At 47.6% G+C, this 57671-nt stretch carries 48 protein-coding genes and 2 pseudogenes (1 of these 50 running past the window's edge); 14 read left to right on the forward strand and 36 right to left on the reverse strand.

Translation table 11 applies throughout. From position 1 onward, the window contains the following. Positions 1–308: 308 nt before the first annotated feature. Complete coding sequence (locus tag AC2TDN_RS22600) at positions 309–1445, reverse strand: bifunctional cystathionine gamma-lyase/homocysteine desulfhydrase (RefSeq protein WP_484690282.1); 1137 nt, start codon at positions 1443–1445, stop codon at positions 309–311. 1 nt (position 1446) lies between these two features. After that, positions 1447–2367, reverse strand: a complete 921-nt coding sequence (locus AC2TDN_RS22605) for a PLP-dependent cysteine synthase family protein (protein ID WP_484690253.1) — start codon at positions 2365–2367, stop codon at positions 1447–1449. 290 nt (positions 2368–2657) lie between these two features. Between AC2TDN_RS22605 and AC2TDN_RS22610 the strand changes: the two genes are divergently transcribed. Further along, positions 2658–4100 carry a DHA2 family efflux MFS transporter permease subunit gene (locus AC2TDN_RS22610; RefSeq protein ID WP_482067895.1) on the forward strand — a complete coding sequence of 481 codons (1443 nt, stop codon included), beginning with the start codon at positions 2658–2660 and terminating at the stop codon, positions 4098–4100. Positions 4101–4189: 89 nt separating this feature from the next. Here AC2TDN_RS22610 and AC2TDN_RS22615 read toward each other — a convergent pair whose 3' ends face one another. From AC2TDN_RS22615 to AC2TDN_RS22635, 5 genes are all read right to left on the reverse strand, one after another. Continuing rightward, on the reverse strand, positions 4190–4864 hold the full coding sequence (locus AC2TDN_RS22615) for a methionine ABC transporter permease (RefSeq protein ID WP_482067896.1): 675 nt from the start codon (positions 4862–4864) through the stop codon (positions 4190–4192). Beyond that, on the reverse strand, positions 4854–5882 hold the full coding sequence (locus AC2TDN_RS22620; protein ID WP_482067897.1) for a methionine ABC transporter ATP-binding protein: 1029 nt from the start codon (positions 5880–5882) through the stop codon (positions 4854–4856). The genes AC2TDN_RS22615 and AC2TDN_RS22620 overlap by 11 nt, the downstream gene beginning before the upstream one ends. Positions 5883–5955: 73 nt before the next feature. Then, a complete protein-coding gene (locus tag AC2TDN_RS22625; RefSeq protein ID WP_482067898.1) occupies positions 5956–6786 on the reverse strand; it encodes a MetQ/NlpA family ABC transporter substrate-binding protein in 831 nt (276 codons plus the stop codon). A 1085-nt stretch (positions 6787–7871) separates the two neighbouring features. Then, positions 7872–9785 (reverse strand): threonine--tRNA ligase, encoded by a 1914-nt coding sequence (gene thrS, locus AC2TDN_RS22630; protein ID WP_484690283.1) that lies wholly within the window; start codon positions 9783–9785, stop codon positions 7872–7874. Positions 9786–10173: 388 nt separating this feature from the next. After that, positions 10174–10956 (reverse strand): helix-turn-helix domain-containing protein, encoded by a 783-nt coding sequence (locus AC2TDN_RS22635; RefSeq protein WP_484690254.1) that lies wholly within the window; start codon positions 10954–10956, stop codon positions 10174–10176. Between the two features lie 105 nt (positions 10957–11061). Between AC2TDN_RS22635 and pyk the strand changes: the two genes are divergently transcribed. From pyk to AC2TDN_RS22655, 4 genes are all read left to right on the forward strand, one after another. After that, a complete protein-coding gene (gene pyk, locus AC2TDN_RS22640; RefSeq protein ID WP_484690255.1) occupies positions 11062–12477 on the forward strand; it encodes a pyruvate kinase in 1416 nt (471 codons plus the stop codon). Positions 12478–12650: 173 nt separating this feature from the next. Beyond that, a complete protein-coding gene (locus AC2TDN_RS22645; protein ID WP_482067901.1) occupies positions 12651–12947 on the forward strand; it encodes a hypothetical protein in 297 nt (98 codons plus the stop codon). A gap of 266 nt (positions 12948–13213) precedes the next feature. Next, complete coding sequence (locus AC2TDN_RS22650) at positions 13214–13588, forward strand: hypothetical protein (RefSeq protein ID WP_482067902.1); 375 nt, start codon at positions 13214–13216, stop codon at positions 13586–13588. A gap of 231 nt (positions 13589–13819) precedes the next feature. Then, positions 13820–14359, forward strand: a complete 540-nt coding sequence (locus AC2TDN_RS22655; RefSeq protein WP_482067903.1) for a DinB family protein — start codon at positions 13820–13822, stop codon at positions 14357–14359. A 114-nt stretch (positions 14360–14473) separates the two neighbouring features. Here AC2TDN_RS22655 and AC2TDN_RS22660 read toward each other — a convergent pair whose 3' ends face one another. Continuing rightward, complete coding sequence (locus tag AC2TDN_RS22660) at positions 14474–14863, reverse strand: hypothetical protein (protein ID WP_482067904.1); 390 nt, start codon at positions 14861–14863, stop codon at positions 14474–14476. Positions 14864–15215: 352 nt separating this feature from the next. On the opposite strand from AC2TDN_RS22660, the gene AC2TDN_RS22665 reads away from it, so the two are divergent. Together AC2TDN_RS22665 and AC2TDN_RS22670 are read left to right on the forward strand one after the other, a co-directional pair. Further along, positions 15216–16868 carry a hypothetical protein gene (locus AC2TDN_RS22665; RefSeq protein ID WP_484690256.1) on the forward strand — a complete coding sequence of 551 codons (1653 nt, stop codon included), beginning with the start codon at positions 15216–15218 and terminating at the stop codon, positions 16866–16868. Beyond that, a complete protein-coding gene (locus tag AC2TDN_RS22670) occupies positions 16868–17632 on the forward strand; it encodes an ABC transporter ATP-binding protein (RefSeq protein ID WP_482067906.1) in 765 nt (254 codons plus the stop codon). Before AC2TDN_RS22665 ends, AC2TDN_RS22670 begins: the two co-directional genes overlap by 1 nt. Here the strand turns inward: AC2TDN_RS22670 and AC2TDN_RS22675 are convergent. The 8 genes from AC2TDN_RS22675 to AC2TDN_RS22710 form a co-directional block, all read right to left on the reverse strand. Further along, entirely contained in the window at positions 17629–18300 is a 672-nt protein-coding gene (locus AC2TDN_RS22675; RefSeq protein WP_484690257.1) for a polysaccharide deacetylase family protein, read from the reverse strand. The two genes, AC2TDN_RS22670 and AC2TDN_RS22675, sit on opposite strands and share 4 nt — an antisense overlap. Positions 18301–18473: 173 nt before the next feature. Continuing rightward, positions 18474–18653, reverse strand: a complete 180-nt coding sequence (locus AC2TDN_RS22680) for a hypothetical protein (RefSeq protein ID WP_482068016.1) — start codon at positions 18651–18653, stop codon at positions 18474–18476. 201 nt (positions 18654–18854) lie between these two features. After that, a complete protein-coding gene (locus tag AC2TDN_RS22685) occupies positions 18855–20054 on the reverse strand; it encodes a Ger(x)C family spore germination protein (RefSeq protein ID WP_484690258.1) in 1200 nt (399 codons plus the stop codon). Continuing rightward, positions 20047–21528: a spore germination protein gene (locus AC2TDN_RS22690; protein ID WP_484690259.1), complete on the reverse strand. Its 1482-nt coding sequence runs from the start codon at positions 21526–21528 to the stop codon at positions 20047–20049. The genes AC2TDN_RS22685 and AC2TDN_RS22690 overlap by 8 nt, the downstream gene beginning before the upstream one ends. After that, positions 21488–22621: a GerAB/ArcD/ProY family transporter gene (locus tag AC2TDN_RS22695; RefSeq protein ID WP_484690260.1), complete on the reverse strand. Its 1134-nt coding sequence runs from the start codon at positions 22619–22621 to the stop codon at positions 21488–21490. Before AC2TDN_RS22695 ends, AC2TDN_RS22690 begins: the two co-directional genes overlap by 41 nt. Continuing rightward, a complete protein-coding gene (locus AC2TDN_RS22700) occupies positions 22618–22881 on the reverse strand; it encodes a hypothetical protein (RefSeq protein ID WP_484690261.1) in 264 nt (87 codons plus the stop codon). The genes AC2TDN_RS22695 and AC2TDN_RS22700 overlap by 4 nt, the downstream gene beginning before the upstream one ends. Before the next feature lie 150 nt (positions 22882–23031). Further along, entirely contained in the window at positions 23032–23262 is a 231-nt protein-coding gene (locus tag AC2TDN_RS22705; RefSeq protein WP_053373130.1) for a hypothetical protein, read from the reverse strand. Positions 23263–23373: 111 nt separating this feature from the next. Further along, positions 23374–24633, reverse strand: a complete 1260-nt coding sequence (locus tag AC2TDN_RS22710) for an ATP-binding protein (RefSeq protein WP_482067912.1) — start codon at positions 24631–24633, stop codon at positions 23374–23376. A gap of 211 nt (positions 24634–24844) precedes the next feature. Here AC2TDN_RS22710 and AC2TDN_RS22715 point away from each other — a divergent pair, with 211 nt between their 5' ends. The 3 genes from AC2TDN_RS22715 (at position 24845) to hflX (ending at position 30736) form a co-directional block, all read left to right on the forward strand. Then, positions 24845–26056: an SWIM zinc finger family protein gene (locus tag AC2TDN_RS22715; RefSeq protein ID WP_482067913.1), complete on the forward strand. Its 1212-nt coding sequence runs from the start codon at positions 24845–24847 to the stop codon at positions 26054–26056. Continuing rightward, a complete protein-coding gene (locus AC2TDN_RS22720) occupies positions 26053–29001 on the forward strand; it encodes a DEAD/DEAH box helicase (RefSeq protein ID WP_484690262.1) in 2949 nt (982 codons plus the stop codon). The genes AC2TDN_RS22715 and AC2TDN_RS22720 overlap by 4 nt, the downstream gene beginning before the upstream one ends. A gap of 469 nt (positions 29002–29470) precedes the next feature. After that, positions 29471–30736: a GTPase HflX gene (hflX, locus tag AC2TDN_RS22725; protein ID WP_484690263.1), complete on the forward strand. Its 1266-nt coding sequence runs from the start codon at positions 29471–29473 to the stop codon at positions 30734–30736. 775 nt (positions 30737–31511) lie between these two features. On the opposite strand, the gene AC2TDN_RS22730 is transcribed toward hflX, so the two are convergent. Next, positions 31512–32432 carry an aldo/keto reductase gene (locus AC2TDN_RS22730; RefSeq protein ID WP_484690264.1) on the reverse strand — a complete coding sequence of 307 codons (921 nt, stop codon included), beginning with the start codon at positions 32430–32432 and terminating at the stop codon, positions 31512–31514. A gap of 108 nt (positions 32433–32540) precedes the next feature. After that, entirely contained in the window at positions 32541–32972 is a 432-nt protein-coding gene (locus AC2TDN_RS22735) for a peptide-methionine (S)-S-oxide reductase (RefSeq protein WP_484690265.1), read from the reverse strand. A 120-nt stretch (positions 32973–33092) separates the two neighbouring features. Here AC2TDN_RS22735 and udk point away from each other — a divergent pair, with 120 nt between their 5' ends. Beyond that, positions 33093–33728 (forward strand): uridine kinase, encoded by a 636-nt coding sequence (gene udk, locus AC2TDN_RS22740; RefSeq protein WP_484690266.1) that lies wholly within the window; start codon positions 33093–33095, stop codon positions 33726–33728. A gap of 132 nt (positions 33729–33860) precedes the next feature. On the opposite strand, the gene AC2TDN_RS22745 is transcribed toward udk, so the two are convergent. Then, a complete protein-coding gene (locus AC2TDN_RS22745) occupies positions 33861–37370 on the reverse strand; it encodes an S-layer homology domain-containing protein (RefSeq protein WP_484690267.1) in 3510 nt (1169 codons plus the stop codon). 347 nt (positions 37371–37717) lie between these two features. After that, positions 37718–38869: an MFS transporter gene (locus AC2TDN_RS22750; RefSeq protein ID WP_484690268.1), complete on the reverse strand. Its 1152-nt coding sequence runs from the start codon at positions 38867–38869 to the stop codon at positions 37718–37720. 214 nt (positions 38870–39083) lie between these two features. Between AC2TDN_RS22750 and AC2TDN_RS22755 the strand changes: the two genes are divergently transcribed. After that, positions 39084–39818 (forward strand): GntR family transcriptional regulator, encoded by a 735-nt coding sequence (locus AC2TDN_RS22755; protein WP_484690269.1) that lies wholly within the window; start codon positions 39084–39086, stop codon positions 39816–39818. Between the two features lie 39 nt (positions 39819–39857). Here the strand turns inward: AC2TDN_RS22755 and AC2TDN_RS22760 are convergent, their stop codons facing one another. The 12 genes from AC2TDN_RS22760 to AC2TDN_RS22815 form a co-directional block, all read right to left on the reverse strand. After that, on the reverse strand, positions 39858–40955 hold the full coding sequence (locus tag AC2TDN_RS22760) for a polysaccharide deacetylase family protein (RefSeq protein WP_482067922.1): 1098 nt from the start codon (positions 40953–40955) through the stop codon (positions 39858–39860). Between the two features lie 179 nt (positions 40956–41134). Then, positions 41135–42112: a right-handed parallel beta-helix repeat-containing protein gene (locus AC2TDN_RS22765; protein ID WP_482067923.1), complete on the reverse strand. Its 978-nt coding sequence runs from the start codon at positions 42110–42112 to the stop codon at positions 41135–41137. Positions 42113–42413: 301 nt separating this feature from the next. Further along, positions 42414–43250, reverse strand: a complete 837-nt coding sequence (locus AC2TDN_RS22770; protein WP_482067924.1) for an alkaline phosphatase family protein — start codon at positions 43248–43250, stop codon at positions 42414–42416. Then, a complete protein-coding gene (locus AC2TDN_RS22775; protein WP_484690270.1) occupies positions 43247–44290 on the reverse strand; it encodes an ABC transporter ATP-binding protein in 1044 nt (347 codons plus the stop codon). Before AC2TDN_RS22775 ends, AC2TDN_RS22770 begins: the two co-directional genes overlap by 4 nt. Next, positions 44287–45096 (reverse strand): ABC transporter permease, encoded by an 810-nt coding sequence (locus tag AC2TDN_RS22780; RefSeq protein ID WP_482067926.1) that lies wholly within the window; start codon positions 45094–45096, stop codon positions 44287–44289. Before AC2TDN_RS22780 ends, AC2TDN_RS22775 begins: the two co-directional genes overlap by 4 nt. Beyond that, complete coding sequence (locus AC2TDN_RS22785; RefSeq protein ID WP_484690271.1) at positions 45096–46016, reverse strand: ABC transporter permease; 921 nt, start codon at positions 46014–46016, stop codon at positions 45096–45098. The genes AC2TDN_RS22780 and AC2TDN_RS22785 overlap by 1 nt, the downstream gene beginning before the upstream one ends. 103 nt (positions 46017–46119) lie before the next feature. Further along, positions 46120–47229, reverse strand: a complete 1110-nt coding sequence (locus AC2TDN_RS22790; RefSeq protein WP_482067928.1) for an ABC transporter substrate-binding protein — start codon at positions 47227–47229, stop codon at positions 46120–46122. 390 nt (positions 47230–47619) lie between these two features. Then, positions 47620–48024, reverse strand: a complete 405-nt coding sequence (locus tag AC2TDN_RS22795; protein ID WP_484690272.1) for a GNAT family N-acetyltransferase — start codon at positions 48022–48024, stop codon at positions 47620–47622. 84 nt (positions 48025–48108) lie between these two features. Further along, positions 48109–48621: a DUF2798 domain-containing protein gene (locus tag AC2TDN_RS22800; protein WP_484690273.1), complete on the reverse strand. Its 513-nt coding sequence runs from the start codon at positions 48619–48621 to the stop codon at positions 48109–48111. 408 nt (positions 48622–49029) lie between these two features. Further along, positions 49030–50244 (reverse strand): chromate transporter, encoded by a 1215-nt coding sequence (locus AC2TDN_RS22805; protein ID WP_484690274.1) that lies wholly within the window; start codon positions 50242–50244, stop codon positions 49030–49032. Positions 50245–50253: 9 nt separating this feature from the next. Then, the gene (locus AC2TDN_RS22810; protein WP_484690275.1) at positions 50254–50394 is read right to left on the reverse strand and encodes a hypothetical protein; all 141 of its coding nucleotides are present in this window, start codon (positions 50392–50394) and stop codon (positions 50254–50256) included. A 168-nt stretch (positions 50395–50562) separates the two neighbouring features. Further along, on the reverse strand, positions 50563–52059 hold the full coding sequence (locus AC2TDN_RS22815) for an MDR family MFS transporter (protein WP_484690276.1): 1497 nt from the start codon (positions 52057–52059) through the stop codon (positions 50563–50565). A 44-nt stretch (positions 52060–52103) separates the two neighbouring features. Between AC2TDN_RS22815 and AC2TDN_RS22820 the strand changes: the two genes are divergently transcribed. Next, on the forward strand, positions 52104–52334 hold the full coding sequence (locus AC2TDN_RS22820; protein WP_484690277.1) for a hypothetical protein: 231 nt from the start codon (positions 52104–52106) through the stop codon (positions 52332–52334). Here AC2TDN_RS22820 and helD read toward each other — a convergent pair. From helD to AC2TDN_RS22840, 4 genes and pseudogenes are all read right to left on the reverse strand, one after another. After that, a complete protein-coding gene (gene helD / locus AC2TDN_RS22825) occupies positions 52262–54679 on the reverse strand; it encodes an RNA polymerase recycling motor HelD (protein ID WP_484690278.1) in 2418 nt (805 codons plus the stop codon). The genes AC2TDN_RS22820 and helD overlap by 73 nt on opposite strands. Before the next feature lie 217 nt (positions 54680–54896). Then, positions 54897–55128: pseudogene (locus AC2TDN_RS22830) on the reverse strand (helix-turn-helix domain-containing protein); the annotation flags it as partial. A gap of 18 nt (positions 55129–55146) precedes the next feature. Next, positions 55147–55242: pseudogene (locus AC2TDN_RS22835) on the reverse strand (aldo/keto reductase); the annotation flags it as partial. A 373-nt stretch (positions 55243–55615) separates the two neighbouring features. Continuing rightward, positions 55616–56965, reverse strand: coding sequence for an IS1380 family transposase (locus tag AC2TDN_RS22840; RefSeq protein ID WP_484690279.1), 1350 nt, complete (start codon positions 56963–56965; stop codon positions 55616–55618). Between the two features lie 160 nt (positions 56966–57125). Between AC2TDN_RS22840 and AC2TDN_RS22845 the strand changes: the two genes are divergently transcribed. Further along, positions 57126–57671: the 5' portion of a phytanoyl-CoA dioxygenase family protein gene (locus tag AC2TDN_RS22845; RefSeq protein WP_484690280.1), read on the forward strand. 306 nt of this gene lie beyond the right edge of the window; 546 of the gene's 852 nt are visible here — the first part of the coding sequence; the start codon lies at positions 57126–57128; the stop codon falls past the right edge of the window.

Here is a 57671-nt window from a genome sequence, read left to right on the forward strand (position 1 = left end):
AAAAGGTATTCTTCGCGATTATTGGTGTGATTTCCAAAAGTCAAGGGGTTTTCCGGCTTTTAGCTTACATTTCTATGACTATTAATCGGTTTCCATCGCTTGGAATGAACTGCATAAGTCATGCAAAATGAGAAAAGAGTAAAAAAAATTCAACATTTGAAACGGGCATGTCTATAAAAAATGCCATCAAAAAGCGATTCCATTATGGCTTAGAGAGCCATAGTGGAGCCGCTTTTTCGGGCAGCTGCATGAATCCTTGCGGCAAAAGCTATGCGCCTATCCCTTTTGCCGCTCTCATAAATGATGGTTTATGCTTCCAAGCTTTGCGCAAGGTCTGCAATCAGATCCTCGCTATCCTCAATGCCTGCTGATATGCGGATTAAACCGTCGGTAATGCCTAGCTGCTCTCGCCGATCGCGGGGGATCGAGGCATGTGTCATTTTGGCAGGTACAGATATAAGACTCTCCACCGCCCCCAGGCTCTCGGCAAGCGTAAAATATTTCAGCTTACGGATGACCTCCGCTGCTCGCTCCGCGCTGCCAACGTCAAAGGATATAATGCCGCCGAACCCGCGCGCCTGCTGCCTTGCCAGCTCATGCTGCGGATGACTCGGCAGTCCAGGATAGTGGATGCTCTTAATGGAATCAAGTCCCGACAAATAGGAAACGATTGCCTGTGCATTTTCCTCATGGGCTTCCATCCGAAGGCCAAGCGTCTTTAAGCCGCGCATAAGCAGCCACGAGTCCTGGGGACCAAGCACGCCGCCTGTTGCATTTTGCACAAAATGAAGCTCTTCGCCCAGCTTCTCGCCATTCACAACAGCCAGACCTGCCACTACATCGCTATGTCCCCCAATGTACTTTGTTGCCGAATGCAGCACAATATCCGCCCCAAGCGCAATCGGCGTCTGCCAATAGGGTGTGCTGAACGTATTGTCGACGATAAACAGCAAATGGTTGGCCTTGGCATAGTCGGCTGCTTTTGCAAGGTCTGTCACTTTAAGCAGCGGATTCGTTGGCGTCTCCACGAACAGCGCCTTCGTATTCGGACGAACCGCTTCTTTGATGTCCTCCAGCCTCGTCGTATCCACGAAGGTCGCTTCAATGCCTAGCCGGCTTAGCACCTTCGTAACGATCCGATACGTTCCCCCGTACACATCATCGGTCAAAATAATATGGTCCCCCGCGTTCAGCAGCGAGAAAACAGCGTTGATCGCCGCCATTCCCGAGCTGAAGGCAAAGCCCCGTGCACCTTCCTCCAAATCGGCAATATACTGCTCGAGTGCATGGCGCGTCGGATTGCCGGTGCGCGAATATTCATAGCCCTTATGAACGCCAATATCATCCTGCTTATAGGTGCTCACTTGGTAGATCGGAACGCTAACCGCACCGGTATGCGGATCAAAGGGATTGCCTCCATGAATAAGCTTCGTTTTCCGCTTCAGCTTAAGCACCTCCATAAATCTGTTTGCTTAAATACCGTTCGCTGCTGTCTGGGAAAATGGTAACGATTCGGCTGCCGGGCGCAGCGGCCTCTGCCTCAAGCAATGCGGCATGCAGCGCGGCGCCCGACGAGCTGCCGACAAGCAAACCTTCAAGCTGCGCCAACTCCTTCACCCTTGCAAAAGCATGCTCATCCTTAATCGTATGAATCGCATCAAAATACGAGCTGTCCATGAACGAGGCCAGCTTCTCGACGCCGATTCCCTCCGTTCTATGCGGGCCTGGCGCTCCGCCGCCAAGGATTGAGCCCTCCGGCTCCACGATAACCGTCTTCACATGTGGACTTTGCTCCTTCAAATACCTTGCAGTTCCCATGAAGGTGCCGCCTGAGCCTGCTCCGGCGACAAAAACGTCAATCTCCCCATTCAACTCCCGCCATAGCTCTGGGCCGAGCGTTTTATAATAGGTTGCAGGGTTAGCCTCATTCGAGAACTGTCTCGGCGAGTAGGCGCCTGGAATTTCTTTCACCAGCTCCTCCGCCTTCTGAACCGCACCTATTATGCCAAGCTCCGCTCGCGTATTTACGATATGAGCGCCAAGCGCCCTCATCAGCTGCTGCTTCTCGATGCTGAACTTGTCTGGCACAACAAAGATCGTGGACACGCCGCGTCCGATTGCTGCCAGAGCGAGCCCTATGCCTGTATTGCCTGCCGTTGCTTCTATAACCGTGCCCCCAGGCTGCAATTGCCCGTTTGCGAATGCCTCATTCAACAATTGAATGCCAAGGCGATCCTTGACGCTTCCCCCCGGATTTAAGCACTCAAGCTTCGCATAAAGGCGTACGCCGTTTGGAAGCACATACCCTTTAAGCTCAACCAGAGGCGTATTGCCGATAAGCTCGTGGACATTTTGATACACAGCCATCCGCAGTCCCTCCCGCGATATCCCATTTCCTCTTCCGCTCATCCGTTGATTGGTCCATACCTTAGGTCTATACCCTTCATCATATGAAGCTGCTTCTCTTTGTGTTATGCCCTGCAAACCTTCTTTAAACGGCCCTGCCTAGAGCTGCAATGCCTTTTCTTAAGGTGAACCATAAATAGTTCTATCGCTTAATACAACTTTTCAATAATGGCTCATTATTCCAATGTGCTATACTCCCTTTATGCTTCAGAGCCAATCGATTTTTCTTCATAAAAATAGGAGGTGAACGATTGTCAGCGGGACTAACCGAGAAATTAAACAAGCCCCTTTCTGCAAAGCAGTCGTTTTGGCCTGCACTAGCGACCCTCTTTTTCGGCTCATTCGTCGGCATGTATCATGTCGTTTCGCTTAATGTATCGTTATCCGGCTTCATTGACATTTTTCAAACGGATTTGGGAAAGGTGCAGTGGATTGTGACGGGGTTCTCGCTCGCCTGCGGCGTTATTGCGCCTGTCAGCGGCTATGCGGGGGATCGGTTTGGAGGAAAAAAGGTTTTTCTATTTTGTCTATCCGGCATTACGATTACGTCTGTGCTGTGCGCCCTTTCATGGAACATATACGCGCTCATTGCGTTTCGAATATTGCAGGGCATTTTCTGCGGACTTATTCAGCCTGTATCACTGGCCATGATTTATCGGACCGTTCCGGCCGAGAAGCAGCCTATTGCGGTAAGCATTTGGTCGTTCTCCACCATCCTTGGAACGGCGCTTGCCCCGTCGATCAGCGGCTGGCTGCAGGACTATGACTGGCATCTCATCTTCCTTGTGACCGTCCCTATTGGCATTGCAGCGATTATGATCGGCATTCGGATTCTCCCTTCCAATCCTATTAATAAGGAAACCAGGCTGGATCGTCTCGGCCTTGCGCTCGCTGCTCTTGGCAGCTTGTCGCTATTGCTGCTCTTCGGCAATATCTACGCTTGGGGCTGGCAGTCCGCCGCGTTTTGGATATGCCTAGTTGTGGGTGCCGGAAGCGCGGTATGGTTCGTTATACACCAGCTTCGCACGCCAGCGCCATTGCTCCAGCTTCACTTATTTCGCAACAGGACGTTTACGGCAAGCTTGATTATCTCGCTCATCCTTTCCGTTGCGCTATATTCGGGCATTTACTTCGTCCCGCTTTATTTGGCAGAGATTCATGATCTAAGCTCATTCCATATCGGCCTCCTGTTCTTGCCGGGGGCGGCTTGCTTAACCTGCGCAACCTTCTTCTCCGGCCGATATTACCATAAATTCGGTCCCGCTGCGCTTGTGATCGTTGGCAGCGCCATTCTCATTATGACAACGTATATGTTCAGCCGTCTCCAGCTCAGCACAAGCTTGCTTACGATTATGCTCATCATCGCGATCCGCAACACTGGAACTGGACTCGCGCTGACGCCTGTAACCAACGCCGGCATGATGGCCGTCCCGAAGGAGCTGTCCGGCCATGCATCGGCGCTCATTAATTGGCTAAGGCAGGTGTTTAGCGCTATGGCGCTTGGATTGTTCACCTCGTTGTTCTATGCTCGGCTAGCTGTTCATCAAGCTCGCTCCTCGGAAAGTGAGTCGAGTGGCCTGCAGGCTTATACGATGAGCATTAATGATGCTTTCCTCTTGTCGGCTGTCATTATTGTAGCGGCGCTGCCGCTTGCCCTGCTGCTTCGCAAACGGCAGCTTTCCCGCAGCGATTAATTTTCAAACCCAAACAGGACTGTTTTGACGCGGCGGATGTATGAACCTGCAGCGTCAAAACAGTCCTATATTTTCTGAGGGTGCTAGGCTTAATGCTTGCGCAGCTTCTTCGATATTCGATTGCCGAGCGATTGCATCAGCTGCACCAGCAGAATAAGAATACTGACGCATACGTACATCACATCGGGCTCCCAGCGCTGATACCCGTAACGAATCGCCACGTCGCCGAGGCCTCCAGCACCCATCACCCCGGCCATCGCTGTTGCTCCAATTAGACCAATTGTAGCGATGGTCAGACCCAGCACAATGCCCGGCCTCGCTTCCTTCAAAATAACCTTCCAAATAATTTGCCGCCGCGACGCGCCCATCGCTTGAAAAGCTTCGATTACGCCGGGGTTAACCTCCAGCAGAGCCGATTCAATAAGTCTAGCAATATAAGGCGCCGTATAGAAAACAAGCGGAACGATGGCTCCCTTGACCCCGATCGTCGTATGTACAAGCCATTTCGTAATCGGAATGATTGCTATCAAAATAATGATAAAGGGTACAGAACGAACGATATTTATTGACGTATTCAACAAATAATAAAGCGTTTTGTTCGCATAAATATGATTCGGTCGCAGCACGACAAGGCTCACGCCAAGAAATAAGCCGATGATCGTCGAGAAAAACAAGGAATAGCCGACCATCGCCGCCGTTTCGCCTAACGCCTCCGTATAGAGATCCCGGTTTTCAATAAGACTGTCCAGGAAGCTATTCAGCATGCTCAATCACCTCCACCTGCATGCCATTTTGGACCATATACGCGATGCCTTCCTGTACGATAGCCTGGTCACCAGGCAAGCTTATAATGAGACAGCCAAACACGGTGTCTTTTATTTTCGTAATATTGCCGTACAAAATACTCGGCCGGAGCTGAAAGCGCACCGTCAAATCCGCTAAAATCGGCTCGTTCACCGTCTCCCCGACGAAAGAGATGCGCAGCAGCTGGCCCTTTTTTGCATGACTTGAGACTATCGGCAGAAGCTCCTTCGGCAATTCAACATCAAATACGCTTTTGGTGAATTTTTTGGTCGTATCCGTCTTCGGATTTGTGAACAGCTCCAGAACGGTACCCTGCTCCACGATCACCCCATCCTCCATCACCGCCACTCGGTCGCAGATCTTCTTTACGACATACATCTCATGGGTAATGAGCACGATTGTAATGCCGTAAGTGCGATGGATATCCTGCAGCAGATTCAATATGGAATCGGTCGTTTGCGGATCGAGCGCCGACGTAGCCTCATCGCATAATAAAATTTCCGGCTCATTGGCAAGCGCTCTTGCAATAGCTACGCGCTGCTTCTGGCCTCCCGACAATTGGGCGGGGAACGCTCCCTTCTTATCCTCAAGTCCGACAAGCGACAGCAGCTCGGTTACTCTCGCTTCAATTTGCTTCTTCGGCGCGCCTGCGAGCACGAGCGGTGCGGCTATATTTTGATAGACGGTGCTCGACATCAGTAAATTGAAATTTTGAAAAATCATGCCGATCTTGCGCCGCATCATCCGCAGCTGCTGCTCATTCAGCTTCGCCAGCTCCGTTCCATTCACGCGAACGATGCCCGTAGAAGGGCGCTCCAAATAGTTGATGCAGCGCAGGAGCGAGCTTTTGCCTGCCCCGCTGTAGCCGATAATGCCGAATATCTCGCCTTTGCGAATATGAAGATTGGCATCCTTCACCGCGTGGACGGCTTGATTGCCTTGCTGATACGATTTGCTTACACTCTCGATCCAGATCACGGTATGAATGCTCCTCTGCTAAAATGTTAAAAAAGGTCCCTTCGTTTAAGAAGAGACCTAACCCTTTACCTAACTACCAAGACGCAACGATATAAGTGCCGTATTTTTCTTCTACATATTTTTTCACCTGGTCGGAATGATACGCTTTGATGAGTCTTTGGAATACGGGCTTATCCTTGTCCTCGGTTCTTACTGCGATAATATTGACCCAAGGCGAATCCTTAGGCTCGATGAAGATCGCATCCTTCGTTGGAACAAAGCCCGCTTCCACCGCGTAGTTCGTGTTAATAACCGCTGCCGTCAAGTCGCCGAGCGCCTTCGGAATGAACGCTGCATCCAGCTCCTCGAATTTCAGGTTCAGCTTATTCTCCGCGATGTCGCGTACGGTCGCTTTAATGCCAACGCCTTCCTTCAGCTTAATAAGGCCTGCATTTTCGAATAGAATTAACGCCCTAGCGCCATTCGTTGGATCATTCGGCAAGCCGATAACGTCGCCTTCTTTGATTTCCGACACCGCTTTGATTTTCTCGGAATAGAAGCCGATCGGAAAATTAAGCGTATTGGCGATTTTCACGATATCAAGGTTGTTATCCTTCTTGAATTGATCCAGATACGGCTCATGCTGGAACGCATTGGCATCAAGCTCGCCCTCTGCCAGCACTTTATTTGGCTGTACGTAGTCATTAAATACAACGAGCTCGATATCGAGGTTATCCTTTGCAGCAACCTCTTTCACCTGCGCCCAAATCTCTTCCTCGACACCTGCCGATATGCCTACCTTTAACGTTGCCTTTTCACCATTTCCATCGCCCGCCGCCTCATTCGCGCCCGATTTGTTGCCGCATGCTGCAAGTGCGAGCGTTAACGCCAGCGTCAGCACGATGAATACCATTTTTTGCTTCATTCCAAACTCCCCCTGCTTCATAATGTTCAAGATGTTCAAGACCATTAAGCTTCCAGACAAACAAAAAAGCTCTTATTAAACAGAAATCGGCCAGTGTGGCCTCTCTGTAAAATAAGAGCTTTTAGTCGTCTAATCAGCTCAATTCCTCATTATTCCAATGTAGTTACTATAGATTAAATAGAAGGCTTCTGTCAACGATTTATTTATCATTTAGATGCTAGCGCTTCCAGTTTTGGGTAAATGGTAGAAGTGTAGTCTAACCTACTGCAATCAAATTAACCAGGCATCTTTATATGCCAGCATCCTTGTAAGACCGCATCATTATAGGTCAGTATCCTTGTAGGTCAGCATCCTTGTAGGTCAGTATCCTCTTTATCCATGAGGTTAGACCCTTTGCTAGTGGACAGATTTAGCAGGAAATTCTCCCGTTAAATTTTCAAAATGGAGGAAAATGGACCATTTAGATGGAAATTCTCCCGTTAAAAGTAGTAATTTTACCCCAATAGGATAAAAATTAGAATATTAACAGGAGAAATTCCCTCTATTTCTGATTTTAGCCTGAAATCCCTTGAAATAACGGGAGTTTTTCCCGTTAGTTTCGCAGCTAGAGAATTTTCGGCGGGCTGCGAGCGGGTGAGTGCAACGAGCGGGTGAGTGCAGCGAGCGGGTGCGGGCAGCGAGCGGGTGCGGGCAGCGAGCGGGTGCGGGCAGCGAGCGGGTGCGGGCAGCGAGCGGGTGCGGGCAGCGAGCGGGTGCGGGCAGCGANGGGTGCGGGCAGCGAGCGGGTGCGGGCAGCGAGCGGGTGCGGGCAGCGAGCGGGTGCGGGCAGCGAGCGGGTGCGGGCAGCGAGCGGGTGCGGGCAGCGAGCGGGTGCGGGCAGCGAGCGGGTGCGGGCAGCGAGCGGGTGAGTGTTGCGAGCGGGTGAGTGCGAAAAAACGAGCCCTAGAATCGCTTCAAAGGCTCGCTCTTATGTCGGGGATCCTATTCAAATCCCTCAAATAGCATTTCGTTTTCCGATAATACTGCTTTCTCAGCACCCTTCATAAAGCGCGAAAGTTGCTATTTCAATCACCGGCTTAAGACATTTATGACCTAGCAAGAATTTCTTCCTTTATACGCCGCACGATCTCGCTGACCGACTCCGTACCGAGGTCGCCCTCACCCCTCTTCCTTACCGCCGCCATGCCTGCATTTTTCTCATTCTCGCCTAGTACGAGCGTGTATGGCACCTTCGCAAGCCCAGCCTCACGGATTTTATAGCCAAGCTTCTCGTTGCGAATATCCACCTGCGTCCGGATGCCCGCTTCGGCAAGCGCCTGCTTCACTTGAAGCGCGTAATCGATATACTTCTCCGAGACAGGCAGCAGCATAACCTGCACGGGAGCCAGCCATAGCGGGAACGCGCCTGCGAAGTGCTCTGTCAACATCCCGATAAAGCGGTCGATTGAGCCATAAACGGCGCGGTGAATGACAACGGGACGATGCTTCTGGCTATCCTCGCCAATGTAAGACAGATCAAATTTCTCCGGCATTTGGAAATCAAGCTGAATCGTGCCGCATTGCCAGCTGCGCTTCAGGGCATCCATAATGTGAAAGTCGATTTTCGGCCCATAAAACGCGCCATCTCCTTCATTCACCCGGTACGGAATGCCGCTGCTATCCAGCACGCTCTTCAGCGATTGCTCCGCTTGATCCCACAGCTCCTCTGAGCCCATGAAATCCTCCGGCCTTGTCGAGAGCTCAATCTTGTATTCGAAGCCGAATACGCCATATACGTGATCGATCAAAGCAATCGCACGGCTAATTTCCTCTTCAATCTGATCTGGGCGGGCAAAGATATGCGCATCATCCTGACAAAATGTCCTCACGCGCATCATCCCATTTAGTGCGCCTGAATATTCATGCCGATGAACCTGACCGAATTCTGAAATGCGAATCGGCAGCTCCCGGTAGGAATGCAGACTATTTTTGAAAATAAGCATATGCCCCGGACAGTTCATCGGCTTAAGCGCATAACTCGTATCGTCAACGTCCGTGAAATACATATTGTCTTTATAGTGGTCCCAGTGGCCCGATTGCTCCCACATCCGCCTGTTCATCATAAACGGCGTCCGTACTTCCTCGTAATCACGCTGCCGCTGCAGCTCGCGGATAAAGTTCTCCAGCTCCGTACGAATCGTCATGCCGTTTGGCAGATAGAAGGGCATGCCCGGCGCTTCCTCGGAGAACATGAACAGCTCAAGCTCCTTGCCGAGCTTGCGGTGATCGCGCTTCTTCGCTTCCTCAAGCAGATGGAGATGCTCATCAAGCTGCGCTTTCTTCGGGAAGGACGTGCCGTATATCCGCTGCAGCATCTTATTGTCCGAATTTCCGCGCCAGTATGCACCGGCGACATTAAGCAGCTTGAACGCCTTGATCCACCCAGTGGACGGCAAATGCGGCCCTCGGCATAAATCGACAAACTCGCCTTGCTCATACAGCGTTATGACAGACGCCTCAGGCAAATCGCGGATCAGCTCCAGCTTAAGCGACTCTTCCATCCTGGCGAAAAACGCCGTCGCTTCCACGCGGCTTACTTCCCGCCTTGTAATGGACAGGTTTTCTTGAACGATTCTGCTCATTTCCGCTTCAATTGCTGTAAGATCATCAGTCGACAGCGGCTTCTCAATGTCGATATCATAGTAGAAGCCATCTTCGATAACAGGGCCTCTTCCGAGCTTCACAGCCTTCTCCCCATAAATACGCTTAATGGCCTGTGCCATAACATGAGCTGTACTATGGCGATAAAGCGCAAGCCCATCTGCTCCCTCGAGCGTAACGATCTCTACATGACTGCTAGCGTCAATAGGCTGGTTCAAATCTACAAGCTTGCCGTTCACTTTGCCCGCTACTGCGTTTTTTCTAAGTCCGATGCTGATCGACTCAGCGATTTGCAAGGCGGTCGTCCCATGCTCATACTCCTTAACTGTTCCATCCGGTAATGTAATTGCAATACTCATCATGCAGCCTCCGATCGAATTAGTAGAACGCAAAAAAACACATCTCTCCCACAAAGGGACGAGTGCGTTCAGCTCGTGGTTCCACCCTCATTCGATCTGCTGCTATACGTAACTGGCTGACTGCCAGACACTTCGCTTAAGCAAGATCCTTATTGAGCATCCGATAACGGGGATGACACGGTGCTATTTACAACCGCTCATTCCATCAGCGGGTTCCATAGCACGGCTGCAAAGGGGTAATTATACAATCGATTGCTGGAGAAGCTCTCAGCCTTAGCCTCTCTCTCTGGACAGCTCGCATTGATAATCATGTCTTTGGTCGATGCCTATTTATGGGTAAATTGTAATCCGATCTTTCGGATCTGTCAACCGCAGCAGGCTCACGTTATTATTCGGTGGAAGATCGCTCATGCAGGAAGTCGGACGGAGAGCTGCCCGTGCTTCGCTTGAATATGCGGTAAAAATAAGAAACATCATTGTAGCCTAAATAATCGGCGATTTCGCTGATCATCAGCTGGGATTCCGTCAGCATATAAATTGCCGTTTTCATCCGTTGATTATGTACATATTCACTGATCGTCTGATTGGTGACTGACTTAAACAAGGTAGCGGCATAATTGGGTGTCGTGTTAATGACATCGCCCAGCTCTTCCTTCGTTACCTTCTCACGATAATGAGTGGAAATGAACTGCTTCATGCTGTCTACGCGCCGATGCTTCTCGGATGAGATCATGCCGCGGTCCTTCTCCTGATTCAAATAGATTAGCGCTTCAATCAGCAGCGCCTCCGCCATCAGCTCATAGTAGGCAGGTTTTTCCTTGTGCTGGTTCAGAATTCCCCGCAGCCGCTCCTGCACAACCTCAAAGCAGCCAAGCCTTTGCTTATACGGCTCTTGCAGCTGAAGCAGCGTTAGTCCGCATTCCGCCGTGTTTCTTCTAAAGTTGATTACGTATTTCGTATGCACAACCGTTGGGATGCTTTTGCCATAGAACGGAATATGGTCTGGAATGAGGAGCACGTCCCCTTTCTCCAAAATAACCTTCTCCTCGTTCACCCAATATACACATTTCCCATACGTCACAAGCGAGAGGTGAAAGGAGTGCTCACGCCCCCCTCCCTCCTCGTACCAAGCTGCTCCATTATCCTGATGAGCATCCGAAATGGCTATCATGATGCACACTCCCTAGCATTATACTATAGTACATTTATTGTACTATAGTTCTCATTCTCTTTCGAGCATAAGCGTTACAATGAAAAAAACGAGGAGGCCTACAACATGCTAAAAACAAAAATTATTTGTACAATGGGTCCCGCTTGCGACTCCGTTTCGACGATCAAAGAAATGATCCAAGCAGGAATGACCGTTGGCAGACTGAATATGGCTCACGGCGAATTAGAAGATCATGTCATGCGAATGAATAATATACGGCAAGCCGCGCGGGAGCTTAACACTTTCGTGCCGATTATGATGGACATTAAAGGACCAGAGGTGCGGATCGGCAAGCTGAAGGAAGCTTCTTGCGAGCTGGTTATCGGTGAAGAGCTGATACTTACGACGGAGGATGTGCTGGGCGATGCGACTCGTCTTCCCGTTAATTACGCCGAGCTGCCGCTTGTTGTGAAGGCGAATGACCGGATTTTGATCGATGACGGACTCGTTGACCTTACCGTACTTTCCGTAGAAGGAGCGGAGATTCGTTGCAAAATCATTAGCGGCGGCACGCTGAAACCGCGCAAAGGCGTCAACCTGCCAGGTATCAAAACGACATTGCCAGGCGTGACGGAGCGCGACGTGGTGCATATTCATTTTGGCATCCAGCATAATGTTGAGATCATTGCCGCTTCGTTCGTTAGAAAAGCAGAGGATATTTTGGAGATCCGCAACATTCTTGAGGAAGCGAATGCGGGTCATGTGCAAATTATTTCCAAAATCGAAAATGAAGAGGGCATGCTCAACCTCGATGCGATCATTGAAGCTTCAGACGGTATTATGGTCGCACGCGGTGATCTTGGTGTAGAGGTGCCGATTGAAGATGTTCCGATGATGCAGCGTGAAATGATCAACAAATGCAATCTCGTAGGCAAGCCGGTTATCGTTGCTACACATATGCTGGAATCGATGCAGGTTAACCCGCGCCCAACAAGAGCGGAAGTGAGCGACGTTGCGAATGCGGTTATCCAGGGCGCTGATGTTGTTATGCTTTCGGGCGAGACAGCTGCCGGCAAATATCCGATTCCGTCCGTGCGGACGATGGCTTCCATCGCGAAGAAAGCAGAATCCATGATCGACTACAAAGAGCAATTCGACAAGAAACGAGCACAGCAAAGCACAAACATTACCGAGGTCATCAGCCAAGGCGTCGTAAGCTCCTCGCTTGAGCTCAGCGCGAAAGCGATTCTGACGTCGACAGAAAGCGGCTTTACTGCGCGCATGGTATCCAAATACCGTCCGATGGCACCGATCATTGCGATTACGCAGCATGACCATGTGCTGACGAAGATTTGCTTGCTATCGGGCGTTATTCCGGTAAAAGGCGACGTCGTAACGACAACGGACGAAATGTTCGAATCTGCGACTCGCAATGCCAAGCTGACCGGGCTGATTGAAGAAGGCGACATCATCGTCCTATCCGCAGGCGTTCCAATCGGTCAAGCTGGCGCTACCAACCTGATTAAGGTGGCACAGGTCTAACTTTATCACTAACTGCTCGAAGCTGCGTTGTCCAAGGACTGCTCAGCTTTTTTTCTATTTTGCTATCGATAGACATTCATGAAGCTTTCACAAAGTACATACTTCCGCGCGGCTTGCAGAGCTTAATATAATAATAACAACACTTTACGTTATGAATCCGAGGAGGAATAGGCGTGAAAAGAGAATATACCGTCCATTTCAAAATTATTCACGGCACGGAAACGAAGATGCTTACCGGGCTCATCTACTTAGAAGAAAATACGCAGCCTACGATTCAGGATTATGAGGCATGTCTGAAGCAGTGCGGCCATGATGTGCATATCGAGAATAGCGAGCAGTTTATTTTCCGCTCCAACAACCCCGCCGACGATTATCTTATTGATGTATTGGAAAATTACAAGAAGAACGATAAGGATTTGCATGCCGACCATCTCGCTCAAAGCTTCGTGAAAAGAACCCCCTTCCTCTAACACGACATGTCATTTTATAGGTATTTGGTCTTCAAGAAGGCTGTTTCAGGTCAAATGACCATACGAAACAGTCTTTTTGTTTTGAACAGAATAGACTTTTGTCCTTTTTCACAGTTGCTTTAGTACCTATTCAATTATAAGACCTTGGAAATATTTCCAAGTGGTGCTTGTTATGCTATGCTTTTCATAGTATTAGATAAGATATTAGATAAGCCATAACATTTTAAGAAGCAACGCCCATCTTGATCTATGAAAGTTGGTGCTTCGTGAGTACTGGTGAAAACATATCCCTGGTTGTCGTCATCCTAATTTCATTTCCGCTTTGCCTGCTCGCCTTCATGGTCATCAGGCAATCATTCCAAGATAACCTTGAAGTCAAACATATTTTGAAGAACGGCATTCCATTCGATGCCACTGTAAGCTCCATTCGGCAAACCAATACGGAAATTAACGGGTATCCCGAGGTTTTTATTGGTTTAACGATACCAAGAGAGCATGCGGAGCCTTACCGCGCTATCGTTAAGACAGTCATTGATATGGTGAACAATCCACAGTATCAGCCTGGCCACAAAGTAAAGGTCAAGGTTCTGGAGACGAATGGAAGAATTAAGGTCGCCTTGGAAGGCGTGCAAGTGCTATAGCATGCGATACAACGAGAAAAGACCACCATATTCATAAGGCATAACCATTTGCTTATATAAAACCTTAAAGACGACTTTCAACTCAGCCATAATTGAAGTCGTCTTTTTGATTTCTCGCCGTATAAATTCTTCATTTCGGCTCTACAACCCTGACATAATGTTGTCAGCGTTACCATAGTAAGATGAATTCATAAGTAAAATACATAAATACAAAAACCGGAGGTAATAAAAATGACACATCACACGGTGAGATTTTACGACTTTCATGTATGGGCAAATCAAATTATTTTTAATCGATTAAAGGAGCTTCCTCGCCATCTATACAATCAAGAAATTCAAAGCGTGTTCTCTTCGGTCTCGAAGGTCATGGCCCATATATACAAAGTTGATTGCGGTTGGCTGGACATCCTAATGGGTAAAAGCATGAATGAAGCTATGGAAGCTTCTATTCAAATCCAAGAGGATGCGGAGGCTTGCAGCCTTGAGGAGCTGGAAGTGAAGTACAACGAATTGTCTGTCAAATTCAAAACGCTTATTAGCGAGCATGAGGATCTGGAGAAAGAGGTTGTCTTGGATAATCCTTACGCCGGAATTTTGAACACCAGATATTCCGAATTTATTATACAGGTTGTGAATCATGGAACGTACCACCGCGGCAATCTGTCTGCTATGCTGCGTCAAATGGGCTATTCCTCGGTTATGACGGAATATGGACTGTTTATGTACCAGGATGAAGCAAACCCCAGCTTTCCCGCAGCTCCCTCCATTTAGAACAAAGGACGTCTTATACGCCAAGCTTCGATTCAGTCAAGTGAATACAAATAAAGCCGACCTCGCCCGAGGTCGGCTCATGTGCTGCTGTCTGTACACGATATGGACTGCTCTCTATTTTTTAGTGAATCTCCGAATGAGAAAGACGCCCTCAATGATCAAGCCTATAACAAAGCCTGCCGCCACCGCTTCAAGGAAGACAAGGAAGCTGACCAGATCCTCCCAGCCCGTCATATTTCGCGAATATACAGCCATTAATATGAGACCGAGCAGCAAGCCAAGGTTAGAGATCAGCCATAGCCGCCTCGCCCCAAGCCAGCCAGTAAAGCTGAATAAAAAGGACAGTATAATAGCTAGCACCATAAATCGAAAAGCATGCATACCGGTAAATGGCTGACCTAATAGGAGAAAGCGAATAATCCACAATAAAATACTGACTAGCAAGGAAGATGCTCCGGCTAACAGCCACCACCCACTGCTTCTTTCCGCGGGAATCCAGCTCATCTGAGGTAACCCCTCTCCTATAAAAAACGTTCTTGCTTATTAAACGTATAAAGCGCTTACTTTGTTTCGGTCAGATCAAAGAAGAGTGCGTGTACTCTGAATACAAAATAGAAAACCAGCTGTAACCGCTTCTCCTGAGATCCCAAATTAATAGGTAACGATAGTGGTTTTACATACAAAATATTCATATTATATCAGTAGTTTACTGGAACTTACTGTAATATAATGAGGCTGGAAAAGAAATATGAAATACAGAATTTATACGAAGCTATATTCTTAAGCAGCTTGGACAGGATGCGTCATTCAAGATTATCGCTGCTTACTATACTTTTTAGTCAGGATGAGGTAAAGAATGAGGGAATTATTAACGATGCTTCACCTCCAGCACCTGCTTTACTTCCGCTGGTTTGTATGCCAATTCAGCGTATCAGCTCGGTTCAATACTTATCACATTGTATGTTTATTCATTGGCGCGCCAACTCTTGTCGTTTTATTATCCTATTATTTGTTCCACGCGCTCTTCCTGTTAAGCAGAGCAGGAGGTCTTGTTCCGGAATGGGACCACATTAGCATTGCCTTCTCGTTTATCTACCTGTTCCTCGGAGTGACGTTCGCTTGCGGAACTTATCAAGAGACCTATATTCGAGCCTTCCACTCCAAGGATTGGGCGTTTATTAGCGTTCATCACGGCCGTATTACGATCATGCAGCTAGCTAAGCTGATAGACGTCTTTCCCTGGCAGTTCCTTTTCTCTCTCGTGCCAGTTGTACTAGGAGCATCCATATCTTTCAATCAAATATTCGCTAATTCAATCCCAGTAGGCTGGTATACATTTGGATTGTTTGCTTTAGCAGCTGGGGCATTAGCCCTTCGAACCATCGTACTGCTGCTGAATTACTTGTATTACAACCCTAGCCGTAAGCGTTCCCTCGGCTCCGAGCTAGCATTCTTCCTTGCAAAGTCACTGTTCGTTTCCTCCGTGTGTTATATGATCGTGAAGTGGACGGTGAAGAGAGATATTTCCTCCTTGTTTCCGTTTGAGATGAACAGTATGACAGGGTGGCTTGGACTCATAAAGACAATGGCCATTCCGACCAACTGGTTGTTATATAAAGGCGAGATTATCTTCTTCCTTGTAGTCCTCATCTTGTGGATGCTCGTCTGGCTGCTATTAGCGAAGAATGAGGGCAAATTACTAGCCTTGCAAACGAATCTGCCGGAAGGGCTTCGGAGGTCTCGAGGACGTCTTGCCGCCATCTTTAGCGGCAGCAATCGAGTTCGCAATCTCGTGCTCAAAGATCTTATTCTCCTCTCACGCGACAGCTACCGAGTCATCCCTCAGTTAAAGGCCTTTATCATGGTTCTCATGGCACTCGGCGGAATTGGACTTGCAGTACGCGAATTAGGATGGATAGAGTACTCCGCCTTCTCTTTCTCAGCTCTATTCGCTGCTCAGTTATTCCTAGCATCATTCGCCAGCGATCTTGTGGCCAGGGTAACAAGCGTAGATGCGGAAGGCATGATGATGTCCGTGCTGCTCGCTCACTTGCGTAAGCCTCATGCCATAATTATCTCCAAACTGGTGCTTCATCTCTCCCTGATTACCGGTCTAGTCTTGTTCTCGACTCTCATACTCGCAGCCGTTATGGATATTACACCTGCAATGTTCGGCGTAAGTTTAATCAGTATGCTGCTGATTAATGTAATATCCAGCCTAGGCACAGTGGTCTCAACTGCTATGTTCCCCAGATTCGACTGGGAGGATGAATCTCGAATTAACACCTCCGAGAAAGCGGGATTGTTGGAGTCATTGCTGACTCGAACTTTCGAGCTCTTCAACATCACGATTATCGGAACGAGCGGAGCCCTATTGTTTGGCAAACGACTTGATGAAAGTATGTTTTTCTTGGTTTCTCTGCTGGGACTTGTGCTAACTTGTACCTTATGGAGCGCCACAGCGGCATGGCTGCTCAGAAGAACTTGGTGGAAGGAGTGGAAGCTATAATGCCAGCTATTCAAGTAAGCAATATTTCATTTCAATATAAAGGGACCAAGCAGCCTGCCGTTGAACAAGTTGCATTCGAGGTGGGGCAAGGAGAGATTGTTGGCCTTCTTGGCCATAATGGTGCAGGCAAGACAACAGTGCTGAAATGCATAACAGGACTCATGCAGCCATCTGAAGGATCAATAACTATAGCTCCTGTTGAAAACAAGGGCACATCTAGGAAAAACTCGGGTTGTGACAGTGGGAAATTAGGCTATGTTCCTTCTGATTATTATCTCTATCCCTTGCTAACTGTGGAGGAGATGATTCGCTTTACTGCCAGCTTGCATCGACTTGACGACCGAATCGTGCAAGAGAGGATGAACGCTCTGCTGAACGCCTTCCAACTGAACGATAAGCGGAATGAGTTTATTAAGACCCTTTCCAATGGGATGAAACAGAAGGTCGCGCTCATTACCGGAGTCATCCATTATCCTCCCGCATTAATATTGGATGAGCCAATGACAGGCTACGATGCAGTCGCAACTAAAGGGACTAAATCTTTTCTTACCCGGTATGCCAATGATCAGAAGGCAGGCGTGCTGTTGTCCTCCCATCGACTCGACGTTGTTGAGGATATTTGCCATCGCATAGTTGTTATCGATCACGGAAGAACCATTTTCAACGGTCAAATTACTGAACTCAAAAGGCTTGCGAATGACTCAAAAACACTGGAAGAAGCTCTGCTGCAGATGTCTTCCGAATCGGAGGAGTCTTCGTGTTAAATCAATTGTACATTCAGGCTCATTTCCTTCGGCAGCCTAAAGGCCACACCCCTCGCAAGCAGCTTATCTACGAGCGCCTTGAAAGGCCCCGCCGAGATCCAGTCATGGATCATAATGATCTCACTTCCGTTAGAGGCTTGTGAATCGCTCGATTCGCATAGAGCGCCGTCCGATCCCAAATCAAAAGTATCCAGCGTGCAAGAAACATGGATTCCCGGCTTCAGGCTCGCCTCGCTTGGCGCAGCGCATTGAATATTTTCAAAGGATGGGTGCTGGTAACCGAGCTGCTCCAACAGCTGCTCTATCGCTGCAAAATGCTCATCCTTCGTCTCATCCTGCACATACGGATATCGAAATACTTTTGACGGCCTCTCAACCTCTGCCTCCGCATATAACCGTTCTATTATTCTATCGGATCGCTCCAGCTGTCCTCTCACATCCAATAAGCTGATTGCAGAGAAGTCAGCACAATCGTAGCCGCGGCTGCCAATCACATGTCCCGTCTTAATCGCATGCTTAGCCTCTTCCCAAAACCTCTCCAGCGCTTCGCCGGCACAAAACCAAATCGCCCGTATTCCTTTTCCGTTCAAATACTCGACCTTCTCCATAAAATCTTCGGCAGGACCGTCATCCATCGTGAGGTACGCCGCTCTATCAACCGCCAACATAGCAAGAAACCTCCGTTTATCTATTTCTGCCAAAACACATCATCTATGTATTATACCTTATATTGCTCGCGAAGTTGATTTTGCTTATTATCCATATAAATGAAAAGGGCTGCTTCACAAGGCTATAGCCTTGCAAAACAACCCCTTCCATGGCCTTTATTCCTGCTTATCCATCACGGGTGCTTTCGAACCGCGTTCAATTCGCTCTCGTTCTGATGCCATTCTTTAATCATATTTTGATAAAAATTGCTTTCCTGCGCGCTTAATCCTTGCTTGTTGTCTTTAATGACTAAATTGCCAATATTCCGCTTCAAAATAATGCTCCGACGTCCTAACATGTCCATGTAAGTCAAGTAAAATCACCCTCCAGCTTATGTTTTCCAATCGGTCTATATAAGTATAACGAATGCTAAACCTATTGGAAAACCGCATCAGGCTGCGCTATATCTAATAATCCCGTCTAAGGAGGAATGAGCGGAAACTACTGCCAGCTATTCGAAAACATCCTGCCATATCCTCCTTTTAACGTCCCTATCTCTTCCAGATCATGTGAGCTAAGGCCCAATTCCCTCGTTTCTGATATGGTTCGTCTTCAATTCGGAGCGACGAATCCGAATATTGACTTTAACCGTTACTGGTGTGCTCGCGAATACTTCATTCCATCTTCCGGCGAGCGGAGCGAATTGCGCATAATGCATACGATACATGTGCTCTCCGAAGCCGAATACATCCAAGCCGAACCTCTTCTGTATGCTTCGAATCGCTTCGCTCATTTGCTGCTCCAAATAATCCGAGCCCAGCTTCTCCAGCAACTCGTAGCCCGAAATCTTCGTGATATCGATCGATTCGTCAATGCTTGAAACCGCGCCGTCTGCCTCCAGCTTAACCTGAAGCTTCACTTTCCCCTCATCCACGAAAGCTTTGATATCAGAATCAATATGACGAAGGCGGATAGACACATCATGCTTACGATACGGAATGGCAAGGATCGTCGTCTTAACCTGATTGCTCGCCATCATCACCATTCTGCTTTCCTCGACAGAAATGAAGCCCTTTAGCTTGTCCTCTGAGAAGATGCCCGCTCCGGTTATGACGATGGATGCCTTCGGCGAAACCATCTTAATGCTTTCTATTTTATCGGCACCCTTCATGGAGCCCTTAAGCGAGATTGAACCAAGTATCAGCTCTCTTCCTTCGGCCAAAAAGGCTCCCGAGGCATCGTATAGCCGGCTTTGGGGAACACCTCCCCTTGAGGAACGGTAGCTCTTTATTTGAGAGACAATTTTGGAGGAGGCTTGCAAGTTCCTAGGATAAAGAACCTTGTAAATTTGGGAGGCGTGAACGCCTTCCGAGAGTAAGACTAAGACATCCTCCCGAATAAATCTCGTGCGCTGCAGCGGGTCCAATAAATGCTGAATCCCCTGGCGAGCCAACCGTTCATCGATGATAATAACGTCAATATGGGAGATAAGCAGGCTGCGATCCAAGCTTTCGTTGAACCGAACCAAAAGATCGGGCAGCGAATTCCCTTCCAAGGATTGCACGATGGACGGCGTTGTTTCCTTGCTCTCTTCCGGCCGTTTAGGAATCATCGTCTCCACGGTGAGCCGCAGCTTGCCATGTTTTCCGGGCTCCAAGGCAATCCCTGTAATAAGGGATGTTTTATTCAGCTCCGTACTGTCCCAGCAGCCTGCGATAGAAAGCGAGGCGGCTGACATACATACGGCAAGAAGAAGTCCAGCTGCTTTATTCACGGCTCTCCCCTCCAATCCTCTCATCGGGCAAGGGTGTCTGAAAGATCAAGATCGCATCCTTCTGATTGCTGGCCCGAAACGGGGCGAGCGGAGACAGATAAGCAACGCCGAAGGATTGTATTCTAACCAAATGGACCAACAGGAAGACAGCCCCCAAAATAACGCCATAGAGCCCCAGCAGCCCAGCTAGAAAAATAAATCCAAACCGCAAAAGGCGAACGTTGGTGCCGAAGGTGTAAATAGGAGCAGCGAAGCCGGAGATAGCGGTCAACGACACCACGATGACGTTGATGCTCGATACGATTCCCGCTTGAACGGCTGCCTCGCCGAGCACTAAGGCTCCTACGATGGATATCGTTTGCCCGACGACCCGAGGCATACGCGTTCCTGCCTCGCGCAGGATTTCAAACGTAATTTCCATTAATAAGATTTCGATAACGGCCGGGAAAGGGATGCCCTCCCGCTGCGCCACTATGCTTGTCAGCAGCACCGTTGGTATCAATTCTGCATGAAAGGTCGTTACCGCTATATAGATGGCAGGAACGAACAGCGAGAAGAAGAAAGCTAAGTACCGCAATAGCCTCGTAAAGGTACCGAAAGCAAACCACTGATAATGGTCCTCCGGCGACTTGAAAAAATCGTTCATAACCGCAGGAACAACCAGCACAAACGGGCTGCCGTTCACAATAATAGCGGCCTTCGCCTCCAGGATGGAAGAACAAACCGCATCCGGCCGCTCGGTGCTGGATACAGTCGGGAACAAAGAGAAGCTTCTTGGTCTAAGAAGCTCCTCTAAATTGCCGGAATCCATCACGCTCGTCATTTGACTCATTTGCAGCCTTTTCCTGATCTTATCCAGCACCTTGGAGTCGACTCCTCCCTCCAAGTAGGCTATGTACACGGCAGTACGCGATTTTGCGCCTACTGCATATTTTTCAAAGCGCAGCTTCTCATTGATCAAACGCCTGCGGATTAAGCTCATATTCGTTTCCGCGGATTCGGTAAAGCCATCCTTTGGCCCTCTTACGACGCCCTGTGAAGTAGGCTCAGCGACCGTTCGGTTATCCATCTTCTTCACGTCTAACATAAGTATCGAAGACGCTCCATCTATCGCTAAGCCGGCATAACCGGCAACCAGCTTATGCGCAAGCTCCTTTAGATCGTTTATCAGCTCACAGGACAACCCTGCGTAATACTGCTCCATCAAACCTTCCAGCATCGCCTCGGTGGTGTTAACCTCTTCACTTGCATTCATATGCGATAGCGGCCTTACGATATTATCCATAATAAAAGGGACGCTCGTCATCGTCTCCAAATAGCAGAGCAGCCCGCTCGTTTCTCCGACACGAACCGCCACAACGGCAAGGTCGTCCGTACTCCCGAAAATATCCGTTACATAGGAGCGAACTTGATCGATCGACTGGATAGACTGACTATCCATCTGACTTTGTGAAGGTTGGTTTGATCGGTTCACTCGCATTGCCTCCCTTTTGTTTAGATCGAATCCAAATCAAAGCTCCCGTAAGGAGCGGAAGCACAAACTGAAACGGAATGTGCAGGAAATAGATCACAAAATGAAGCCCTTCCTCCGAATGCTCAGCAAAGTTTTTCGTGACGATGATTGACATTGCTCCAATCAACATGGCGAGCGGATAGATATAATTCCTGCTTGACCTCCGAAATACGAAAGACAACCCTTTGGCGCCTGCATATAAAAAAACGGTGCATTTTAAAAAAACGCCGAAAATAGTGATCAAGGCAACAAGAGCATCCATGCGGTTTATAAAATCCAATACATTAATGAGCCTTGCCGCATCCAGCAGCGGAAAAGTCGAATACTTCTCGTACTCCATTCCCATCGACCATATTTGCAGCAAATCAGAGAAGGCTAACATAATGCCTGCGCTTATAACCGCCCTCACTCCAGCCTTGCGAAATAAGCTTTTCCCGCCCATCCGCGGACACAAAACGAGAAACACGATCAGTTCCCCATAAGGAAACCACAAGGAGCTTTCGAAGCTAGTCTTGATAACGGGGACGATTCCTTTGGACAAAAAAGGAAGCATTTTTTGCACGTCTAGCGACCCGCTCAAGAGCAAAAGAGCAGCTATTGCAATAAAAAACAAAAAAATCAGTCCAATAATAACTTCCGATAACCTTCCTAATGCCAGCGTGCCTCCATACGTTGCATAAGCGATTGCGAGTACAAACAGCACGACAACGATCTCCTGTGGCGTTATGCGCAATAGCGTGGTCATGACTAATTCCAGCATATCCCTAACATTCCGTGCTGCAATATATAGAAAATAAATGGTGTAGCACAGTACAAACGCTTTTCCAAGTATGCTGCCCCAAGCTGCAACCAAGAGGGCGTACAGCCCTTTCGGCGACTCTGAAGAAACCATAGTCGTATAGAACAGAAACAATAAGAGCGCTGGAACGATGGTAATGACTTGAACCAGCCATACATCCGGCACCAGCTTTGGAGTCCCAAAGAGGATTGACGTGCCTAATAGTAAAACAAGCATGAGGCTATAGCTTTGAAACATAGTCATTTTATTGGTCATCGCTTATTCCTATCGCGGTGCTGCTCGCCTCTTATTCGCTGCGAATGCTGCGTGCCTTTAGAACGTTTATGGCTTCGCCAATCTTGAATTAGGGCAAGGATAAAAGCACCTATTACGATCAAATAGGTTTGCCAGCTATTATAAGCCAGAGACTGCTTATGGAACGCAAGTCCAAAGGATTCGCGATATACGCCCATGTCAAGAAGAGCAAGAAGCAGCGAAGCCAAGATAGCCGCAGCTGCTACGCCTATAGTCGTCATCTTGAACAACCCCATTCCCCATGCATGTATGTACCATTCCTATAGTTCACAAAATCGATGGTAATTATGTACAAAATTGCAGCATGCCTCGCGTTTTATGAAACAACAAAAAACCACAACCTCAGCGGAGGTTGTGGCTGATCGTACATATTAGGCTTTTCCTAGGATCTCATCTATTTCGCTTTTCAGTAATAGATATCTGTGGACGCTGCGATTAATCGCAACCTTCGTCAGGTTATGCTTAAGCACATACACCTTCATCTGGTCCTTTGTAAGGCCCAAGAGATCACCGGCCTCGGTTACGGTCAATACAACCTGCTTGCTGGTCGCATTAAACGTCTTTTTAACCTTTTGATCCCAGTCTTCAAATACTACCTGCATATTTCCGACTCCTTTACCATAGTCAATGATTTTTATTGACTGCACCTCTTAATTATAGCACGAACGGCGCGATAATCTTAGCAGGATGAAAATTTTATCAAAAAAAAGATTTCAATTCGCTTTCGGGAAGCTGAGATAAAACTCCGTACCTATTCCCAGCTCGCTCTTAATATCGATTTTTCCGTTCATCTTCTTAATAATGCTAAAGGAAACCATCGTTCCAAGGCCTGTTCCCTTCTCCTTAGTGGAGTAATAAGGCGTGCCAAGCCTCTTCATTTGCTCCGGCGCCATTCCGCTCCCATTATCGCTTAATATGATAAGGGCATGATCATTGCGAATGTCCGTTTTAAGCTCTAATAAACCGCCGCCCTGCATGGCTTCGATCGCATTTTTACCAATATTGATGAGTGCCTGACGGAACTTATATCGATCTCCTTGTATGTGAAAATCATGCTCTTCTGTTGTATCGACATCAATTTGAATATTGTGGTAGTTCGCATAGGTCATAAGTACATTCGATAAGTAATGAATTTCTTCATTGATATTGATCGCTTCGACGACCTCAGGATCAGGCTTGGCGAGCGAGAGGTAATCCGCAATAATCAGCTCCGCACGGTCTAGTTCCTCGAAGCATATTTTTCTATAGGTTTCCTTCTTTTCATTTTCGAGATTAGCTGTAGCAAATAAATGAATAAACCCTCTAATGGTGGTAAGCGGGTTTCGAATTTCATGCGCCACGGATGCGGCCATGTCACCGACAATTTTCATTTTCTCGCTCCTGACCATCTCCTCCTGCATCAGAAAAAATTGATCCTGAATATGGATGATATATGCGCAAATCCCCGCAATTATAGCTTGGAGCACATATGTTTGCAAGGTAGCCGTTGGCTTTATAAACAGCATCTCCATTTGCCCTGTTAATAAATGATACGTCGAAAAGGTTAACAGCTTAATGAGCGAGCAATACAAGATGACCACAGCTATCTTCCGAACGATTGGTAATGAACGAAAGCGTTTGTACAGGAAAAGATAAACGACAAAGCTTGGGATTATTGAGATGACATACACCCATTCATTTGGGCTGTGAAGAAAATTGCGATACAGCATGAGCACCACATACAAAAATATCGATACATGCAGTCCGCCATAAAGTGCGCCGATTGCGAGTGGAATCGACCTGAAATCATAGATTAAGCCATTTAAATTAATGGGAAAAGACATCGTCATCATAATGGCGAGCGAAAAGAGGATGCTCACGAAAAAACGATAAAGAAGCACGTTGCTCTTGGTTTTATGGATATACGGGTATAAAGCTAGCGGGGAGCATATGATAAATATGTTCAATACAAAATCTTTAAAATAACCTAGCATAAGTACCCCCATGCCCATCAACTTTTCATAAAAATTACTTTTTTAGAAATTACTTTTTTCTTAATATATCATAAAGTAAAGAGAAATTGGATATTAAAAATAATTATACCGCAAGTCCAACTTCTTCAATAGCTCGCCTAGCTTCTTTAGATAAATGATATAATAACCTTATTCGAAAATAAACCTAATTCGCTCGGGAGACCTATCCTTCATGAAACCAATTGATACCATGAGCATTGCCAAGTGGCACGAGCTGTTTGAGCAGCGTACCGCCTACTTGGCTGATCATACCCGGAACCCTTCCTTTGTTAAGGAAGCCTTATCGTCCATTAACCAAATAAAACCTGCGCTTTCTCCTGCCAGCAGTGGCCTGTTCGAGCTGAGCGCCCACCTTTATGTTCTGGCGATGCTGCTGAACAAGGCACCGAACCATGCTTCGAAGCCGGGTTCTTTTATCGGCTTTCACACGCATGCCGCTATTTCCGATATGGTGAAGGCGCTTGAGCGCATATTTGAAAATAAGGCTGAAGTCGCCGATGAGCCGAGCTACTGGCAGCGCATAAACGACATACTCGCCTATTTGCGAGGGCAAATGCTGACGGAAGCCAGCACCAAACTATATTTCTACCATTCGTATATCTCGCTTTGGCGCTTTTGGATTTCCCCCTATCAGCATGATTCAAGTCTATTTGCGGACGAGCTGCAGCTGCTTAAGCAGGCACCGGATGAGCTTGGCTCAACGCTTTCCCGTTACCCGTGGCTGCTTGCTCAAAGCTGGATATGTCTCTATTTGCGCCGCGATGAAGAAGCGCTTGCACAACTGAAGGAAATGAGCGGCAGCATCGCCGTCCGTCCCGAGGATCTGTTCCCGATGCTAGCCGTGATACAAGAGGCAAAGGAGTGGCAGCGCCTAAGGAAATGGCTTGTTGCCGCTGCTCCTTTTATGGAGAATCAACGGCTGAATAGTTTGACAAGCTTTTATCACTACTGGGATAGCGTCATTGAACATATTCCCGGTGCGGAGCAGCAAATGTGGGAGCCGCTTATTCAGATGCTGCCTTATACGAACGCCATCTATGTAGAAAAGCTGCTCCGACACGCCAAATGGCAGCAGTGGATCGACTATCAGCTAAGTACAAGCAGCGAGCCGCTGGAGTATCGCGTCAGCGTATTTGCGCCAATCGAGAAACATGCGCCTGAGCTGCTGCTTCCCTTCTTTCATCAGGCAGCGGAGAGATATGTTCTGCTCAAAAATAGAGACGGCTACAAAGCGGCGGTAAAGCTGTTTAAACGGCTCGCTAAGCTATACAAAAAAATGAAGGACGAGGAGCGCTGGGAAACGTATATTACGGCCTTCGCCTCACGCAACAGTCGGCTTCGCGCCTTGCAGGAGGAGCTCCGGAGAGGAAAACTAATTCCATGAGCATACATACAAAATCCATTGCGGTTCATGTTAATTTAACGACGCATGGCGACGCCCTTCTATATGGCATAAGCGGCACGGACGACTATTTAACCGGCCTCCGCTTAAAGCAAAGCTTGTTCGCCTGGCACGAGGCCTCCTTCTACGGTACGGAGCTTGCGGTTCAGCAGGTTCAGGGACTGGAGCTCGTTCTGCTTCCTGCCGAGCAGGTTCTTCCCTTCTTCGCGGAAATGAAGCTGCTTGAGCATGTGGAGTGGGTTTGGGGAGAATTTGCGGAGCAGCTCGTTCTGCTTGCACCTTTGCTGGCTGCGGAAATCGAAGCCAAGCGCTATGTGCCAAGCTTCTCTGCCTACAGGGCGGGCAAGCTGCAATGGACTTGGGATAACGCGGCGTTACAGAAGCAAATACAAGCAGCGCTTGAGGCTGCTAACGCGGACGACGCGACTCGGGAAGGGCTGCAAGCGGCATTCTCTGCTGCCCTATTCGACGTTTGGTATGGGACAGAAACGACTGCGGCCGATTTGCGAAGAGAATATCCGCTGCTCTTCGCGAAGAATCACGCATCGTCTGCGGGCTTGGATGCGCAGGCGTGGCTCATCGCGATAGGCTGGAAAGCCGATCAAGCCCCCTTCCGTCCATTGCTGCAGCTCATAGAGCCAGAGGAAATGAATACTCTTTGGCAGCTTAAGCTCGTTCTGCAGGACAAGCTCGACCAAGCGGTGCTTGCGCCGGTTCGGCTGTCGGAAGCAGGGGAAGCATTCGGCTCATGGCCCGCTTCCTGGACGAATGCTGTGCGCGAGCGCTCTGCCGGCTGGCTGAATCGACTGCGCGCCAGCCTGCCTAAAGAGCGGCTTTCCGGGCATGCAGAGGATCTGCTGAACGCCCCCATGGCAAATGACGCTGCATGGCGCTTCCTAGCTGTGGACAGTCCACGGCTGCTGGAAGCTGGCTGGCAGGTGCTGCTTCCCGCATGGTGGGAAACCGCGAGCCGCAAGAAGCCGCGGCTTCGCGCCAAGGTCAGCACCCGTGCCGAGAGTACCGGCGAGTCTTTGTTCGGACTGGATACGCTGATTGACTTTGACTGGCGGATCGCGATCGGCGAGACCGATCTCTCCGAGACTGAATTCAACGAGCTGGTTGCCCGCAATGAGCGACTGGTCCGCTTCCGCGGTCAATGGATATCGCTTGATCCCGCGTTGCTCGCGCAGATCCGTAAAGCGATGGCTGGTATAGACCGCTCCGAGGGACTGTCCTTTCAAGATGTGCTTCAGCTGCATTTGCTAAGCAGCAGCGAAGGGCAAGAGGATGAGCAGCCTGAACAAGACTTGGAGCAAGCGCAGCGCATCCAGCTGGAGGTCGAGCTGAACGAGCATTTGATGAAGCTCGTCAGCCAGCTCAGCCAGAAGTCGGAGTGGCCTGTGCTTGATGTCCCTGCTGGGCTGAAGGCAGAGCTGCGTCCTTATCAGCGCGAGGGCTTTGCTTGGCTGTCCTTCTTGCGGCGCTTCGGGCTTGGCGCCTGTCTCGCTGACGATATGGGACTTGGCAAAACCGTACAGCTTATCGCTTATTTATTGAATCTCAAGGAATGCGCAGCACATACGGATAATCGGCTTCCTGCGCTTATCATTTGCCCGACCTCGGTTCTCGGCAACTGGCAGAAGGAAATCAGTCGATTCGCGCCATCGCTGAGCGTTATGCTTCACTATGGCAGCAGACGCCTGGAGGGCGATGCATTTCATGCGGAAATCCAGCATGTCGATGTTATTCTTACTTCATTTGCAACGGCAACGCTTGATCAGGAGCTGCTGAAGAATTTCACTTGGGAAGCGATTTGCCTTGACGAGGCGCAAAATATTAAAAACGCCCAAACCAAGCAGTCCGCGACGGTGCGCAGCTTGTCAGCCAAGCATCGCATCGCGCTGACCGGTACGCCGATTGAGAATCGCCTGTCGGAGCTGTGGTCGATTTATGACTTCATGAACCCGGGATTTCTAGGCAGCGCCCATGGTTTTCAGCAGCGATTCAGCAACCCGATCGAGAAAGAACACAATGCAGAGCGTACCGCAGATCTGCAAAAGCTCGTCAAGCCGTTTATGCTTCGCCGCAAGAAGAAGGACCCGGCAATCCAGCTCGATTTGCCGGAAAAGAACGAGATGAAAACCTATATCCACCTGACAGCCGAGCAGGGCGCACTCTATAATCAAACCGTCAATCAGCTTATGGACCGCATGCAAAAGCTTGAAGGTATTGAACGCAAAGGCGCCATACTATCTGCGATTATGCAGCTTAAACAAATATGCGATCATCCGATGCTTCTGGCGAAGGAGCAGATTGTTGAGGTATCCGCTTCGGCTGGCGCGGAGATGGATACGGAGACGTTAATCAACCGTTCCGCAAAGCTCGAACGGCTGCTCGCTATGGTGAGAGAGCTGCGGGACGAGGGAGAACGTTGCCTTGTTTTCACGCAGTATATCGGGATGGGAGAGCTGCTGAAAGCGGTGCTGCAGCAAGAGCTGCAGGAGCCGATCCTTTACTTGAATGGCAGCACATCCAAGCTGGCGAGGGATCGAATGATCGAGAAATTCCAATCGAATGCGCTGCCGCCTGCCGAGCAGCCTAACGTATTTATTTTGTCCATTAAAGCCGGAGGAGTCGGGCTGAACCTGACAGCAGCTAATCATGTGTTCCATTTCGATCGCTGGTGGAATCCCGCCGTCGAGAATCAGGCGACCGATCGCGCTTACCGCATGGGGCAAACACGCGATGTCCAGGTGCATAAATTCATTTCGCTCGGCACGCTTGAGGAACGCATCGATGAGATGCTGGAGAATAAGCAGCAGCTTAGCGAAAATGTGATTTCCAGCTCCGAAGGCTGGATTACTGAGCTTTCGACGGAAGCGCTGAAGGAGCTGTTTACGCTGCGTCAGGATTGGAACACCTCCTAAATTATCCCATTATTTTTTCAGTTACGACTTGCCGTTTGGCGATTGATTGTGCTACACTGTTCCTAATTTAAATGAACGGAGGGTTCAGTGTGATAGACTATATCCGAGTTAGGTCTTTGCGCAGCTGCTAATTGAATAGCGCCAAAGCTCTGCCTGTGTGCAGAGGACTCAGGATAGGTCTGCCATTTTAAAGGAACCCATACATTTAGGAATACGACAAAGCGTGAAGGGAACAGCCCTTTCTTGCGTATTCGCCTTTGGAACGGAATTTCCATATGCATAGAAGAACCGTAGCTCCGCAGCACTTGTGATAGGTGATTTTTCGCCTACTCCTCGGGCCGGCTTCGTTGTTTTTTGCCCATGGATGACCCTTTTTTATCTGATATCCTCTTACCCATAACTGTGAACACAGGCAGAGCTGCCTGTGTTTTTTTGTTTGACCAAATAACCTTTAAGAGGATGATGAATAATGGAACAACCGCAGCAAAAGGCGATTATCGTCGGCGTTCAGCTTCAAAATCAAACTGATTTTGCTTACTCCATGGAGGAGCTTCGCAATCTGGCTGCCGCCTGTTATATAGAAGTAGTCGATGAGCTTAGCCAGAAGGCAGCCCGCATTAATCCTTCCCATTACATCGGGACCGGCAAAATACAGGAGCTGCTTGCGCTGCTTGACGCGTATGACGCGCATGTCGTCATTTTTAACGATGAGCTGTCTCCCTCCCAAATTCGCAATCTAGAGGCCGCTTTGGAGCGGACGGTCATCGACCGGACGATTCTAATTCTAGATATTTTTGCGGAGCGTGCCAAAACAAGGGAAGCCCAGCTTCAGGTCGAGGTCGCTCGGCTTCAGTATATGCTTCCCCGCTTGGTCGGTCTGCGCGCATCATTAGGACGGCAAGGCGGCGGGGCCGGCCTCAAAAATAGGGGCGCCGGCGAAACGAAGCTGGAGCTTGACCGCAGGCGCATCGAGGAGAGAATTACCGCGCTTCAGGCTGAGCTGGATAAGCTTGTCGCAAGGCGTCAAATTCAGCGGAAGCAGCGCCAGAAGAACGAGGTGCCTGTCGTCTGTCTCGTCGGCTATACGAATACGGGAAAATCCAGCTTGATGAATGCTCTCCTTGAGAACTGCAATCCCGGCACCAATAAGCTGGTTTTTGCGCAGGATATGCTGTTCGCCACATTGGAAACATCGGTGAGAAGCATTGAGCTTCATGACAACAAATCATTTTTGCTGACGGATACGGTCGGCTTCGTCAGCCAGCTCCCCCATCACCTAGTGAAAGCATTCCGCTCGACCTTGGAGGAAGTAGCCGAGGCCGACTTGCTGGTGCATGTTGTCGACTACTCCCATGAAGACTATGAGCAGCTGGTCTCTGTCACCAATGATACACTGAAGGAGCTGGGTGCTCAGCACATTCCGACCATCTACGCCTACAATAAATGCGATTTGACAGAGCATGCCTTTCCTGCAGTGCAAGACAACAAGGTGTTCCTCTCCGCGAAGAAAAAGAGCGGATTGGATGAGCTCATCTCGCTCATTCGCGACCATGTCTTCGATGACTACATGGAATGCGAGATCTTGATTCCTTTCAGCCAAGGGAAATTAGTCGCATATTTCAATGAGCATGCCCATGTGCAAGCCACAGACTATGAACCGGAAGGAACACGTATGAAGCTGGAATGCCGCGTTGCCGATTTCGAAAGATATCGGAATGAAGTAACCGTGCTTTAACAGCTAGAATGGCTTGTTTCTTGCGTCGAAGGAATGCTGTAAGCACCTATGGGTGCTTATTGCTCCTGAACACACCTGATTTGTTGGCTTTAAGAGCACATACGTGCTTATAGCGGTCATTCGTGGTGACTCATTCCTCAAAACCAAGCTTTAAGCGCATATGTGTGCTTATTGCTCCGGAACACACACGATTTGTTGGCTTTAAGAGCATATACGTGCTTATAGCGGTAAATCGTGGTGACTCATACGTCAAAACCAGGCTGTAAGCGCATATGCGTGCTTACAGCTCCTGAACACACACGATTTGTTGGCTTTAAGAGCACATACGTGCTTATAGCGGTAAATCGTGGTGACTAATACGTCAAAACCAGGCTGTAAGCGCATATGTGTGCTTACAGCTCCTGAACAAACACGATTTGTTGGCTTTAAGAGCACATACGTGCTTATAGCGGTAAATCGTGGTGGCTCATACGTCAAAAGCATGCTATAAGCGCATATGCGTGCTTACAGCTCCTGAACACACCCGATTTGTTGGCTGTAAGAGCACATACGTGCTTATAGCGGTCATTCGTGGTTTCAAGCTCTTGTTTTCATTGAAACAAATAAAAAGAAACCGTTCATTAGTAAAGTGGAGGTTCAACCCAGCCACATACCAAAGAAACGGTTTCTTTTTTTCATTTCATATTCGATGGATCAACTGTTCCTGTCCATGAGTACATGAATAAGAACCATTTTCACAAAAACGATCTGCTCGTACCGTGAATACAGCTAGAAGCTAGATGCTGATATCCTGTGGGTGCGGCTCGGTGATTTGCTCCGCGGCTTTGGCGTTGGCTTCAACCTGCTCAGCATCCTTGCAGCCCGGAATAACGGCAGTAACCGCAGGATGCTTCAAGCACCAGGCAAGCGCCCAGCTAGCCATCGTTACGCCTTGCGGGACCTCTTCACGCTGAATATGCTCCACTTCGAGCAGCTTCAGCCGCGTGTTTTCTGCATCATGCCTGTGGCGGACGTCCGTTTCGCCGAAGGTGGCGCCAGGCTTATATTTGCCGCTCAAATAACCGCTCGCGAGTGGAACACGTGCAAGCACGCCCAAATCCTGCTGCTGGCAGGACGGGAATACGCGCTCTTCCGGCTTGCGGTCAAGCCTGTTATAGACGACCTGTATGACGCGTGAGTTCACTTTGGAGGAAGCCTCCGTTTGATGAAGGTTGTCATTGCTTCCAATCGACGTACCTAGAAAACGGATTTTCCCAGCTGCTATTTGCTTATCCAGCGCAGTCCACAGCTCATCGTTGTCGAAGGACTGATCCGGTCCGGAATGGAATTGGTACAGATCAATGTATTCAAGCTGCAGCGCCTTCAGCGATGCATCCAGTTGAGCAATTACTCCCTCAGCATTAAACGAATCGGTGCGCGTAAATCGCTCGTGGAAGTGATGACCGAACTTTGTCGCAATGATCCAATCCTCGCGATTGCGGCGGCTGATATAATCACCGATCAAAGACTCCGAGAGATGATCGCCATAGCATTCTGCGGTATCAATGAGATTAATGCCAAGCTCATGTCCTTTATCGAGAATCATATCCGCTTCCTTTTGCGAATATTCACGGCCCCATTCTCCTCCAAACTGCCAGGTTCCAATACCAATGACGGATACATTTAACCCTGTGCTTCCCAGTCTTCTATACTTCAAGATCACCACTCCTTCGATTTGATCTAATGCCTGTCTCATTCATCTTACCATTTTAATCCATACGTAAGAAATAGCTTGGTCAGCCTATCTGCGAAAAATAAGCATTTCCTACCACCTTATTTGCTTGATTAGCTCCACCATTCTCTTCTTAAATTCCAGTTGAAGCTGCCATTTCTCGATCTCGTTCACGATGCGCTCCAAGCTTGTATACCCTTTAGCCAAGCCATTCAAACGGGCCGCAACGGTGGAATTGGTCAACTCTTCATGAGTGGGATACCATTCACTGAGCTTCTCAACGGCATTCGGGAACCTCTTCAAATAATATTTTTGATGCCTATCCTCGGCGAGGTGAAAATTTGAATAGGGAGCAATCTCCGTATCGGGCAAGCTTTTGCCCCGATCTACCCTGTTTTTCAAAACACGCTGAATCGCTTCTTGCTGCTGTCCGCTCGTATAAAACAACAGCGACTTATATTGCCGTCCTTTATAATGCAAAAACGATGGTTCGATATGGTTAGCCTGATTGTCCGAATGGTTCATTTGTTGCCCTCCATACGCTTGATTGTACGATCGAGATGAAAAAAAGTGAATGCTGTGCTACAATACTAAAATTGCTGAAATAGCACCGGCAACACTTTTAGGGAGGTTTATTTAATCGCCATGCTTATTATTGGAATCGCCGGCGGCACCGGATCCGGCAAAACAACGGTTGCGCGCTCTGTAATCGATCGTCTTGGATCGGAAAAAGTCACTTTCATTTCCCAGGACAACTACTATAATAACCCTATACATCTTAGCCTGGAAGAACGCAAGATGATCAATTACGATCATCCCTTATCCTTTGACATCGAGCTGTTGACCCACGACCTTCTTCTTCTTAGGGAAGGCAAAACTGTCTACGCGCCGGTCTATGACTTTTCCCTTTTCGCACGTGTCTCGGGCGAGTCGGTAGAGCTTAAACCGAACAGCATCGTCATTCTTGAAGGACTTCATGTGCTGTATGAAGAGAGTATCCGAAAGATCCTCGACATCAAAGTATTTGTTGATACAGACCCCGATGTCCGTATTCTCCGGCGGGTGCTTCGGGATATCGAGGAACGCGGCCGTACGATTCAGTCCGTTCACGACCAATACTTGAAGACCGTTAAGCCGATGCACGAGGCCTTTATCGAGCCGTCCAAAAAATATGCCGACCTGATCATCCCCGAAGGCGGGCACAATGAGGTTGGCATTCAATTGCTGTCCATATTGACTGAAAAATATTTGACCGATGATACGGTATTGACTGACGTTTAGTTGATAATGAACAATAAAAGAACCTTCAGCTCACTTTTTGAGTGGCTTGAAGGTTCTTTTTCACATCTGATAGGATTGATTCAATTGACTTACTCTTTTGAAGAAGCCCAATTGAACCGATGAAACGTAAGTTTAGATATGCAAGCTATCAAGCAATCTGTAAATCATTGCAGCAGCTTCTGCTCTGGTTGCTACGCGATTTGGTTGGAACGAATGATCGTCATTCCCTTTCAAAATGCCCGCAGCTACAGCCGTATTAATGGAGGCTTTCGCCCAAGCTGGAATTGCTGCAGCATCTTTAAACGAATGCTTCGCGCTTGCCTCTTTGGCATTCAAAGCGTTCGCGATCATCACAGACATTTCTGCGCGTGTAATCGTTTGGCTCGCTTTGAAGAACATTTTGCCATTTTGCTCGTAGCCTTTCAAAATGCCTGCTTTTACAGCAGCGGCTACTTCAGCTCTAGCCCATGCAGGAATGTCGCTGTTATCCGCAAAGCTTGTATTTCCTGAAGCAACCGGAAGACCCAGTGCCCCTACAATCATTTTCGCGAATGCTGCGCGTGTTACGGTCGCTGCAGGACGGAATGTGTTGTCCTCATAACCTTGAATAACATTCATGCCAATCAAACGATCCGTATATGGTGCTGCCCAGTTCGTCTTCATATCGGAGAGCACTTTCGGCTCAGCTTGGAAAACCGCAAATTTTGTAAAATGATTAACGCTGACTGCGATTGTACCATCTGCTTTTACTTCTCCGCCGACATAAATCCAACGTTTTTGCTGCTCGTGGTAGTAATAGACAGCCGGTTTCTTGCCCGATTGAACTTGCTCCGGCTTGTAATTGAAGCTGATTTCGACAGGCTTGTTGAACTTGCTGCCTGACGTGCTTATGAACTCAACCGTTTGGCTAAGCGATTCAAGCTTGCCGGCCGAAGGGACTTTGCTTTCTTCTACTACCTTCACGCTGATTTTTCCGTCAGCAGAAAGCGCGTCGGCTGGTACTTTGAAGACTACAACATCTTTAACTGAACCTTCTGTACCTTTAGAAGCATCCAAATCTACCTCTACCGCAGTAACAGGCTTCTCTGGCTTCGGCTCCGGCTTTGGATCTGGTTTTGGCTCTGGCTTTGGCTCTGGCTTTGGATCAACTTTCGGCGGTGGCGTTGGAGTCGGACTTTTTTCATTCACTTTGACTGTACGCGTTACTACATCCGCAGCGTTCCCTGCGCGATCTGTTACGTTATACATCACCGTATATTTTCCGACTATCGATGTGTTAACCGATCCTGTAATTTTTACCTTATCGAGTGGATCCAAATTATCCGTTACTTTCGCACCTTGCTCAACATAATCCTTCCCAACGGTCATATTGATAATCTCATTTCCAACAAGAGTAATGACCGGTTTTGTGCGGTCAATGTTGGCATTAAAAGACCACGAGATGTCGTTGCCGATCGTATCTGTTGCTTTGAACCGCAGCGTGTTCTCGCCTTCCTGCGACACGGTTATCTTGGTGTCGTTTGTGTAAGGCAAATAAGTTTTCCCGCCATCCATGGACAAGGACAATTTCGAAATGGTAACCGGCGCGTAGACGGAAGCATATACGCTTGCAATCACGTTTTTGTTCGTCCAATCGCCACTTTTGTAAATTTGGTCATCGTCTGTCTTTAGCGAACCTTTAAGCGTTAATCCTGCAGCGTTTTCCGCACCCTTCACCGTCGCATTAAATACTTTGGTATTAGTGACATTGCCGCGCGTTGACGTTGCAGTCAAGGTAACTGATGTATCATTTTTCGGACGGAATACAATCTTACCATCATCGCCGAGCACCAGATGGTTCGAGCTTTTCCATGAAAGACTCGCATTAAACTTCCCAGTTTGCGGCAGCTTAATATCCGATTCAAGTGCGTTCGTATTTCCCAAATCAATTGCACTCAGCGTTTTGCTAACTGCTTCACTATTGTCGTTCGGCACGCTTGTAACGAAGATTGGATTCGAATAGAACCACAGATCCTTATAGTTCCGATCATTAACTTCGTTAAACCGTTTCAAATGCATTGCTTTGTCGCCATTTCCATCTTTAAGCGTTTCGTCATCATTCGTTTTATTGTCAATTAGCGGTTCGCCGTTTTCTGTTTCACCAGCTACATTGACGTCAAGATTTGTTCCTCTAAGTCTGAAATACTGGTTCTTGCTTGCAGAGCCTAGATTATACGTAATGACATTATAGCCTTCCGCATCCGTTGTCCAGTCTTTGCTCGTGAATCTTGCAATGACCTTCGTCGAATCATTCGTATCTTTGTTGTAGCCAACTGTTCCAGGTGTAGTCATGCCTGTGACATCGCCAGCAATCAGATCAACATGATCTACATAAACGGCATTAGTAACACTACTTGTATGAGTATATTTTGCATTTACGCTTGAATCATCACTTTTAATGACAGCATAGTTGTTTGTATTAGGGCTTTTAAAACGAATCGTAAGCTTGAGAGAGTCGCCTTCTTTCACTTTAAGGTCTTGTCCCATCTCGCCTATGCTTGTTTCGTTTGTAATATTGAAATCTAATGCATTGATCAGATCGCCATGTACCGAGAACGATTTGCCTGATTTCATGCCTTTGAGCACTGCCGCCATATCATTGCCTTCTACCCAGGTATAGTTTTTCGAATACTCACCCGGCAAGTAGCCGCTGGAAAATTCACCGTTTGCTACTTTAAAATGTGAATCCGAGTTGGCAAAATTCCAGAACTTGCGTCCTTCACCAAGCAGAGAATCCCATACGCCGCCAACCTTCGCAACCATATAGTCAGTGCCGCCATAGGTCTTGTTTTTCGGATTGTTTTGATTCAGCCCGCCTCGGTCTGGCTCCATCTGATTTCCTGGCATGCCCTCCATCCCGAAAACGATGTTTGGAGCGATATTATTGAAATCGCGAAGATCAGAAATTTGAAATATTGTTTTCCCATCTCTTAATTTTCTTGATGGGTGATTTACAAACATGTAGCTTGTATTTTCATAATTCGTTTTCAGCCACTGCACAGCAGTCCGAGCATCCGCAGCATTTGAAAACGCCCGGTTATCCTTCTGATCCCATACAATTCTATCCTCTAGCTTAAACATATTTGCATCACGATTCGAAAACAAATATTCAAACTGGCTCGACGCCTTCATGCTATCATCCAATATGCCTACTCCCATATGATCATAAGTCGGCATATCCCACTCAAAGCCTGTAAACGTAATTTTGCCTGGATATTTACCAGAGTCTTTGAGCTGCTTGATTTTCTTAGTCTGATAGTCGACGATGGCTTGTGAGAGCGGAATCGGTCCGCCTGAAATATCATGTCCTTCATCATCCCGCCTCGAAGTTCTTAGGTGGTCAGCTATTGCAAGCCAGTCCAAGTCATAAGTCTCAAAAGCAGCATCTAACGTTTGTTGAAGTGATAGCTGCGCATCATCGGAATTGAAGGTGTGGGCATGATATTCACCCGTCATCCATTTTCCGTTGCTGCCTGCGCCTACGGTCTTTACATCTTGTATGTCAGTTGCTGCATATGCGGTTGTCGATGTGAAATTTTGTCCTAAAATGCTTGCAGATAGGATGACAGCTGTTGCCAGCTTGGCCCACTTACTAGATAACATGTTATAAACCTCCGTTATAATGTTGTTCGTACATTTGCCTATAGCATGCTATGCTACTAGTGCTGACCTCCAATTCTGTTTTTTTTGATACATGTTTAAAGTAATAGATTGTCCCCTTCTATGTCTATATGTTTGGAGCAAACCATACAATTTCTTAACAAAGTCATTTTCCAGCAAATAAAACAAATAAAAAAATATAATATAAGTATAATATTGTAATTTAATAATGCTGAGAGATTATGGATGCAAACGAAATGCAACGTTGATGTTCGAATGGTTGACAAGAAAAAAGGCCGCTCTCGCAAGAGACGACCTTTGTCATTCAACTTTCTAGCATCCGCTCGACATTAAGCTTCAAGAGCCGGCACGACAGATTTCTGGTGATTCTTGTTCACTATAAAGAGCAAGGAAGCCGCCATACATAAACCGAACAAAATTAAATATAGAGACTGTGCCCCAAAGCGATCGACAACCATTCCTCCCATCGCATTGCCGACAATGCCTCCAAGGCCCCATGTTACTGCTGCATAAACCGTTTGCATTGTCGCTTTCGTTCCCTCTGTCGCATAGCTATGTACAATTTCTACAGATGTGCCAGCCACGAAGGCAAACGCAATTCCATTCAACAGTTGAGCCGCTAGTGTCAATGAGACGTTAGCGAAACTAAACATAGTGAAAAATTGGATACTATAAATCAGAGCAGCTATGCATAGCAGCTGATATCTGCCTATTCTTTTGCTAAGCTTGGTCGCTACCCAGAACATAGGCACCTCAATTAAGGCAGCAATCGCATATGCACTTCCGATCCAGCTCTTATTAAAACCCAATTCCTTAAAGTATAACGGCAAGAAGTTCATATTAATGGATGCGGACATCATCATGAACATGCTTGTGATTACAAATATCATAAAGCGCTTATTGCGAACAACCTCGCCCATTTGTCCGAATATCGTCACTCTTTTACGAGTAATCTGGGCTGAAGGAAGCAGCATAATCGCCAAGCAGACCGTTATATTTAAGACGATATAGTAAATGAAAATATCGTTGTAGCCGAACTTTTCATATAGAATGCTTGAAGCGAAGGTCCCTATAGCAAAGCTTAACGCGCCCCACAGCCTAACGCTGCCGAATGAAAACCCTTTTTGGCTGGCAATCTCCACCGCCATGGCATCGCCAATCGGTCCTCCAGAGGATTGAAACCATGCGAAAAAAACGGATAAAACGAGTATAGCCGCGAGTCCATTCATAAAATAGAATCCCAAACTCAGTACAGGAGCCGCTATGGCGCAAACCATCATGATTTTCCGCGGATTGTTAATACGATCGTTGATCATACCCATAACGGGCTGGGCAACGATACTTACCAAAGCCCATAACGACAAAATGAGACCAACCGTGGTGTGGCTAAAGCCTCTGTCGCTAAAATAAAGGCTCGTATACGGCATAACAACGGACATGGACAGAAAAAATAAAAAATAATAGCTTGCTAATGACTTCACCTGAGCTTCTCCTCTTTTCCACAGCAAACTGACTTATGTGTTAGCTATTCACCCATTTGTAGTAACAACTGATTAAATTATAATATTCATCATTACCTTTTGCAAATGAAAAACATTTGTTATTATCTTCAACCTCATACTGAACATGGTTATTGCATTTCAGAACAACTCACCCTACAATGGCAATAACTAGATTAAGCTGGGAGGGATTCGGATGTCTGAGTCAAAACATTCATCTCTATATGCACAAGTCAAGAACAAGCTGTTGGAGGATATCCGTGCTGGCGTATATCAAACCGGCGACAAGCTGCCCACCGAGCCCGACCTCTGCAGCATGTATGGAGTCAGTCGAACGACCATTCGGTTAGCAATGCAGCAGTTGTACTTGGAAGGGCATATTCGCAAAGTACAGGGCCGAGGCACGTTTGTCACAAATAATAAAATTACGCATCGCACGCTTGCTCCATTGCATAGCTTCGCGGATCATATGCAGGAGCTTGGAAAACGGTCAGCGAGCAAGGTGCTCGAGACCGGCGTTATTCCCGCAGAACCGCCCTTTGACCATTTGCTTCAAGTACCGGCCCAGTCCCCCATTACTAAAGTTAATCGCCTGCGTCTCGCCGATGATGAGCCGGTTGTCTATGAAATGTCTTACATTCCTTGGCATGTGGCTCCAGCCCTCACCAATGAAGATTGCACCGGCTCCTTGTTTAAGCTTCTGAAGGAGAAGTATGGCAAGCCAATCCTTCGTTCTGTGGAAACGATTGAGCCCATTATCGTTGAACCGGATATCGCCGCATTGCTGCAAATAAAAGCAGGCTCCCCCATTTTCCGTATGAAAACCGTCGCTTTCACCAAAAAGGACGCTCCCGTTGAATATAGTATTGGTTACATCCGCAGCGACGCTGCAAGCTTCGTTATTGATCGCAGCTATCCGACTGAAATGTAAGACAGAAGGGGCCGCCTATAAATTGGCTGCCCCTTTACTTTATTGATCTTCCAAAATCTCAGATTGCCAGCCTAGCTGCCTGCACATTTGGTTTATTCTACGAATATCATGCCTTGCCTCAATTCGTGTCAAGCCAAGTTTTGCCGCAGTCTCCGCAGCCCAGCGCAGCAAATAGACCAACGTATCAGCCTGCGCCTCCTTTGCCGCGAAATCGAGTAATACAAGCGTGTCTTTCATGACGCCTGCGCGAACATAACCCCAATAAGAACCGCTAAATTCCCACAAATGAAACAATTGACGATCCTCAATAATGCGAAACTCATGAAGAGAATTTTCCAGATGCTTAAGCCATTCACATTCGGATTTGAAATACAGCGTATATTGCCGAATATGCCAATCTATACTTTGGGCTGCCAGCTTTACAAGCTCCTCACGGTTTTTTAGCGGAACCCAATTTTCCGCGGGAAGATCCAGCTCAGCAGGAACCTCGACTGTAACTTTCCAAGACTTATGACCCGCTGCTAGTCCAAGAGAGTCTAGCAATTCAGGTACGCCTACGGCTTTCAGACCTCTTTGCTTTGCAATCCGAATTAACTCTCTTAAGGCCTCTGGAGAGTGCTTCGCTATATCATTGCTGTGCATAACGACAATCGCCCCGTTAACAAGGCCGGGCTCAACCTTTGCAACGATATTCTCAGCAGGTACGCCTGCCCAATCTCCGGAGTCGATTCCTTCAATATCCAGATATCCGTTCCACTCAGCCAGCCATTCTAGATTTTCCTCCCGGTACGAGCAATAAGGAAAACGCATAAAGGTTGGACACGGTAGGCCTGTTGCATCCTGATAAGCCAGCTCAGTCAGCTTCAGCTCCTCTAGAAAGACAGACTTTGGCACCTGCGCCATCCGGCGATGATGATACGTATGGGGGGCAAGCACATGTCCTCGGGAAAGAATTTCTCTCGCCTTATTCGGGTACCTGTCGATCCATTCTCCGGTGAAGAAAAAGGTACCAATGGCATCTTCCTCCTCTAGAACATCTAGCCACAGTTCCAGTGGGAGCTGGGAAGGACCGTCATCAAAGGTAAATGCGCAGATTGCCTGGTTGGTATTTCCCTTCCAAACTGCTTCAGCCGTCATGTTGCCGCCTCACTTCTATCGTTTTATACCCTGTATTATAGACGAGGTTCTACCGCGATTCTAATATTGTCCTCTTCACATCTAATACAATCTTACTATTATTAAGGAAGGCGGCATGCAAAAAAAGGAAGGAGGCTTCGGCCTCCTTCCCCATTCCACACTTGCTTAATTGATAAATCTTATTTAACCGTAACACTTCCTTTATACATATTGCCAGCAGGCAAGCGCTTATTTCCTGAAGCAGTTGCCGAAGTTCCGCCGCTTGCATTGACCACATATGCGCTGCTGTTATCTAGATGGAACGTATTGTTTGTGATCTGAATATTGACGCCGTAGCCGTTAACGATCTTATGAATTTGAATGGCGTCAACGACTTTACTGTTATTGTTGCGGTAACCCGTGTTGTTGCGGATAATGACATTTTTACCCTTTACATCGATAAAGCTGTCATCCACATGCACATTGCTGATGCCAGTGCCATTAAACGTATTGTTTTCAATTAAGGTTCCTGTTGTTCCCTCTTTGATATCGATGCTCTCGCCTCTTACGTTCGGCCCGATTTTCACATTGCGGATCGTGTTGTTATTTGTAGCTTTATTGTATTTTCCCCAATCCTTTTCTGCCGTTCCAATATAGACGCCTTCCCCGTAGCCTGGCGCCGTTTTACCCGTATCATGAATATAGGAGTTTTGAATAGTTCCGTTTGAGCTGCCATCGCGGAAATGAACCCCTTCCGCTCCAATATCGTAGACTTCAACGCCATCGAGTATCGTATTGTTCGAATTGTCGAGTACGATTCCTTTTGCCGAATTTCTTATTTTAACATTTTTCACCGTCCAGTAATCCCCAGTGAGATGTAATTCATAATCGCTATTAATGCTCGGACCAGACAATATGGCAGGGTTTGTAGTACTTTGGCTTCTTAATACGATCCGATTGGATGCGGTTCCATTTGATTTGGCAGAAAAGATTCCTGTGTACGTTCCTGGTGCGAGTACAATTTCATGCCCCGGTTTGGCATTAGCCAAAGCAGTTTTCAGACCTGCAGCCGTACTCACATTAATCGTCGTAGCCGCTTGCACCGGAATGGAGTAGAGGGATAGCAGCACCCCTACCGAAGTAACAAACGTTAAAGCTTTACGAATTTTTTTGTTCATAACGAAACAGCTCCTCATAATATTAGATTTTTTTGATACTTCCTTACAATAAAATTAAAGCGCTTAAACTTTAAAACGTGTAAAACACCTCCTACACTACCTTTTTTTATATTATAAATATAATTCCACCATTTCACTAGATGCTTAGGCACTATAATATACATCTATTTACAGTTTAGTGGACACTATTTTCCTCGGATTTAGTCGGTTTTTTAGGTTTAGGTTGCTTAAAGAACAACAGAAAGAGGAAGGAGGCTGAGCCTCCTTCCTTTGTTCTGCAAACTGTACTTTCTTGGTGTGGCTATCCCTTGCTGCTTTGAACTTTCCAGTTGATCATCGCCTCAGATTGTTTCAGTCCAAGGTAGTGGCACATTAACGGAGCAAGCAGAAGCTGTGGTACAGTTTTGCTATTTTTTTTCATTGGCCATTGAGGAGGTTCACCGCAAATATAGAGCGGTACATGCCGCTCCTCGTCTTCCGTCCCGCCATGATAACCAGTCGCATTCATCCCATGATCGGCAGTCACGATAATTCGGTAGCCTTGCGATAGCCATAATGGAACCAAAGTTGCAAGCATGCCATCAATTGCACGAACCGCTGCTTCATATTGCTTGCTTTCCCCGCCGTATTTGTGTCCCACGTCATCAATATTCATCGTATGGATGTATAAGAAATGAGGGTCATAGGTTGTACGCAAATATTCGGCGTCAACGAACAAATGACTGTCCGGATAGTGATCCTCGAAATAGAAAATACCATGTTGAATCGGCTTGCTCTCGTCATGCTGATGGCGATCTGCGATGATGTTGTATGGCGCTGAATTATACAGCTCGCTAACCCAGTGATAAGCTGCAGCAGCCGTTCTTAAACCTGCGTTGGATGCGAGATGGAACACGCTCTGCTCCTGGCTTAATCTCACAATATGATTAGCCGTGATGCCGTTTCTCGCAGCTGGCGTCCCCGTTAGCAATACTTCGTACAGCGGACGCGAAAGACTCGGAAGCTCAGATTGAACCTGATAACAATTGACCTGTCCTTGCTCAACAAGATGCTCCATGTAACCTAAATATTTTCGTGCGGAATCATATCTTAATCCATCAAGGACAACGACAATCAGCCTTTGTGAGGTATCGATCATGCTCCCTCCCTCTCCAGATGCAAGAGCTGGGAATGATCCAAGGCCAAGCTTACACGACTATTTTCCCCTAATCGCAGCGAACGGCCGTCGTTAAGCGCATCGATAGTCAGCCTTACACCTTCTGCATCTATCGCATATCGGATAATATTGCCGAGTATGGAGACCGAATAGATCGTCCCATCGACAATACGTTTACCCTCGCTTAGCGCTTCATTACGTGCTTCCTCACTCAAGAGAATAACCGATTCAGGCCGAATAGCGAAGCTTTCCGCTGAACTGTCCACCTGCTCAAACAGTCTTAATGCCTCAGGTTTGGTCAATACGTTGTAGCTTCCCATGAAACGAGCAACAAACTCCGTTTTTGGCGCGGAGTAGATCTCTTCCGGGGCTCCCTCTTGCACAATGCTTCCCTTATTCATGAGACATACCCGATCGGATAAAATTAACGCTTCTTCTTGATCATGCGTTACAAATATCGTTGTCATATTAAAACGTTTCTGAATATCGCGGATTTCTGTCCGCAAATTTTTACGGATTTTGGCATCCAACGCGCTCAGCGGCTCATCGAGCAGAAGTACTTTAGGCTGAACGGCTAGAGAACGAGCAAGCGCTACACGCTGTTGTTGGCCGCCCGAGAGATGCTGGGGGTAGGCATTTCGCTTATCTTCAAGATCAATAATAGCAAGCAATTCCTCCGACCGTTTTGTTCTTTCTGCTTTGGCGACCCCTCTCATTTTCATCCCGTATTGGATATTTTCACTGACGGTTAGATTGGGGAACAAGGCATAGGATTGAAAGACCATTCCGATTTCCCGGTTGCGAGGCGGAAGATTCACGATATTTTTTTTATCTAAAATAATTTGCCCGCCATCTATTTCCGTCAGGCCTGCAATACAGCGAAGCAGCGTGCTCTTCCCGCAGCCCGATGGCCCGAGCAGCGTCACGAGCTCTCCCTCGCGGATTTGCAAATCAACACTGTTCAGCACATTTGTGCTGCCAAATTGCTTATGAATGCCCTGCAGTTCCAAATACGCGTTCATCCTTGAATCCCCTTATTCATTTTTTGGCCAAGCTTCATTAGGATCATAGATAGCACTAAAATAAATATGAAATAGGAAATCGCGATTGCACTGGCCATGTGTCCGCTTTCTCCGAGCCGTTGATAAAGGTAAACCTGTATCGTATGAATATGTCCGCCGACCAGCATATTGGTCAGGACAAACTCGCCGAATAGCACGGAAAAAGATAATAATATTGAGGTAATAACGCCCGGCCATATGTTCGGCAGGATTACGTTAACGAACGCTTTTGTTCGACTAGCACCAAGCATTTCTGCTGAGTTAAGCAGATCAACCGCTGACACGGTAAGCAGGCTGTTGCGAATACCTTGATACATATAGGGAAGAATGACGACAAAGTAGGCCCCTATTAAAATATAAGCTGTTCCAGCAATATCAATTGGACCGGAGGAGTAAGCACGAATGAGTCCGACCGCTGCCACGACGCCAGGTACAGCGTATGGAAGAACAACGATCCCCTTCATAAACGTCTCCCACTTTGGCAAGTAAACCGTAATGATAAATACGGCAGGCAGCATAATGACCAAGCTAAGCGCTACGCTTATAGCACATAAATATAGAGAGGTCCACAGCGCATCCAGAAACCGAATATCTTGAAACATCTCGCTGAACCATTCCGTCGTCCAGCGTGTAGGAAGGATGGTCGTCTGCCATTCTTTGGCGAACGCATAGATGAGAGTACCTAGTAAGGGAAGCAGCAAATAAATCATGAGCGCCAGCATCAGCAGCCGATGCGTCAAGCCCGTCTTCTTCACGGTGTTCGCCATCACAGCTCCTCCTTCACAACGGCCGCCAATTGTCGCATCGATTGCCGGCGCTTACGGACTTTTACTGTGGATGAATTCGATTGAAACAATTGGGAACGCTGGACCATTTTATGATTAAGAAAAACGGCCAATAAGGTAGACAACGCTAGAATAACCGCAAGGGCATTGCCAAGCTGCGGCTCGTTCACAACATCACCCGATACGAGGGAGCCAATCCTAATCGCAAGCAAATTATAATTTCCCCCGACCAAAGCATAAGCCGTTGAATAAGCGCCCATCGCGTTCGCGAAGAGAATGCCTAGCGTTCCGAAGACGGCTGGCGTCAGAACCGGTATGCCGATTGTGGTCCAAAATTTCCAATTGCTCGCTCCGAGCAGAGATGCCGCCTCTTTCCATTGATCGCGAATCCCATAGAAGGAGGGATACAGCAGCAGCAAGGCAAGCGGAACCTGAAAGTAAACATAAACCAAAATAAGTCCTGTCCAGCTATACAAATCAAAATCGGTAAATACATCCCAGCCCCACTGCTTAAAAAGGAGCGTAAATACCCCATTGCTGCCCAGCAGGATAATATAAGCAAAGGCGAGCGGAACACCTGCAAAATTCGAGGTCATATTGGAGAGCATAAGTAGCCGATCACGCATCTTTGGCGAGAATCGCGTGATGGAGTAAGCGCAAATGAGTCCGATAACGATACCAATCACACTTGCGGATAAAGAAATGAGCAGGCTGTTCTTAATCGCTTTTAAATAGTACTCACTTTGAACAATTCTAGTGTAAAAGCTGAACGTAAAGCCCGAACCATCTTCCTGTTTTAAGCTCCCGGTCAGCATAGACATGATCGGAGCGAATTGAAACGCGACAATCATCACTACAAAAGGGACTAGTCCCAGAAATATCCACCGATTTCTACGCCTCATGCCTGCATACTCTCCTCCTAATAAATAAAAAGGGGCGTCTTCGACAAGAAGACGAAGACGCTCCCTTATAGGCTATCCTGTTTAAGCTTGAAGCTTTCAGCAATTAGTTCATGTGTACAAGAACACGTTCCTGCCAAAGCTGCGGCAATTTTTTAGCCGTTTCTTCCCAAACCTTGAAATCGCCAACTGGCTTAACGTTAGCGTACGCATCAGCAGGCAGCAGCTTTGCCGCTACGTCATCAGGAAGCTTAACGCTTTCGCGGATCGGTCTTGCATAACCCTTAGCCAAGTTGATCTGACCTGCATCGCTCAAAATATATTCGCGAGCCAGCTTCGCCGCATTTGGATGCGGAGCGTATTTGTTGATGATTGTGGCGTAACCACTCACAACGCTGCCTTCTTTAGGAATAGCTACATTGAATTGATCCTTACCCAACTGATCTCTATTGTTCAGGGCGTTAAAGTCCCATAGAAGCGTAACCTCAACTTCACCTTTTTCGATATTTGCCAGGCTTGCTTCCGCATTGGATAGGCGGCCATTCTTCGCAAGTTCCTCGAAATAAGCAATTCCCGGTTCAATATTGGACTCGTCTCCGCCAAAAGCAATCGCAGCAGCCAATACAGCCATTTGTGCTTGCGCGGCTTTCGTTACGTCGCCAACAATGATTTTGTAAGTGCCGTTTTTAAGATCTTCCCAGCTTTGGGGCGGCGTTTGGACAAGCTTTGTATTGGTTAGGAACGAAATCGAACCTTGGTATCCTACGATCCAATGCCCGTCTGTATCTTTAGCCCAATCGGGAATTTCATCCCAATAGGAAGTTTTATAAGCTTGCGTTACACCTTTATCTATCGCAACCGATCCGAATGCAATACCTACATCGCCGATATCCGCAGTCGGCTTGTCTTTCTCAGCCTCAAACTTGGCGATTTCCTCCGCGCTCGACATATCCGTATCTGTGTGCGATAGCGAGTACTTCGTTTGCAAATCAACCCAAGTGTCCTTCCAGTTCGCCCAAGTATCCGGCATTCCGACACTTACGACAGTGCCTTCTTCCTTCGCGTTTTTCTCCAGATCAGCTAGCGAGACTTCTTCAACTACAGCACTCTCATTAACTGCTTCTTCTTTGTTATTACCCCCACATGCAGCAAGCAATAGAACGAACACAGATAGAACAAGGCCTACAACTAACTCTTTCTTTAACCAAAGTTTCATAATCTCTCTTTCACTCCCATGTGGAATAATGTGGGTTGTTATGAATTCTTGTTGTTTTACCCTTTTAAAGTATAGATCTTCATTATTTTCTCTAGGTTATCTAAAATAAGCAGATTTGTTAAAACAATGTATGAATGTGGTAAATTTTCGCGTTCGCGATTCAAAAACTCAGGGGAAGCTTCATCTATATGCTAATAGCAGGCCATGTTTTGGGCAAAATAAAAAAGAGCATCTATCAGGGTGCTCTCTCAATGTTTAGTTCAATCTATATACGATTTCATAAGCTAGATTGCTCGTATGCCTGCATTTATTTTTTCCATGATTTTGGCTGCTGCTTCTTCGGAATTTTATTCGAAACAATTGGGAAGGTTTTCAAGCTATAGTTATCCGCTAGTTAGGTCTTCTATTCATAAAACGATCAGCATTTCTGATAAATCCATACTTTTCGTAGAGTCCATGACCATCTAACGTACCGAGCAAACCCATCATTCCTTCATATTCTTTTGTTATTACTTCTATCAATTTCTTCCCTAAACCCGAACCCCTATATTCTTCATCAATGAAAACATCACATAAATAATAAATCGTTGCCCAGTCCGTGACTACACGGGCAAAACCGACCTGCTTATCTTCATGATATATTCCATAGCAAACCGAGTTCTTTATGGCTTTTTCTGTTATTTCAGCTGGTCTTTTATTCGCCCAGTAGCTCCTGGACAAGAAACCACAAATCGTTTCGATTTTAAGCTTTGATTTATCATCGCTTATTAAAAAACCTTTATACATTAATTCCATACTAACACCCCGACTTCCCAACGAAATATTTTATATTTAAATTTCTTCAAAGCATATGGAAGTCCTCCTTATAATCGTGCTTACTCATCTAATCTGCCCGGATGTCTTATGTATTTTAGTTCCCGAAACGCCTTTATTTTTAACGAATTTAACAAATAAATACCGAACAATCGGGCCCACAACGATGAGCTGAAGAGGAAAAGCAAAAATAAAATTTTTAAATACTAAAGAAAAGTAACTGGCAAGCAAGGATTCTCCAATTAGACTGTCGGAAAAGTAAGCACTCCCCAATCCATAAAGAGACATACAAAGTACCATTCCACTCACCATAAAAAATGCAAGGGATAGAATTACAAATACCTTCTTAGACTTGTCATATGGTAATGAAAAAGCGATTTTTTTGGCCACTGGGCCGACAATAAATAACTCCAGTACGAACGCAATAATAAAGACTAGAACAAGTTGAGTAAGTATTTCTTTCAAGGATACCGTGCCAATCAAGCCGTGTGTAAATAAATTATAAAATGTCATGAATACAACCATCCCACAGCACATCATTAGCCCAAAATAAAAATCTTCTTTCTTAGTTGTTGGCATTTTCCATCATCCTTTCTAATTACCCCTGCTATTATAGCGATAATGGAAACCTCCACATAAGTGAACATTCTGTGGACATTTTTATAAAAACCGCATCCCTATGAGAATGCGGTTGGTCTGCTAGCAGCTTTAGTTGACCACGGCTTTGCGGACGGATTCATTGAGCTCATATGAATCGTTCACCTGATGTCCCCCTTTCATTAGTAATACAATTGAGGAGCCCGTTATTTTTCACGCTGCAAAAATAAGTTTGGGACAATTGCTTAAAAAGGGGAGCACAGCGATTCTTTTCAGTATGTCCGTCTGCTAGAAACGGTATCAGTCCGATTTCACTTCTCTAAAGCTTTAGTCCGTACAAAATAAAAAACGGATAATGAACAGTTGCCCGTTCCATTACCCGTTCTTTTGCTACAAGAGCCCCATCAACATTCCCCCTGCAGCACCTGTCAGCACTATTATCCATGGGGGGAGCTTCCAAAAAACCAGCATTACAAACAAAACGCTTGCTAGTACAAAATCCATTGGATCCAAGATCGCGGTAGTCCATAGCGGATCGTATAAAGCAGCTAATAAAATACCAACCACAGCGGCATTAATTCCCACTAATGCTCCTTGTACTTTCGGACTGTTCCTTAGTCCATTCCAAAACGGGAGCGTACCGACAACAAGAAGAAATGCTGGCAAAAATATGGCTACCGTCGCAACGACCGCTCCTGATATGCCTCCAGCCATCGCCCCAAGGTAGGCTGCGAATGTGAACATTGGACCTGGGACAGCCTGCGTGGCCCCGTATCCTGCCAAAAAATCCTCCTGGCTAACCCAACCCGTAGGAACGACTTCACGCTCTAAAAGCGGAAGCACGACATGACCTCCACCGAACACCAAAGAGCCAGAGCGGTAGAAGCTGTCAAACATCGCCAGCCAGCCGTTTTCAACCGATTGTCTAAGAAGCGGAAGTGCAACTAGGAGACCAAAAAATAAAACTAGACATATGACGGCAATAACTCGACTGATTGCAATTTGAAGCTCAGGAGTCCCCTCCGCTGCTTTCTTCCGATATAGCATCAACCCTATAACACCTGCAGCAATAATGATAAACACTTGGCTGTAGACGGTTTGCCATAACAATGTAATCGCTGCAGCGATTATAGCTATTGTGACTCTGTCTCGATCCGGTGTAAGCTTCTGCCCCATTCCTAAAATAGCATGGGCTACAATCGCAACAGCTACAATCTTTAGTCCGTGAATCCAACCTGCACTGCCAATATCGTAGCCTTGAAGCAGGAAAGCAAACGCTACTAATGCGATGACTGAGGGCAGTGTAAAGCCTAACCATGCTATTATCCCCCCCAGCAGTCCTGCCCTTACAATACCGATACCGATTCCAATCTGGCTGCTGGCCGGTCCCGGGAGAAATTGACAAAGTGCAACTAAATCGGCGTAACTTCGTTCATCCATCCATTTTCGACGGCGTATGTACTCGTTATGGAAATAACCAAGATGTGCGATCGGTCCCCCAAATGAGGTGAGCCCCAGTTTTGTGGATACACGTAACACTTCTAGAAGATCTACAACTTTCCCCTTTTTCACATCTCTTTGTGCCTCTTTTTGATTAGGATCCATTTAGACTGATTACTCCTTTTCCTTCTTCACATTCTGAAACAGGTTTCTAAGCGCTCCAAGATCCAAATAAAGCATCACCGCTGGCATGGTGTAGGATATGAATTTGAATATGATATCGAAAGTTGATTTTATTCTATCTTTATCTTTCATTCTCATTCAATCCTGTTTACAAAAAATAAACAAATGCATTCATAATAATCTTCAAATGGGAAAAGTCCCGAAACACAAAAACACCCTTCCAACTTCCAATTGGGAAGTGAAAGGGCTGAAGAGCTTACTTTCTAGTTATCTGGTATTTCGTCAACCAAACGGAGACGCCTAGTGACCCAGCATCGTCGCCGGGTCCGGATTGTCCCCGCTGGCGGTTACATCTTCTTTCTGCTGCTTCGGTTTACGCAGAAGGAGCGTCAGTGCGACGCCCGCGGTCGTGAGGCACGCGGACAGGAAGAACGTGTCGCCGTAACCCGCGACGACTGCGTTCAGCGGATTTGCGTCCGCTCCCGCGCCTGCGGCGTGGGAAGTGATTTGCGTCGTCAGATAACCCGTCAGGCCCGCAACCGCGAACGAGACGACGACTTGCTGAGCTGCTGTTGTCAGCGGTGTAACGCGGCTCACCAGACGGCGAGGCGCAGAGTTCAGGACATGCGTGTTGAGCGGCATCATGGAGAAGCCCATGCCAAGACCCATGATGCTGATGCACAGGATGACAACCCACAGCGAGGTATCCACCGATATGCCGGATAAGATGAACAGGGAAATGGATACGACGGCAAGACCGGCGAAGGCGAGCGGACGCGCGCCGATCTTGTCGAACAACCGGCCGCTGATCGGCATGCCGATTGCCGCGCATAGCGCATAAGGCATCAGGATCCAACCCGTTTCAAGCGCGGTGTAGTGCATGACGCTTTGCAGGTACAGCGGCACGATCAGCATTGCGCCGAACAGCGCGAGCTGTACGATCCACGTCAAGATGATGCTGCGTGTAAAGTCGGACGACTTGAACACTTTTAGCTCCAGCAGCGGCTGCTTCTGTGCCAGTTCCACGAAGATGAAGAGGATGAGTGCAATGCCGCCGACGGTCAAGCCCGTGATCGTCGAAGCACTGGACCAGCTGGTTCCGCCTTCGCTTACGCCGTACGCCAGCATGGAGAAGGCGATCGGCGCGAGGCACATGCCGATGACGTCCAGATGCGGCGCCGCATGGCGTTCCGATTTCGGCAAATATTTATATCCGAGAATGAAGGCTATAATGCCGATCGGCAGATTGATGATGAAAATCCAGTGCCAGCTGACAGAATCGACCAGCCAGCCGGATAGCACCGGACCGAATGCCGGCGCCATCAGCATTGGGATGCCGAGTACCCCCATGATGGATCCGAGGCGCCCTGGAGGCGCGAGCTTGAACACCATGGCCATCCCGATCGGACCCACCATGCCGCCGCCCAAGCCTTGAATGATGCGGTAAATGATCAGCTGTTCCGGCGTTTGCGCGATGCCGCACAGCACGGAGCCGATTGTGAACAGAACGATTGTAATCATGAAAATTTGCTTGGAGCCGAATTTATCGGTCATCCAGCCTGCAAGCGGGATAACGGCGGATAAGGCCAGCGTATAGCCCGTAACGGTCCATTGGATCGTCTTCAGATCGGTGTCGAAGTATTCAACAAGTTTCGGAATGGCATTATTGACGACGGTGCTGTCCAGAATAACCATGATCATGGCGACAATAATCGCCATGAGCTGCGGCAGAATGGCTTTTAGCGAGAAGTCGTCACCGCCGACTGGAATCGGTTTTGTTTGCATAGGGGCTGACATATGTCCCTGCTTTCTGCTCATCGAGCGTTTTATGGATAAAAATAATGGTCGTGGAACAAATTGATCTGGTCGCAGGTGGACACAGGCACGCAGAAAAAGGAGTCGTCGCGGGATTCTTGCTTACAGCCGCCCTTGATGACGGCTCCGAAGATTTGCTGAATCATGAGCAGCAGTTGATCACGGCCGACGTCATCCCGATCCGTCAATTTGGCGCTTTCTCGTACAAATTCGCAGGCAATGCCTGCACGAACGGCGACCAATCGCCTGTCGTGTAAAGATGAAGCCGGTGCATGGCCCGCGTACACGCCGTATAAAGAAGCTTGCGTTCGTTGTCCCGGCCGTAAGCTTCGAGCGAAGCGTCATAGACCAGGACTGCATCGAACTCGACACCCTTGGCGAGATAGACAGGAATGACCATCAATCCTTTTTCAAAACCCAGCGTCTCCTTCGTAATGAGCTGCAGAGCTTCACCTCCATGAATCCGTAACGATTCATGGACCTCACGGCTTTCGGCTGCGGTCTTCGTAATGACGGCGATGGAATCGAAGCCCTCGGCCATGAGCGCCGCGATGTCTGCCAGAATCTGCGCATCACGCTTCTCCCTGCTGTCCTGTCTCTTCAGAATGGGCTTTTGGCCTCCCCTTTCAAACGGTACAATTTCTTCTCCGCCTGGAAGCATCGATTTCGTAAATGCAACAATCTCCCTGGTTGAACGATAACTGCGTACCAGGCAGACAAGGCTTGTTTCGGCTTCGCCGAAAAGGCGGAGCAGCGGCGAATCGGATGCGTCCAAGCTTGTAGCCTGCATGAAGATCGCTTGCCCGAAATCGCCGAGCACCGTCATCCGGGCACGGGGAAACAGCTTTTTTAGATATTCATATTGAAACGACGAATAATCCTGACCCTCATCAACGAAGACATACCGGATTTCCGTGTTCGTCCGGACGCCTTCGATCAGTTCTTTTACATACAAATACGGAGTTGCATCCTCGTGGAACAACTCGTTCCGGAGCAGCGTTTCCTTGGTTTGCCTGCATATTTCAGGCCACTGCGGGGGGATGACAGCCCCATTCGTTTTCTCCCGATAAGCAGCTTCATCGACAAACAATTGGCCATATATGCCTATGACATCTACAAACGAGAGTTTCTTCACACTTTTCCTTAGCGGTTTAAAGCTTTCCTTCACGATCCTTCGGCGGAGCAGATCTTCCTCCCTCCGGGAGAAGTTAAAGTCGCCTTCATCTTCACGGCGCTTGTTGTTCATTTTCTCGCGAACGGTGGCGAATTGTTCCGCAACGTCGAATACTTCCCTCTCTTTATGCAGCATTCCGAAGACTTCCGCATACTGCTCGGTGTCGAGATAATTCAACTCTTCCTCTACCCAAGGCGCTTTCCGTTCCATGCGTTCCAGCGAAGCCAGTTCATTGAGCAGCCATTCCTGCAACAGAACGACACGATTGAGCAAAGTCAGGGAACGGTCATAACCGTAAAATTTCGCTCTCATTCGCTCCGCGGTAATCAAATCGCGGTCCCGAATACGAATACCGTTGAATCGCATGCCTTCCCGCCCCAACCACATTCCATAGTTCTGCAGGGCTTGCAGGAAAGCCTCGGAAGCTTTATACTCGATCCCCTGAAGACGAGCCTCATACCCCGGCGCTCCTTGTGCGGTCAGTACATATTCGATCTGATCAAAGGGATCCTCCGACATTAACGAAGAACCTAGCCAATAGTCGAGATATTCTTGAAAAGTCGTCTGCTGTATATTCTCTTCACCGAGCTCCGGAAGGACGGTGGAGATATAACTGTTAAACATCGGATTCGGTGAAAAAAGAACGATCTGATCCGCCCTGATCGTCTGGCGGTGTTTGTACAGCAAGTATGCCACCCTCTGCAATGCCGCGGAAGTCTTACCGCTGCCGGCCGCCCCTTGTACGATAAGCATCCGGCTTTTGTCATTGCGGATGACGGTGTTTTGTTCCTTCTGGATGGTTGCCACAATACTTTTCATTTGCGAGTCCGCACCTTTGCCGAGCACTTGCTGCAGCAATTCGTCTCCGATCGTTTCGTTCGCATCAAACATGTTGCGGATTTGCCCGTTTTGAATCTGAAACTGCCGTTTGAGCTCCATCGTCCCTTCGATTCGTCCGGTCGGCGTGACATATGACGCCAGGCCGGGGGAGTAGTCGTAGTACAGGCTGGCGATTGGCGTACGCCAGTCATAGATCAGAAAGCTCAATCCTTCTTCGTCGACGAAGGAAGATACGCCGATATAGATCTGCTCGCTGAGGTCCAGGCCATCCTCATGAAAGTCGATGCGTCCGAAATAAGGAGACGGGAGCAGACGGTTCATGCCACTCCATTGCTGCGTCAACAGCTTGTGGCCGCGCTCCCGTTCGGCTAATACCGCGGACTGCTGGTTAATCGTGTAGAAGGTCTCTTCGAAATCTTCGTACGTGCTTGTGTTGATCGTAACTTCTTCCCAAAACCGCTTGCGGATGTCCGTAGCCTGATCGTGCAGTCCGGCAACCTCCGGCTCCAGTTCAGCGATTCTTGCCTGCAGCTTGTTCCTGACCCGTTCCAGCCGCTCCTGTTCCTGCCGCCAACCCTTCGCTTCCATCTCCCTGAACACACTCCTTTTTCCTTTTTCTGGGATAAAAAAGAGCATTGACAAATTAAAGTTCCAGATGTACAATTAAAGTAGAAATAAAACTGAATACGCTCCTTATTATAATTTGTCAGTAACGCTATTGATTATATCATAGCGTTATTTTGCGTTCAATTTATTTTTTTGTTGCCCTCCGGCAGAGCTTAACACTGACCGGATTGTGAACAGTTTAAACAAACCACTGCGGAGTATGCTGCCAGGAGATGACCCTTGAATTCATCAGGGTCATCTTTTTTATATCTCCCTTATCTGGTTTCGGTTGCGAGGGGCTTTCATAGCCTACTCGGAATGCCACATCAGTGGCATCTGCTGACTCGGTTAACAGCAGGCGACGGGCTTCCTGAAGTCTCAGTTGTTTTTTGGAACTGAATAGGACTCTTGGCCGTTACTTCTCTAAAATAACACACCCTTTCAACCAGCAAATCGAAGATAATTCTTTCTTTTCGAACCGACTTTGGAATTACAACGACTTCTCTATGTGTTAGCCAACTTAAAACTACCTGGGCAACGGATTTAACACCAGATATGACATAAAAAAATTGCCAGTCAGGGATGAACCGAGGTCCCCACTGCACGTTCGGATTGGCTGCGTTGCGGCTGGCGAAATTCACCGTTGGGCTGCAGTCAAACAGCGACCCCAGATGCATACAGATCAGCCCTCCTGTAAATTGAAATCTTGAAAAAACGTAAATCTCTCCGTTATTTGTCTAAATACGACTCATTGCACCTAATGTATACCTGAATCCGTGACACCTCAGTAATCTCAACCGTATGGCACATGGATCATCTTCCAATCTGACCCAATAGCCGAATTCAGCAGTTTCAGGGTAACTCAAAACAGAACCCTTGCTCTCAAGCGTTTTGCTTAGTCGTATGAAATGCTTGTCTTTAACCGAAGTGTATATATAGACGACGCAACTGCCGGAACCAAGGGCTCCATCTTCCAAAACAAAGCTTGAAGCTTCGAGCATGTTTCACATAACGCGCCGAAATGAGCATAAGATCTTGGATTACGGTCCGAATACGCTGGCGGAAAACCTTCTTCTTCTTCTTTGGCGCATCTTGGTCGGTCAAGGCAACCTGACCAATTAATCGAAGCATGTTGTAAGCGAATAATCCCATATGTAAGATGAGGTCATTCGTAGCGAACTTGCCTGACGGTAGTCGTTCAAGGTCAAGTTCAGATTTAATCTCACTGTGGAATTGCTCACTTGTGGCATGGTCCTTGTACAACTCGACGATTTGTTCCTCCGAGCATTTAAGTGTCGTCCAGAAAAGTGCCAGCTCGATCTCTGGGACAAGGAGCACCTGACCGTCCCGTTCAATGGTGCGCTCCGTCACATGGTAGACGAGTTGCACGGGCTTTATGAAACGCTCTGGTTGGACAGTCATGGTTCCTAAATAGATGTTCTTACCTGGTCGAACTTCTTTACAACGCCCTTCCTTTTTCGCGCGTGTGAGCCATTGTTCGGGCGACTCTTTACGCGGGTTGCGTTTAATAATGAAATCTCCTTCTTGATCAAGCAGCAGATTCACATTATCGGCTGCATCATTGCCGCCATCTAGACGAGCGAGAATCGGTAGGCTAGAGATGCGCCGTGCATACCGAAGGCTCCTATCAATGAAGTCGTCAGCATTCTTTTGAACATGTGTTTTGCCTTCACGAAGTTCGACATTAACGCCATAGCCCTCTTGTCCGAGGTAAGCAAAGAAAGGTGAGTATCCATCAAAGCCTTTGTAGGTTCTGGATACGCCTTCCTTCTTCGTATTGGAGTTGTCAAAGGGTGATACATCCAGATCAAGAGGTAAGTAGGAGCGCACCTTATCCTCATCATCGGTTATTTGAACAGCTGTAAGTGGAGCCTTAACACGTTTTAGCAAATCGGCTGACTCTTCGAGAATGATCTTCTGCCATTCGCCAGATGGAGCTGCTTGGTCAAAGCGTTGACGCATGGTGGGACTGGACGCTAATTTGTATATGCCGAGAGCCCGCGAGAAAAATTCATCTTGGCGAAATGGCTCAATATGATCAAAGTCGCTTTTCCCTTGGCAAAGTAAGCCCAAGTAAGCGCGAACGTTGTCTGCATGTGAGATATCGGGTATTTTGGTTTCGCCAACCTTGGATAGGTTCAACCGTTTATTAAGATGAGTACCGGCAAGAAGTTGCCCGACGATAATAAGACCAGCACGCGAAGTTAAATAATCACTGGAAGTTTCAAGTGTAAATTTCGTTGTCATAGGAGTTCACCCCATAGGTGCAATTAGATATCAGCAGAAAACACGCTGTGATCTCAATTTTACTCCTAAAATCTCTTATAATCTACGATTTTCATAAATTTATGTCACGGATTCAGGGTATATTTAAAGCGCATACAAAATCAACTTCATTTTAGTGGAGGTGCGTTGGGACATATTAACGAAAGCGCAAGTGAATCAGTTCGAGCAGGACGGTTTTCTTAAAGGGGATGTCATATTAAGCGATGAAGAGGTTGAGGTGCTCCGCCGGGAGCTGCAGGATGTGATGGAAGGGAAAACAGTCAACAAGCCAATTATGAATCATAATATGCTGGACAGCGGTTCGCTCTACGACAATATGAAAATGACGGTCAGCGAGCGCGTCGTTCAAATCGTAAACATATGGATGGCGAGCGACGCCTTTTTTAAGCATGCATCGAACCGCCGGATTTGCGAGGAAATCGCCCAGCTATCCGGCACCGACACCGTTCGAATCTGGCATGACCAGGTCCAATATAAGCCCCCGGTATCCGGCGGACCGACCGGCTGGCACCAGGATCATCCTCTGTGGCCAATCATACAACCAGCCGATCTCGTCAGTGCATGGGTGGCACTGGACGATGCCATTATCGAAAACGGCTGTATGTGGATGGTTCCCGGCAGCCACAAATGGGGCAACCATCAGAAATATTTGGCCAGCTACAAAAAC

The organism is Paenibacillus sp. Y660 (assembly GCF_057221575.1).

What these genes read in the sequence shown, in the direction of transcription:
- AC2TDN_RS22765 (WP_482067923.1), bottom strand. Translation starts at nt 42,112, where the DNA reads ATGAACAAAAAAATTCGTAAAGCTTTAACGTTTGTTACTTCGGTAGGG.
- AC2TDN_RS22720 (WP_484690262.1), top strand. Translation starts at nt 26,053, where the DNA reads ATGAGCATACATACAAAATCCATTGCGGTTCATGTTAATTTAACGACG.
- AC2TDN_RS22840 (WP_484690279.1), bottom strand. Translation starts at nt 56,965, where the DNA reads ATGACAACGAAATTTACACTTGAAACTTCCAGTGATTATTTAACTTCG.
- pyk (WP_484690255.1), top strand. Translation starts at nt 11,062, where the DNA reads ATGCTAAAAACAAAAATTATTTGTACAATGGGTCCCGCTTGCGACTCC.
- AC2TDN_RS22675 (WP_484690257.1), bottom strand. Translation starts at nt 18,300, where the DNA reads ATGTTGGCGGTTGATAGAGCGGCGTACCTCACGATGGATGACGGTCCT.
- AC2TDN_RS22700 (WP_484690261.1), bottom strand. Translation starts at nt 22,881, where the DNA reads ATGACGACTATAGGCGTAGCAGCTGCGGCTATCTTGGCTTCGCTGCTT.
- AC2TDN_RS22775 (WP_484690270.1), bottom strand. Translation starts at nt 44,290, where the DNA reads ATGAACGCGTATTTGGAACTGCAGGGCATTCATAAGCAATTTGGCAGC.
- AC2TDN_RS22660 (WP_482067904.1), bottom strand. Translation starts at nt 14,863, where the DNA reads ATGAGCTGGATTCCCGCGGAAAGAAGCAGTGGGTGGTGGCTGTTAGCC.
- AC2TDN_RS22615 (WP_482067896.1), bottom strand. Translation starts at nt 4,864, where the DNA reads ATGCTGAATAGCTTCCTGGACAGTCTTATTGAAAACCGGGATCTCTAT.
- AC2TDN_RS22695 (WP_484690260.1), bottom strand. Translation starts at nt 22,621, where the DNA reads ATGACCAATAAAATGACTATGTTTCAAAGCTATAGCCTCATGCTTGTT.
- hflX (WP_484690263.1), top strand. Translation starts at nt 29,471, where the DNA reads ATGGAACAACCGCAGCAAAAGGCGATTATCGTCGGCGTTCAGCTTCAA.
- AC2TDN_RS22770 (WP_482067924.1), bottom strand. Translation starts at nt 43,250, where the DNA reads ATGATCGATACCTCACAAAGGCTGATTGTCGTTGTCCTTGATGGATTA.
- AC2TDN_RS22735 (WP_484690265.1), bottom strand. Translation starts at nt 32,972, where the DNA reads ATGAACCATTCGGACAATCAGGCTAACCATATCGAACCATCGTTTTTG.
- AC2TDN_RS22780 (WP_482067926.1), bottom strand. Translation starts at nt 45,096, where the DNA reads ATGGCGAACACCGTGAAGAAGACGGGCTTGACGCATCGGCTGCTGATG.
- AC2TDN_RS22635 (WP_484690254.1), bottom strand. Translation starts at nt 10,956, where the DNA reads ATGATAGCCATTTCGGATGCTCATCAGGATAATGGAGCAGCTTGGTAC.
- AC2TDN_RS22760 (WP_482067922.1), bottom strand. Translation starts at nt 40,955, where the DNA reads ATGACGGCTGAAGCAGTTTGGAAGGGAAATACCAACCAGGCAATCTGC.
- AC2TDN_RS22655 (WP_482067903.1), top strand. Translation starts at nt 13,820, where the DNA reads ATGACACATCACACGGTGAGATTTTACGACTTTCATGTATGGGCAAAT.
- AC2TDN_RS22625 (WP_482067898.1), bottom strand. Translation starts at nt 6,786, where the DNA reads ATGAAGCAAAAAATGGTATTCATCGTGCTGACGCTGGCGTTAACGCTC.
- thrS (WP_484690283.1), bottom strand. Translation starts at nt 9,785, where the DNA reads ATGAGTATTGCAATTACATTACCGGATGGAACAGTTAAGGAGTATGAG.
- AC2TDN_RS22790 (WP_482067928.1), bottom strand. Translation starts at nt 47,229, where the DNA reads ATGAAACTTTGGTTAAAGAAAGAGTTAGTTGTAGGCCTTGTTCTATCT.
- AC2TDN_RS22755 (WP_484690269.1), top strand. Translation starts at nt 39,084, where the DNA reads ATGTCTGAGTCAAAACATTCATCTCTATATGCACAAGTCAAGAACAAG.
- udk (WP_484690266.1), top strand. Translation starts at nt 33,093, where the DNA reads ATGCTTATTATTGGAATCGCCGGCGGCACCGGATCCGGCAAAACAACG.
- AC2TDN_RS22820 (WP_484690277.1), top strand. Translation starts at nt 52,104, where the DNA reads ATGGTCGTGGAACAAATTGATCTGGTCGCAGGTGGACACAGGCACGCA.
- AC2TDN_RS22810 (WP_484690275.1), bottom strand. Translation starts at nt 50,394, where the DNA reads ATGAAAGATAAAGATAGAATAAAATCAACTTTCGATATCATATTCAAA.
- AC2TDN_RS22745 (WP_484690267.1), bottom strand. Translation starts at nt 37,370, where the DNA reads ATGTTATCTAGTAAGTGGGCCAAGCTGGCAACAGCTGTCATCCTATCT.
- AC2TDN_RS22605 (WP_484690253.1), bottom strand. Translation starts at nt 2,367, where the DNA reads ATGGCTGTGTATCAAAATGTCCACGAGCTTATCGGCAATACGCCTCTG.
- AC2TDN_RS22705 (WP_053373130.1), bottom strand. Translation starts at nt 23,262, where the DNA reads ATGCAGGTAGTATTTGAAGACTGGGATCAAAAGGTTAAAAAGACGTTT.
- AC2TDN_RS22815 (WP_484690276.1), bottom strand. Translation starts at nt 52,059, where the DNA reads ATGTCAGCCCCTATGCAAACAAAACCGATTCCAGTCGGCGGTGACGAC.
- AC2TDN_RS22800 (WP_484690273.1), bottom strand. Translation starts at nt 48,621, where the DNA reads ATGCCAACAACTAAGAAAGAAGATTTTTATTTTGGGCTAATGATGTGC.
- AC2TDN_RS22785 (WP_484690271.1), bottom strand. Translation starts at nt 46,016, where the DNA reads ATGAGGCGTAGAAATCGGTGGATATTTCTGGGACTAGTCCCTTTTGTA.
- AC2TDN_RS22715 (WP_482067913.1), top strand. Translation starts at nt 24,845, where the DNA reads ATGAAACCAATTGATACCATGAGCATTGCCAAGTGGCACGAGCTGTTT.
- helD (WP_484690278.1), bottom strand. Translation starts at nt 54,679, where the DNA reads ATGGAAGCGAAGGGTTGGCGGCAGGAACAGGAGCGGCTGGAACGGGTC.
- AC2TDN_RS22710 (WP_482067912.1), bottom strand. Translation starts at nt 24,633, where the DNA reads ATGCTAGGTTATTTTAAAGATTTTGTATTGAACATATTTATCATATGC.
- AC2TDN_RS22665 (WP_484690256.1), top strand. Translation starts at nt 15,216, where the DNA reads ATGAGGGAATTATTAACGATGCTTCACCTCCAGCACCTGCTTTACTTC.
- AC2TDN_RS22805 (WP_484690274.1), bottom strand. Translation starts at nt 50,244, where the DNA reads ATGGATCCTAATCAAAAAGAGGCACAAAGAGATGTGAAAAAGGGGAAA.
- AC2TDN_RS22670 (WP_482067906.1), top strand. Translation starts at nt 16,868, where the DNA reads ATGCCAGCTATTCAAGTAAGCAATATTTCATTTCAATATAAAGGGACC.
- AC2TDN_RS22795 (WP_484690272.1), bottom strand. Translation starts at nt 48,024, where the DNA reads ATGGAATTAATGTATAAAGGTTTTTTAATAAGCGATGATAAATCAAAG.